Source organism: Staphylococcus sp. EZ-P03, from assembly GCF_003344575.1.
Taxonomy (GTDB): Bacteria; Bacillota; Bacilli; order Staphylococcales; family Staphylococcaceae; genus Staphylococcus; species Staphylococcus simulans_B.
Window position 1 is genome coordinate 1 of sequence record NZ_QPMO01000010.1, and the last position, 57671, is coordinate 57671.

General features: G+C 36.8%; 53 protein-coding genes (1 of these 53 running past the window's edge). 5 read left to right on the plus strand and 48 right to left on the minus strand.

Translation table 11 applies throughout. The annotated features are described in order from the left end of the window. Nucleotides 1-41 precede the first annotated feature (41 nt). From DVJ99_RS05755 to DVJ99_RS05790, 8 genes are all read right to left on the minus strand, one after another. Nucleotides 42-3911: an Eco57I restriction-modification methylase domain-containing protein gene (locus DVJ99_RS05755; protein ID WP_162912145.1), complete on the minus strand. Its 3870-nt coding sequence runs from the start codon at nucleotides 3909-3911 to the stop codon at nucleotides 42-44. Continuing rightward, complete coding sequence (locus tag DVJ99_RS05760; RefSeq protein WP_114603501.1) at nucleotides 3904-4638, minus strand: DNA methyltransferase family protein; 735 nt, start codon at nucleotides 4636-4638, stop codon at nucleotides 3904-3906. Before DVJ99_RS05760 ends, DVJ99_RS05755 begins: the two co-directional genes overlap by 8 nt. Before the next feature lie 73 nt (nucleotides 4639-4711). Next, nucleotides 4712-5479, minus strand: a complete 768-nt coding sequence (locus tag DVJ99_RS05765) for an abortive infection family protein (protein WP_114603502.1) — start codon at nucleotides 5477-5479, stop codon at nucleotides 4712-4714. 181 nt (nucleotides 5480-5660) lie between these two features. Further along, nucleotides 5661-6446: a phosphonoacetaldehyde hydrolase gene (gene phnX, locus DVJ99_RS05770; protein WP_205527049.1), complete on the minus strand. Its 786-nt coding sequence runs from the start codon at nucleotides 6444-6446 to the stop codon at nucleotides 5661-5663. Further along, the gene (phnW, locus tag DVJ99_RS05775) at nucleotides 6439-7548 is read right to left on the minus strand and encodes a 2-aminoethylphosphonate--pyruvate transaminase (RefSeq protein ID WP_114603503.1); all 1110 of its coding nucleotides are present in this window, start codon (nucleotides 7546-7548) and stop codon (nucleotides 6439-6441) included. The genes phnX and phnW overlap by 8 nt, the downstream gene beginning before the upstream one ends. Nucleotides 7549-7550: 2 nt before the next feature. Next, nucleotides 7551-8573, minus strand: a complete 1023-nt coding sequence (locus DVJ99_RS05780) for an extracellular solute-binding protein (RefSeq protein ID WP_114603504.1) — start codon at nucleotides 8571-8573, stop codon at nucleotides 7551-7553. Beyond that, nucleotides 8570-10195, minus strand: a complete 1626-nt coding sequence (locus DVJ99_RS05785; RefSeq protein WP_114603505.1) for an ABC transporter permease subunit — start codon at nucleotides 10193-10195, stop codon at nucleotides 8570-8572. Before DVJ99_RS05785 ends, DVJ99_RS05780 begins: the two co-directional genes overlap by 4 nt. Then, the gene (locus tag DVJ99_RS05790) at nucleotides 10185-10940 is read right to left on the minus strand and encodes an ABC transporter ATP-binding protein (protein WP_114603506.1); all 756 of its coding nucleotides are present in this window, start codon (nucleotides 10938-10940) and stop codon (nucleotides 10185-10187) included. The genes DVJ99_RS05785 and DVJ99_RS05790 overlap by 11 nt, the downstream gene beginning before the upstream one ends. 169 nt (nucleotides 10941-11109) lie before the next feature. Between DVJ99_RS05790 and DVJ99_RS05795 the strand changes: the two genes are divergently transcribed. After that, a complete protein-coding gene (locus DVJ99_RS05795) occupies nucleotides 11110-11862 on the plus strand; it encodes a DeoR/GlpR family DNA-binding transcription regulator (protein WP_114603507.1) in 753 nt (250 codons plus the stop codon). A gap of 96 nt (nucleotides 11863-11958) precedes the next feature. Here DVJ99_RS05795 and DVJ99_RS05800 read toward each other — a convergent pair whose 3' ends face one another. Together DVJ99_RS05800 and DVJ99_RS05805 are read right to left on the minus strand one after the other, a co-directional pair. Then, entirely contained in the window at nucleotides 11959-12429 is a 471-nt protein-coding gene (locus DVJ99_RS05800) for a GyrI-like domain-containing protein (RefSeq protein ID WP_114603508.1), read from the minus strand. Between the two features lie 127 nt (nucleotides 12430-12556). Further along, on the minus strand, nucleotides 12557-13411 hold the full coding sequence (locus tag DVJ99_RS05805) for an ABC transporter substrate-binding protein (RefSeq protein ID WP_114603509.1): 855 nt from the start codon (nucleotides 13409-13411) through the stop codon (nucleotides 12557-12559). Nucleotides 13412-13651: 240 nt separating this feature from the next. On the opposite strand from DVJ99_RS05805, the gene DVJ99_RS05810 reads away from it, so the two are divergent. Both DVJ99_RS05810 and DVJ99_RS05815 read left to right on the plus strand, forming a co-directional pair. Further along, on the plus strand, nucleotides 13652-16261 hold the full coding sequence (locus DVJ99_RS05810) for a YfhO family protein (RefSeq protein ID WP_114603510.1): 2610 nt from the start codon (nucleotides 13652-13654) through the stop codon (nucleotides 16259-16261). A gap of 197 nt (nucleotides 16262-16458) precedes the next feature. Beyond that, nucleotides 16459-18096 (plus strand): hypothetical protein, encoded by a 1638-nt coding sequence (locus tag DVJ99_RS05815; protein ID WP_114603511.1) that lies wholly within the window; start codon nucleotides 16459-16461, stop codon nucleotides 18094-18096. Between the two features lie 98 nt (nucleotides 18097-18194). Here the strand turns inward: DVJ99_RS05815 and DVJ99_RS05820 are convergent, their stop codons facing one another. The 21 genes from DVJ99_RS05820 to DVJ99_RS05920 all read right to left on the minus strand — a co-directional run bounded on the left by DVJ99_RS05820 (nucleotide 18195) and on the right by DVJ99_RS05920 (nucleotide 39102). Further along, nucleotides 18195-19034, minus strand: a complete 840-nt coding sequence (locus tag DVJ99_RS05820) for a metallophosphoesterase family protein (protein WP_114603512.1) — start codon at nucleotides 19032-19034, stop codon at nucleotides 18195-18197. 191 nt (nucleotides 19035-19225) lie between these two features. Beyond that, a complete protein-coding gene (locus DVJ99_RS05825; protein WP_114603513.1) occupies nucleotides 19226-19546 on the minus strand; it encodes a YxeA family protein in 321 nt (106 codons plus the stop codon). Between the two features lie 227 nt (nucleotides 19547-19773). After that, nucleotides 19774-20124, minus strand: a complete 351-nt coding sequence (gene rplS, locus DVJ99_RS05830; RefSeq protein WP_114603514.1) for a 50S ribosomal protein L19 — start codon at nucleotides 20122-20124, stop codon at nucleotides 19774-19776. A 104-nt stretch (nucleotides 20125-20228) separates the two neighbouring features. Continuing rightward, entirely contained in the window at nucleotides 20229-20966 is a 738-nt protein-coding gene (gene trmD, locus DVJ99_RS05835) for a tRNA (guanosine(37)-N1)-methyltransferase TrmD (RefSeq protein WP_105992993.1), read from the minus strand. After that, nucleotides 20963-21466 (minus strand): ribosome maturation factor RimM, encoded by a 504-nt coding sequence (gene rimM / locus DVJ99_RS05840; RefSeq protein ID WP_105992994.1) that lies wholly within the window; start codon nucleotides 21464-21466, stop codon nucleotides 20963-20965. The genes trmD and rimM overlap by 4 nt, the downstream gene beginning before the upstream one ends. A gap of 115 nt (nucleotides 21467-21581) precedes the next feature. Beyond that, nucleotides 21582-21860: a 30S ribosomal protein S16 gene (gene rpsP / locus DVJ99_RS05845; RefSeq protein ID WP_114603515.1), complete on the minus strand. Its 279-nt coding sequence runs from the start codon at nucleotides 21858-21860 to the stop codon at nucleotides 21582-21584. Nucleotides 21861-22022: 162 nt separating this feature from the next. After that, nucleotides 22023-23390: a signal recognition particle protein gene (ffh, locus tag DVJ99_RS05850; RefSeq protein WP_114603516.1), complete on the minus strand. Its 1368-nt coding sequence runs from the start codon at nucleotides 23388-23390 to the stop codon at nucleotides 22023-22025. A gap of 13 nt (nucleotides 23391-23403) precedes the next feature. Then, entirely contained in the window at nucleotides 23404-23736 is a 333-nt protein-coding gene (locus DVJ99_RS05855) for a putative DNA-binding protein (protein WP_105992997.1), read from the minus strand. Further along, complete coding sequence (gene ftsY / locus DVJ99_RS05860) at nucleotides 23723-24967, minus strand: signal recognition particle-docking protein FtsY (protein WP_114603517.1); 1245 nt, start codon at nucleotides 24965-24967, stop codon at nucleotides 23723-23725. The genes DVJ99_RS05855 and ftsY overlap by 14 nt, the downstream gene beginning before the upstream one ends. After that, on the minus strand, nucleotides 24964-28533 hold the full coding sequence (gene smc / locus DVJ99_RS05865) for a chromosome segregation protein SMC (protein ID WP_114603518.1): 3570 nt from the start codon (nucleotides 28531-28533) through the stop codon (nucleotides 24964-24966). The genes ftsY and smc overlap by 4 nt, the downstream gene beginning before the upstream one ends. A gap of 40 nt (nucleotides 28534-28573) precedes the next feature. Next, nucleotides 28574-29305, minus strand: coding sequence for a ribonuclease III (rnc, locus tag DVJ99_RS05870; RefSeq protein WP_114603519.1), 732 nt, complete (start codon nucleotides 29303-29305; stop codon nucleotides 28574-28576). Between the two features lie 135 nt (nucleotides 29306-29440). Next, nucleotides 29441-29674 carry an acyl carrier protein gene (locus DVJ99_RS05875; RefSeq protein WP_002480667.1) on the minus strand — a complete coding sequence of 78 codons (234 nt, stop codon included), beginning with the start codon at nucleotides 29672-29674 and terminating at the stop codon, nucleotides 29441-29443. 124 nt (nucleotides 29675-29798) lie between these two features. Then, nucleotides 29799-30536, minus strand: a complete 738-nt coding sequence (gene fabG, locus DVJ99_RS05880; protein WP_114603520.1) for a 3-oxoacyl-[acyl-carrier-protein] reductase — start codon at nucleotides 30534-30536, stop codon at nucleotides 29799-29801. Continuing rightward, the gene (gene fabD, locus DVJ99_RS05885; protein WP_114603521.1) at nucleotides 30529-31455 is read right to left on the minus strand and encodes an ACP S-malonyltransferase; all 927 of its coding nucleotides are present in this window, start codon (nucleotides 31453-31455) and stop codon (nucleotides 30529-30531) included. Before fabD ends, fabG begins: the two co-directional genes overlap by 8 nt. Continuing rightward, the gene (gene plsX / locus DVJ99_RS05890) at nucleotides 31448-32434 is read right to left on the minus strand and encodes a phosphate acyltransferase PlsX (RefSeq protein ID WP_114603522.1); all 987 of its coding nucleotides are present in this window, start codon (nucleotides 32432-32434) and stop codon (nucleotides 31448-31450) included. The genes fabD and plsX overlap by 8 nt, the downstream gene beginning before the upstream one ends. Nucleotides 32435-32441: 7 nt before the next feature. Continuing rightward, nucleotides 32442-32999, minus strand: coding sequence for a transcription factor FapR (gene fapR, locus DVJ99_RS05895; protein WP_105993004.1), 558 nt, complete (start codon nucleotides 32997-32999; stop codon nucleotides 32442-32444). A gap of 215 nt (nucleotides 33000-33214) precedes the next feature. Then, nucleotides 33215-35269, minus strand: a complete 2055-nt coding sequence (gene recG / locus DVJ99_RS05900) for an ATP-dependent DNA helicase RecG (protein WP_114603523.1) — start codon at nucleotides 35267-35269, stop codon at nucleotides 33215-33217. 2 nt (nucleotides 35270-35271) lie between these two features. Beyond that, entirely contained in the window at nucleotides 35272-36141 is an 870-nt protein-coding gene (gene sdaAA, locus DVJ99_RS05905) for an L-serine ammonia-lyase, iron-sulfur-dependent, subunit alpha (RefSeq protein ID WP_105993006.1), read from the minus strand. Between the two features lie 19 nt (nucleotides 36142-36160). Then, nucleotides 36161-36823: an L-serine ammonia-lyase, iron-sulfur-dependent subunit beta gene (gene sdaAB, locus DVJ99_RS05910; RefSeq protein WP_114603524.1), complete on the minus strand. Its 663-nt coding sequence runs from the start codon at nucleotides 36821-36823 to the stop codon at nucleotides 36161-36163. A 245-nt stretch (nucleotides 36824-37068) separates the two neighbouring features. Further along, nucleotides 37069-38715: a fatty acid kinase catalytic subunit FakA gene (fakA, locus tag DVJ99_RS05915; RefSeq protein WP_114603525.1), complete on the minus strand. Its 1647-nt coding sequence runs from the start codon at nucleotides 38713-38715 to the stop codon at nucleotides 37069-37071. A 12-nt stretch (nucleotides 38716-38727) separates the two neighbouring features. Further along, the gene (locus DVJ99_RS05920) at nucleotides 38728-39102 is read right to left on the minus strand and encodes an Asp23/Gls24 family envelope stress response protein (RefSeq protein ID WP_105993009.1); all 375 of its coding nucleotides are present in this window, start codon (nucleotides 39100-39102) and stop codon (nucleotides 38728-38730) included. Between the two features lie 349 nt (nucleotides 39103-39451). Between DVJ99_RS05920 and rpmB the strand changes: the two genes are divergently transcribed. Beyond that, a complete protein-coding gene (gene rpmB / locus DVJ99_RS05925) occupies nucleotides 39452-39640 on the plus strand; it encodes a 50S ribosomal protein L28 (protein WP_000517908.1) in 189 nt (62 codons plus the stop codon). 142 nt (nucleotides 39641-39782) lie between these two features. Here rpmB and DVJ99_RS05930 read toward each other — a convergent pair whose 3' ends face one another. The 9 genes from DVJ99_RS05930 to DVJ99_RS05970 all read right to left on the minus strand — a co-directional run bounded on the left by DVJ99_RS05930 (nucleotide 39783) and on the right by DVJ99_RS05970 (nucleotide 48709). Next, nucleotides 39783-40418 carry a thiamine diphosphokinase gene (locus DVJ99_RS05930; protein WP_114603526.1) on the minus strand — a complete coding sequence of 212 codons (636 nt, stop codon included), beginning with the start codon at nucleotides 40416-40418 and terminating at the stop codon, nucleotides 39783-39785. Nucleotides 40419-40447: 29 nt separating this feature from the next. Then, the gene (rpe, locus tag DVJ99_RS05935) at nucleotides 40448-41110 is read right to left on the minus strand and encodes a ribulose-phosphate 3-epimerase (protein WP_114603527.1); all 663 of its coding nucleotides are present in this window, start codon (nucleotides 41108-41110) and stop codon (nucleotides 40448-40450) included. Then, nucleotides 41110-41985 carry a ribosome small subunit-dependent GTPase A gene (gene rsgA, locus DVJ99_RS05940; protein ID WP_114603528.1) on the minus strand — a complete coding sequence of 292 codons (876 nt, stop codon included), beginning with the start codon at nucleotides 41983-41985 and terminating at the stop codon, nucleotides 41110-41112. The genes rpe and rsgA overlap by 1 nt, the downstream gene beginning before the upstream one ends. A 143-nt stretch (nucleotides 41986-42128) precedes the next feature. Continuing rightward, a complete protein-coding gene (gene pknB, locus DVJ99_RS05945) occupies nucleotides 42129-44144 on the minus strand; it encodes a Stk1 family PASTA domain-containing Ser/Thr kinase (protein WP_114603643.1) in 2016 nt (671 codons plus the stop codon). Next, nucleotides 44144-44887 carry a Stp1/IreP family PP2C-type Ser/Thr phosphatase gene (locus tag DVJ99_RS05950; protein ID WP_114603529.1) on the minus strand — a complete coding sequence of 248 codons (744 nt, stop codon included), beginning with the start codon at nucleotides 44885-44887 and terminating at the stop codon, nucleotides 44144-44146. Before DVJ99_RS05950 ends, pknB begins: the two co-directional genes overlap by 1 nt. A gap of 6 nt (nucleotides 44888-44893) precedes the next feature. Beyond that, entirely contained in the window at nucleotides 44894-45988 is a 1095-nt protein-coding gene (gene rlmN / locus DVJ99_RS05955) for a dual-specificity RNA methyltransferase RlmN (protein ID WP_105993014.1), read from the minus strand. A gap of 3 nt (nucleotides 45989-45991) precedes the next feature. After that, a complete protein-coding gene (rsmB, locus tag DVJ99_RS05960; RefSeq protein WP_114603530.1) occupies nucleotides 45992-47296 on the minus strand; it encodes a 16S rRNA (cytosine(967)-C(5))-methyltransferase RsmB in 1305 nt (434 codons plus the stop codon). Further along, nucleotides 47296-48228 carry a methionyl-tRNA formyltransferase gene (gene fmt / locus DVJ99_RS05965; protein ID WP_114603531.1) on the minus strand — a complete coding sequence of 311 codons (933 nt, stop codon included), beginning with the start codon at nucleotides 48226-48228 and terminating at the stop codon, nucleotides 47296-47298. The genes rsmB and fmt overlap by 1 nt, the downstream gene beginning before the upstream one ends. Beyond that, entirely contained in the window at nucleotides 48221-48709 is a 489-nt protein-coding gene (locus DVJ99_RS05970; RefSeq protein WP_114603532.1) for a peptide deformylase, read from the minus strand. Before DVJ99_RS05970 ends, fmt begins: the two co-directional genes overlap by 8 nt. Nucleotides 48710-48900: 191 nt before the next feature. Between DVJ99_RS05970 and DVJ99_RS05975 the strand changes: the two genes are divergently transcribed. Beyond that, nucleotides 48901-49191 (plus strand): hypothetical protein, encoded by a 291-nt coding sequence (locus tag DVJ99_RS05975; protein WP_114603533.1) that lies wholly within the window; start codon nucleotides 48901-48903, stop codon nucleotides 49189-49191. 119 nt (nucleotides 49192-49310) lie between these two features. On the opposite strand, the gene DVJ99_RS05980 is transcribed toward DVJ99_RS05975, so the two are convergent. From DVJ99_RS05980 to DVJ99_RS06015, 8 genes are all read right to left on the minus strand, one after another. Then, entirely contained in the window at nucleotides 49311-50288 is a 978-nt protein-coding gene (locus DVJ99_RS05980) for an EpsG family protein (protein WP_114603534.1), read from the minus strand. A gap of 130 nt (nucleotides 50289-50418) precedes the next feature. After that, nucleotides 50419-51735, minus strand: coding sequence for a tyrosine-protein kinase domain-containing protein (locus DVJ99_RS05985; RefSeq protein WP_114603535.1), 1317 nt, complete (start codon nucleotides 51733-51735; stop codon nucleotides 50419-50421). Nucleotides 51736-51910: 175 nt separating this feature from the next. Continuing rightward, nucleotides 51911-52711, minus strand: coding sequence for a glycosyltransferase family 2 protein (locus DVJ99_RS05990; protein WP_114603536.1), 801 nt, complete (start codon nucleotides 52709-52711; stop codon nucleotides 51911-51913). Further along, on the minus strand, nucleotides 52711-53439 hold the full coding sequence (locus DVJ99_RS05995; protein WP_114603537.1) for a tyrosine-protein phosphatase: 729 nt from the start codon (nucleotides 53437-53439) through the stop codon (nucleotides 52711-52713). Before DVJ99_RS05995 ends, DVJ99_RS05990 begins: the two co-directional genes overlap by 1 nt. Further along, the gene (locus DVJ99_RS06000; protein WP_114603538.1) at nucleotides 53436-54872 is read right to left on the minus strand and encodes a lipopolysaccharide biosynthesis protein; all 1437 of its coding nucleotides are present in this window, start codon (nucleotides 54870-54872) and stop codon (nucleotides 53436-53438) included. Before DVJ99_RS06000 ends, DVJ99_RS05995 begins: the two co-directional genes overlap by 4 nt. Continuing rightward, nucleotides 54865-56103, minus strand: a complete 1239-nt coding sequence (locus DVJ99_RS06005; protein ID WP_114603539.1) for an O-antigen ligase family protein — start codon at nucleotides 56101-56103, stop codon at nucleotides 54865-54867. Before DVJ99_RS06005 ends, DVJ99_RS06000 begins: the two co-directional genes overlap by 8 nt. Further along, nucleotides 56087-57187, minus strand: coding sequence for a glycosyltransferase family 4 protein (locus DVJ99_RS06010; protein ID WP_114603540.1), 1101 nt, complete (start codon nucleotides 57185-57187; stop codon nucleotides 56087-56089). The genes DVJ99_RS06005 and DVJ99_RS06010 overlap by 17 nt, the downstream gene beginning before the upstream one ends. A 12-nt stretch (nucleotides 57188-57199) precedes the next feature. Then, nucleotides 57200-57671 carry the 3' portion of a CpsD/CapB family tyrosine-protein kinase gene (locus tag DVJ99_RS06015; protein WP_114603541.1) on the minus strand. Its footprint extends 191 nt past the window's final position, so only the last 472 of its 663 coding nucleotides appear in the window; the start codon falls outside the window, past its right edge; the stop codon is at nucleotides 57200-57202.

Consider the following 57671-nt stretch of genomic DNA (forward strand, 5'->3'; position numbering starts at 1 on the left):
ATTTAAAAGGCAAGACTCCTGTTGAGTACAGAAATCTTGCCTTAGGAAAATAGTTTAATCAAAAAGTTCAACTTTTGGGGTTCACTACAATTAGCTTGTGTTGTTTTTAATATTCCTAGTAATGTTCTCGCGAATTTACTTTTAATATATTTCTCTGCTGCTAATGCTTCATTTTTATTTTTAAAACCACCTATTGAAACAAAAGTATCCGTTGCAGCAATGTCAGGCTCACTCAATATTATTTGGGCTAATTGTTCACCAAAATATCCTTCTTTACTAGACTGTGGCATAAACAATTTATAATCTTCTAATGATGAAGGACCAATAACATACTTAGAATCCACCCACAGATAAACTCTTTTTTTATTTTCTAAACCAAAAACCAAAATAGGGTCACCCTTTACTTCTTCTCTGTTTTCAAAAAATATAATGTTTTTTAATTTTTCAAACGCTCCTGATCCTATGTCATTTTTATGGCCTGCTGATTGAATTTTTTCAATTTGCGGAAAGTCTTCATGAGCTTTTTTTGACAATCTATAAGCCCCTCTTCCACTAATAATTTCATTCATGTATCTTTGTGCCTTGCTTGTAACTTTACTCAATATTGGATTTAGTTCTTCAAATTTAATAAAAAGATTTATCGGACCTAATTTGCAATTTGCATCTCTTAACGTCACAACTAACCCACCTTTAATGACAGTTTTTGGAAATACTTGTTTTGAGTCCTCTTCATAATAAATAGATTTCAAGTGTGGGTCACCGAGCATTTTCTTATTCCATGATTTTGGAGTACTACCTGCGTTAAATAAAAATCTCGCAGGAGTAATCATACATACCAAATCTGATAATTCATAAGATAAATCTAAAAATTTGTGGTAAATCGGCGGTGAATACGTCTCATTCTTTCCAATAGCACTTTCTTGATATGGCGGATTACCTATTACAACATCAAAGTTCATAACATTTAACTTCCTTTGTATTTCATTTTTCACTTTAATAATATCTTTGTTTAACTTGTCAGAAATATTTTCTAAATAAACAACATTTGTTTGCCATTCCTTAAACCCTTTAAGAGTCCGTTCTGTAATAGTTTTTGCCATAGGGGTTTTAGCTATTACATAAATATTTTTATCTAATACTTCTCTAATTAATTTCTCTTCATCAAATTTATTAAACCTTCCCGCTTGCATATCATTTAACTTTTCCCATTTTTTATAATAAAGAGAGGTTGCTGCATAAAGCGGATATAAACCTGTCTTAGAATTTATCTCTAATATTCGACTGTTATCATTAATGATTTTACTTGTATAATTTGTATCAATCCAGTGTGGGTTAACTATATTACTATCAGAAGTGCTTAATTCATAATTGTTATCAAAATAATTTAATCCACCTATAGTTTTACCTAACTGTAAATTTACTACCCTCCATGGAGTTAACACTGTTTCCTTATCAGGATTTTTAAAGCTTGAGAATAGTAGTGCTATTTTTTCTGTTCTTTCAGTATATTCAAGTTCATCAAATGATTTTGCTTTTCTTCGAATAATTCGACCTGCTTCAATAAAAACTTCTGGGTCGTAATATTTAATATACTTTTTAAATACAGCTTTTGTAACTCCTTTTGGCATAAATTCTTCCCAAGAAATATGGTCTACTTTATTTATAAATTTATTCATATCTACTTTTTCATCAATGTCTATATCCATTCCATAAATCATCATAGGAATTCTAATAGATATACCTCTTAGGATTGAAATCATTGTTCGTCTTTGTTTTTTAGCTTCTTTCAACTTTTCTAGAGCTCTTTCTTCCTCAAGTGTTCTGTCCGACTTTTTCTTTGCCTTACCTTTTTCAGCTTTTCCATATTCTTCATCTGAAAGTCCCTGATTATTAACATCTACTTTATCAGGTAATTTTTTTGTCGGCGTTGATTTGCCTATAATTCCTTTTAAATATTTAAAATCTTCTAAATCAGCGTCATTTAAAGTTAACAATTCATCATTATATAGCGAGTCATCCTCAAATCCTGTGCGCACTGCTTTTTCTGCATATACTTTTTTTAATTTTGTGAGTAATTTATTTACATCATACTCTTCCATGCCATTACCATCCGAACCTAATATTGGTAAAAAGTTTAAAAATTTCTTCATATGTTCTTTTTGTAAATTACTCGTTTTCTTTCCAACACCAGTATTAAATTTAGCAGCATTTGACATTATTGTAAGAGCTCGATCTGGTGCAAAATCAAAAATAAAAGCATTCTTTTTCATTCCTAATTTTTCATCAAAAAAAGGAGTTTGTGCACGAAATGCAGCCTGTAAGTATGAAGACGGTGAATTGGTATTGTTTAAAAACATTACACCAGTCCATTCTTTAATACTAACCCCGGTTGTTAACTTTCTTACTGTTAACGTAATTGTTTTTGTTTCAGAAGGTTTATTTGTTATTGCATTTCGAACCTTAGTCAAATCCCCCTCTTTAACTAGCTCATCATCATTTTCAACAATATTAATAATACTAAATTCATGGCCAAATACTGGATGGGATTCTAACATTTCCTTCATAACTTTACAGCTCAGCCTATTTGGTAGAAGCCAAAGTGTATGTCTTAGGTTATCTCTAAACTCTTTCTTTGAAAATGGATAATTATTTTTAGAATTTGGCTTTGTTATTTCATCTAAAAACAATTTTACTTCTTTCTCATATACAAATTTATTTCTTTCTGCATCCACCTTAAAAAATTCAGAAAAATTAAAGGCTTTATCCTCAATGTTGATAAACTGCTTGTTTTTAAATCTTTCACTAAGTGAGAATGTAAACATATTCATTCGCGGTAAAGTTTCGTATGGATTAGGTTCATTGCATTTTTTCAGTTCATATTTATGTTTAGCTTCTTGCTCCATAACATAGTCCCAAGTAAACACTTGGCTTTCTTCATATTCATCCAAGATATTAAATGGCGTACCAGATAGCTCCAGTACTTTCGCATGATCCACTATTTTATTATAAATATTACTCGTTATTTCTGTCCTTGTTCCCTCATGAGCTTCATCTATAATTACAAAGTCCCATTCCACCTCTGAAACAGCATTGTTTTCAGTTTGATACTTTCCACCAAAATTAATTTGGCCCCGGAGATCCTGTATACTAGCAAAATATACAAAAGGATTATCTTGCTTTATCAAGTAATCTAATTTTTCTCCTCTTTTCTTTGATCCAAAAAGAAACTTATCTTTACTTCCGAATATTTTACCAAAGTCCTCAAACCAACCATCTGATACAACAGGTCTATGCGTCAAAATTAAAGTTTTTTGATAATTACATTCTTTAACCACTTGAAGAGCCGATAATGTTTTTCCAAAACGCATTTTTGCATTCCAAAGCATTTTGGATTTTGACCTCAATACATTTTTGGTTTGTTTAATGGCTTCTTTTTGCTCAGGTCTAAATTTGATTTTAAATGTATCATCATGTTTTTTATTATTTTTTTCATAATTAATACTACTTTTTCCGTTTTCAACCGCTTCAATTGCTTTGATCACTGTGTCAACATCTGTTTTAAACCATTCATTACCATTACCAAATTCAGCTTTTTTTATTCCAGATCTTCTTAAAACTTCATGTACATCATAATCTCTGAAAAATTTATTGTCTTTAGTAATAGCTAGTCTTGATATGTCCACTTTAAATGGTAAGCCTGATGTTCCCGCATATTGTTTAATACGTTTTTCAGCAGCTTTTAATAAATCAGGACTCTCATCTCTATAATCCATTTTGAAATTTGGTACAGATGCCTCTCCTACTTTTTCGTATCCATCATAATAATCTAATTTACCATCTTTATTGTCTATACTGAATGCATATATAATTTTACGTTCAAATGCTTGATATAATCCTTTTGATTCAATCATAATATGTCTCCTCTTTAAATACATTAGTTATAGGAACAATCGAATAAGATTCCTTAACTTGCTTAACCTCAATACTCTCATCTTCTAAAAGTTCAAAAATATTTAGTTGATGGTTTCGTTCAGTTAGAGATTTAACACGACCGTTTGTTTTGGTTTGCCCTTCAAATATTTCTGCTAATGTGTGTTCAGTCCTTAACACTTTTATTGTTTGTGAATTTTTATTTAATTTGTTTTTAATTTCCCATTCTGAAAAAATAATTGGCTTTTTCTCAGGTGTTTCTTTAGTTATAAAATTACCTTGTGCAATATTTGCAGAAATAATTACCTTTGCACTATTCAAAACATCGAAATTAACATGTCCTTTATGCTCATTAACTACAACTATATAAGCTTCTTTAAATACCTCAAACATATTCATAACACACACTTGAGCATTATCTTCTAATAATTCGATACCATATATGGTGGACAATGCATATAAAGAGTAATTTTCATATTGTTTTAAAGTAAGATTATACTTTTCTTTAACCATTATTAGTTTCCGTCTTAGTATTGCCATTAAAAAATTGCCTTCACCTGCGGCTGGTTCTAAGAATGTTTTATGTAAACTTTCACACGCCTCTTTAATTCCGGGAACATTCAACATTTTTTCAACCATCCAATTAGGCGTAAAAACTTCACCATGTTTTTGAACTCTCTGTTTTGATTTTATTAACTTTTCTAGCATTTTATCAGCGCCTTTTTCATAATGTCATACCCCAATAATTGTAATATTTAATATATAGTTAATACTAATATTTTTAGAAAGGTAAATCATCAAAATTATCAAAGTTGTCTTTTGGGAATTTGTTTTCATAAAAGTTGATTAAAAACAATCCAACAGTTGCACAAGCATTAACAACAAAGTAAGCATATATTGGTTTATTGATTAAATATTTATTCGATGCTTGACCATGACTCAATGTTTTATCACTCCTTATATCTTCAATAGATTTTGCAACTGTAGTTAAAGCACTTCCTATTGCTTTTAATTCAGTAGGCACTTCATGATCTTCTATATGTAACTCAAAGACTTTTATTATTTCTTTTATGAGTTTATTCATAGTCATACGAGATGGATTGATATTGGAAAACCTTTTATCTAGTAGTATCTCTTTTATTATACTTTCAAGTACTGAATTAGCATTGCCTATTGCTTCTGCAGGATCTACTTCAATATTTTGAAATGCTTTTTCAAAACTTATAGCTGCATTTTTGTAATCGTCTTTCAATTTATTTCTAAACGTCGGTATAGACGGTATAAAATCAGGCGTTTCAATTCCTAAATCAATCGCGATCTTAACTAACTTTTCTGGAGTTTTTTTTGCAATATTCCCAAGAGTTTGGGCTAAATTAATATTATTATTAGTAGTATAATCTATGGAAAAATCGGAGTAATTAAAATCATGAAATTCATCTTGGAAAAAACTAATGTATTGTTCTACTTTTTTATAACTTTTATATCGACCCCATAGCTCATTTTCTATTTGAAAAAGTAAATCCATTTTATATGCTGGAGATATTTCCATAAAATTTCCCACCTTATTATTGAATCTTCAAAAAATTCTTTTACATACCCTTTATTTTAATTTAAAGATTCTTCCTTATCAATATCTTCAAGTTGTATTGGCGTAGTTTATGACAGCACCAAAGTTTAATCATTCAAAAAAGGAACTCAAACGAATATATTTCGTTTGAGCCCAACTATTTCTATGCATTTAATGATTCGATTAATCCTGGTAATTCTTCAATACTGTAGATAACATGATCTGTGCCATTGGCTTCGAATTTTGCTTTGACCGCTTTACCGATTTCAGTACGTTCATCTACTGATAGTTGTTGCCAGTCTGATTCGTTATAACCTGAAAGTGAACTGCCTTTGATGACACCTACTGTGATTACGCCTGCGTTAACCCCTTCTTGTATGTCAGAAACTGTATCGCCGACTTTAACGACATGTTGGACATTTTGCAGTTCAAGTACTTCCATATTTTTAAATATCATATACGGATACGGTCTGCCATGATTGCCGACTAAGTCTGCAGTTGCTACAAAGTCTGGCTCATAGCCTTGCTGTGCTGCATTAGGTTTTACTACCTCCATCATTTCAGAGGTATAACCTGTAGTAGAACCGACTTTGATACCTTTTGCTTTTAACCAATGTGCTGTATCCACAGCGCCTTGTATCGGTGTAGTGAAATCTTCAAGTGTCTGCATTAACTGTGTTTCAAATTGATTATAAAGTTGATCAATGTCTTGTTCTTCTGGTGCTTTGCCGTATTTTTCTTCCCATAATCCTTTAATACGCGGCATTTCTAACATTGCTTGAATATGATCGCGTTTCAGCATTCCCATAGGTTCTCTTGCTTCTTCAATCGTTACATCTATCCCTGCATCTTTAAAGATATTAACGAAAACGTGTACCGGCGCAAAACAGCCGAAATCAATCATTGTACCTGCCCAATCGAAAATGACACCTTCTATTTTATTAATCATGCTGCACTTCCTCCTCTAAAATATATTGACGGATATTACGAATTAATTCACTTAAGTCTTCAACCTCTAAATCTCCAATGTTGCCGATTCTGAATGAAGGAATATCCATTAATTTTCCTGGATACAATACAAATCCTTCCGCTTTCATTTGATTATAAAAGTCTTCAAAATCAAACTCTGGATAAGGATATAAAAATGTTGTGATAATCGGCGATTGATATGCTTGTTTGATATACGGTGTGAAGCCGATATCGGCTAAATGCTTTCTTAAATAGTCATTATTTTCTTGGTAGCGTTGATGTCTTGCTTCTATACCGCCTTCTTCTTCCAGTTCAACTAATGCTTCTAAGAATGCCGCAACTACATGTGTCGGTGATGTATAGCGCCATTTGCCTTCATCTTTTTCCATTACTTGCCATTGGTCATATAAATCCAACACTAAACTATGCGCATTCCCTTTCGTTGTTTTTAATGTATCCTGTTTTGCGATAACAAAACCAAATCCTGGAACACCTTGGATACATTTATTCGCACTGCTGATAATATAGTCGATATCTAATGCTGCGACATCAATAGGAAAACCGCCGAAACTGCTCATTGCATCTATAATAATTTTCAGATCAAATGATTGTGCAATTTGTGTTAAAGGTTCAATAGGATTAAGCATTCCAGTTGTCGTTTCACAGTGTACCATCGCAATATGCGTAATTGTCTTATCTTCTTGTACCAGTGCTTTCACATCTTCGAAATCAGGAACTTTGTCATATTCAAATCTTAATGCTGTCACACGCTTGCCGATACGTTCTGCCATTTCAATCATACGATTGCCGTATGCACCGTTGCTTAGGATAAGGATATGATCCTCTTGGCTTAATGCTGTCTGTAAAACACTTTCAACGACAAAACTTCCGCTGCCTTGTTGTAAAACTGTCGTATATTCATCCGCATCTACACCTGCTAAATCTAATAAGCGTTTGCGAATATCTTGTGTAACTGACTTATAATCGTTATCCCATGTACATCTATCCTCTAACATTTGTTCCTTAACTTTCTTTGTTGTTGTCAATGGTCCTGGTGTTAATAATTTATAATCATGTGCCATGATTATTTGCCCCCTTTTTGTTCTTTTTTAATATCCGCTTCTTTTTTAGCTTCATTAAAGATGGTTTGATGCTGATCTAATAACTTCACAGTTAAAGGTGTCGGCCATGCTTTTGGATGACTCGGCTTCATCGCTTCATCTACTTTTTCACCTTTATAAAGCGGTACTGGATATTCTTTCAATAAATCTTTTCGTCCATACTTTTGAATTACTGCTACCATTTTTTGTGCTTTTTGCTGACGTTCTCCGCCTTTTTTCACAACTGCTGCTGCTTCTGTCAAAGCAAAGTTGCCTTCCGTCGGATCAATATACTTAATCGGTTCTCCTTCTTTCTCGGCATCAATAGCTTGGTTTCTTAATCCTGCACCTACTGTTGCTTCTCCGGATTGTACTTTTTTCAACGGCCCTGAACCTGAGCTTTCTAAATGCGGCCCGGCATTGATAATCAGCTGTTCAATAATGTGTTTGCCTTCTTTTTCGCCATATTGATCAAGTACACCTTGCAACAAGAGCCAGCCTGTTGAAGAATCCATAATATTCGGGAAGGAAATTTCATTTTTATATTCCGGCTTCGTTAAATCTTTAATCGTATGCGGCATCGGTAATCCTTTTTCTTTAAGTGCTTTCGTATTTACAAACAATGAACCCATATTGCCTAGGATAGGAGTCATATAACCGGGATACTGTTTGATTTCTTGCTGCTGAATAGAAGATGGCATTGCCGCAAACATATCATGTTCTTTTTGTGCACTTTCTAAATAGTAGCTTGCTTGTGTAATGATATCCGCTTCGATATTTTTGCCTTCTGCCATAATTTTCCCGCCTAATTCAGATGTCGACTGCGGCTGAATAATATATTCACCTTTATAGCCATGCGTATCTAATGCTTTCTCCATCGCAGCAATCGCTTCTTCATCGGCATTAGTTTGAATAATCACTTTATCTGAAGAAGAGCCTAAACCTACATATGAGAAATACAGCAGCACCAAACACAGCAAACTGACTAACACAATTTTAATTTTCAACGCAATTCCCTCCCTTTGTCATAACGCAACCAAAGGTGACTGATTACGCGTACTATAATATTCGTCAGTAAGATCAAAATAGATAGAATGAAGATATCTGTGAACCTGTTAAAGTGCTGCAGCTGGTTGATTTGTGTTGAAACAATTTGAGTTGATGTTGAAACTAAGAAGATAACTCCGCTGATGGTTACCATTGCATTAATAAAATAGTAATTAATCATTTCAACAATAGTAGTCTTCATATTCGGTAAAATCACTTTAAAGACCGTTTCAAACCAGCTGTCTTTCAATAACATACTTGTCACATCCCATGACTTATCCAGCTTTTCCATGGCACCTTTAGCCATTAGATAAGGCGTTGTAAAATAATGCACCACGATACTGAGAATCACAATTAAGAAAGTACCTTTTAACGTACTGTTTTGGAAAAAGAGCAAATATGCTAAGCCTAAAATCATACCTGGCACTGTATTCGTCAGCATAGCGATCACATTAAGCCCTTTTCGTCCGGCTAATTGTGTACGTGTGCTGATAATCGCACTGAAGAAAGCGATAATCGTTCCAAATACAGCTGTACAAACTGCTACAAAGACCGATTGCATATACACATGAACTAAGACTTCATCTTTCAGCAAATTAATAATATGTTTTAATGTAAATTGCATATTGTAGGGATAATTAGTCGTGAAAGGTACAACAAACATCACCATAAATATCACTAAAATAATCGTACTTAAAATAAAAGTCAGTGTTCCGATAATACTGTCATGTATAGGTTTTTTGTTCGGACTGTATTGTTGTGCAAAGCGATGTTCGACATTCCATCTTTCAATTACAGTCAAAAATATAAATCCGAGCAATGCAGGAAGCAGCATAATCATCGCAATGACTGCACCTTGTGCAAATTTAGGAATCGAACCTAAGATAGTCTGATAGAGCAAGATAGAAATTACTGTATCGTCCGCTCCGATTGAAGCAGGTATACCAAAATCTGTGAAACTTAAAATAAATGACAAGATAAAGGCATTGCCGATAGGAATGACTAACGGTCTTAACAATGTATGATAAAATCTACGCAGCCCATTATCATGCATGAGTTGAGAAACATAGAAAAAACGATGATCGATATAATTAAATGCATTATTAATGATAATAAAAGCTGCCGGCAACGTATAAATAATGTATCCGATGAGCATCCCCTTTTCACCATAGACAGTAAATAATGGTTCGCCTAAAAATCGAGCAATAATACCTTCATTACCGAATAAATACATCAACAAGAAACCGTAAGTGATCGTCGGTACTAACATCGGCAGCATCACCATGCCGTGCGTATATTGCTTAAGCATACGCGGCAGTGCTGTGACTTGAAGCGCATACGCAGTCAAAAACGCTAAAACCGCTGTAATAAATGCGGCGATGAAAGACAATTTCAAACTTCGAAACAATGCTTTCGTCACTTCAGGATTCGTTAATACTTCTTTAAAATACACACCGCTTAACTGCCCGTTGTCTACTACTGAACGCCCCAGCAGCAACAGTATCGGCAAGATTAAAAAGATAATAAAGAATGCTAATAATAAAATTTGTATAATGCGCTGACTCCATAACTTATGCACCATGTTGTTCACCAAACAATTGATAAATATGATGACGCTTGATTTCCAATTGGTTCAAAATAAATTGTCTTACAAACTTTGAATTCGGACGGTGAATAATATCTTCAGGTGTACCGAATTGCGCGATTGTTCCTTCTTGAATCACTACAATTTTATCTGCCATTGTCAACGCTTCTTCAGGATCATGTGTCACAATAATCGTTGTTAGATTTAATGATTTTGCTACTTTGATAATCATGTCTTTAATACGTTCTTTAATCATGCCGTCCAGCGCACTTAAAGGTTCATCCATTAATAGTACTTTCGGTTCCATAACAATTGTGCGTGCAATCGAAACTCTTTGCTTTTGTCCGCCTGATAATTCGTGAATCTTTTTGTATAAATGCGGACGCAATTCTAGTAATTCGATTAAATCCGAAACTTCTTTCGTATTCGGGTCTTTCTTTAAATTGTTCAAACCATACATAATATTGTCGCGTGCATTTAAATGCGGGAATAAACAATAGTCTTGAAAGACAATATTGAAACCTCTTTTTTGCTTTGGTACATGATGAATCGGCGAATGATTAAAATGAATTTCACCGCTTGTTACTTCTGTTAATCCTAAAATCATATTCAATAAAGTCGTTTTGCCGCAACCGCTTGGTCCTAATAGCGCTACGATTTCTCCATTTTCGATATCCAAGTTAATGTCCTTTAATACTTCATTGTTGTCGTATTGCTTTGTTACATTTTTTAAACTGAGCATAATAAGCACCTCCGCTTTGGTATACTCAAAGTATAAGAAATGATTATTAAGTCAGTGTTAAAAATGTGTAAGTCTTGATTAAGTTATGACTATATTATTACCAACTTTGTTTATTTCTAATCATTTCGGGGGTATGATGTTACTAATAAGATAATGAGGTGAAACGAAGATGCTTCCAACTGAAAGAAGAGCTGAAATTATACAAAAACTAGAAAAAAACAACTTCCTGGAATTGAAGACCTTACATAAGGAACTTAATATTTCTATGGAAACTTTACGCAGAGATGTGCAACAGTTAGTCAAAGACGATTTAGTGCTTAAAGAATACGGCGGAATCAGAATCAATAAAGAACAAAATGGAGAATCTGCGATTGAACGCAGATTAGATCGCCAGTTAGACAAGAAGAAAAGCATTGCACAAAAAGCGTTGAAAGAGATTCAAGACGGAGATTGTATTTATTTAGACAGCGGATCGACCACTTTACAGATTGCTAAAGGATTAGACAGCAAAAACAACCTTACTATAGTGACAAATTCTATTCCTGTTTTAATACAATGTATGGAGTATGGGCATAGCTTAATTTCTATCGGAGGCAAAATCAGAGCGTCTGAACAATCGCTGACGCAATTCGACTTCCTATTCAATTTTGAACGATTGAATATTAATAAAGGATTCTTTTGCTGCAGCGGTGTATCTGCACAAAACGGTATTACTGATTACAGCTTAGAAGAAGTCGAAACCAGAATCCGTCTGATGAATATTTCGCAGCAATGTTACCTAACAGCAGACAGCAGTAAAATCAATAAAGTCGTTACTGCTAAAATCAGCGATGCAAAAGATTTTAATTGGTTCATCACTGACGATGCAATTGATCATAAGGATAAACAAGCATTAGAAACAGCAGGACTTAAAGTGTTGTAACTAAAGAAATGAAACATAACAAATAAAAACAGGATGTATTTGCAAAAAAGCCTAGTTGCCTCTTTCGCAAATACATCCTGTTTATTTAAATACCTTCTATTCTTCTACAGGTACATATACTTTTGCTGCATAGTCATCTGCCATAGGATTGCCATGCGGATAAAATTCAATACCTGGTGCTTGTCTCATCTTGAAACCTAATTCACTTAAGTAGTGAGGATTATATACCTTTTCACATACACGCTGTATCGCCTCAGGAACCGGCCCTTTTGCATCTGCAACCACATATTTCCCTGCAGGCAGTGTATAGGGGTGCAGTCCTGCTTCTGATTTTTTATCTGATGTCACAGCAATCAAATAATTCATTCCGCTTTCTGTCGGAACAATCACGCCTAAAAATCCATCCAATTTATGATTACTGAGTGCTGCCAGTGTTTTGTCTTGTCCATTTTCATTAAATGCCTGCCATGCTTTCGGCAAACCTTGTTGTGCATCTTGCATTGTCGCAAATTTACTTAAATAACCGATGACATTCATCTCTTCAAGTGTTTGAACTTCATATTCCATACTATTCACTCCCATGATTTTTCATTATTAACATTCATTACCCTATTTTGACGTAAATCATAAAATTTATAAAAAAATAACACCAAACAGCACCTTGGCTGTTTGATGTTATTAGTAGTGTATCTAACTATTCTTCAAACTTAGTTAAGTCCTCTGCGATATATTCAGAAGCAATAACACCGCGAGATTTTGCCCAAAGTTCACGGCTGACGAAATGAATGCGGTTATTTTTCTTCGCATTGATAGTATTATAAACTTCAGATTGGCGTAATTTTTCAAGCGCTTCTGAGTTTTCATCGTCTACCATCAGAATTAAACGTTCAGGATTTAATGTTTTTAATTGTTCATCTGTTAATTTCAGATACGGTCCATCTTTATATTCAGGATACGTTTTTGAATCTGCTTGTGTGATTGCCATTTTGAAGCCTAGACGTTTTAAGAATTGACCGACATAACTGTTCGCATCATGACCTACGATATAATTGTCTGTTACCACTGCAGCAAGTGTGCCTAAATGCTTGTCGACAGTGATTTCATCTTCGATTTGTTTGATTTTTTGTTCATGAATTGCGACACGTTTTTTCGCTTCTTGTTCTTTTGATACTGCTTTACCGATCAGTTTGAATGATTCTACGTTTTGTTCATAGTTGCCATCAAAACTTTCAAGTAAAATTGTAGGGGCAATTTTTTCAAGGTCTCTATAAATTCTGTGATGGCGTTCACCGTCAGCAATAATCAGTTGCGGTTCAGCTTCTCTTAATGCTTCAATATCAGGATTCTTTCTATCCCCTAATGAAACATAGCTGCCGACTTGTTCTCTGACTGCGTCAAATAAGTTTTCTGCATTGCCGTCATCAGCAATAGCAGCTGGCTTAATACCTAATGCCAGTAAATCTTCTACAAATGAATACTCTAATGCTGCCACTCTATCAACATTAGCTGCAACTTGTGTAATGCCTGATTCATTTCTTACTTCAACCATATTACTATTACCTCCATATTAATGTATCGGTTTATTGTTTACCCATATTAACTATTCCTATACCTTTATTCCCTATACGCTCGAGATTATGCGTGATTCATTAATGTCTTAATTTACAGAACATTGTCAAATACTAAAACATTTCCTTTCCTCATCAAGTTACTGCTAAAATTAAAGAGGGTATATAGAGTACATTAATAATGTTCAATATATGTATTTTTAATTCAGGAGAGACAGACAATGAGATCAAACATAAAACAAAATTTCATACGTTTTCTTAAAATCGCCGGCATAGCTGCAGTGATGATGTTGATAATCTTTTATCCGGCACTTCGTGCATACATGAAGCATCAGATTGTATTCAGCGGTGTTGGAGACGGCTTCAGACAAATGATGCCGTTTCAAAAATATCTTTATCAGCATGTGACACACTTTGCCAGTTTCTATGATATCTCATTCGGTTTAGGCGGAGACTATATTACCGATTTAGCGTATTACTATTCCACTTCACCGCTCACGTATCTGAACTTTTTCTTTGTGTGGCTAGGTGAACATCTCTTACATATGAATCCAAGCAGTATAGAATTTTGGCCTGGCAACCAACTATTCTTTGCGATAGTCAAAGCTATTTTGACATTTATCGCAACGTACTATATGATGCGCTATTTTAAATTACAACGTTATACTGCTTTAATCGGTACGATCTTGTATACTGCATCTAACGTTATGCTGTATTTCAATTTTACTTGGTCATTTTACGGAGATGTACTCATTTATCTTCCAATCAGCTTGCTCGGTGTTGAAAAATTATTCAGAGAACGACGTGCGGGCTGGTTGATTGTCGGCTTAGCCTTAACATTGATTTCAAACTTTTACTTCAGTTACTATGAAGCGATTATTATCGGCGGTTATCTCATTTACAGAACGCTCTTCCAATATAAAGAGGATATTTTAACTAAGATACAAAAAATATACATTACAGCGATAACATTCATTTTAAGTCTGATGATTTCAAGTTATGGCTTTTATACAGGTGTCAGTTCGTTTTTACACAACGACAGAAAACAAAATCCATTGCTGGAATTTCCGTTTTTCGTTGATTTATTGAACACACAAAAGCAGACTTTTTTATCAGGGTTCCATATTATACTTTCAATACTTGTTATCATAGCGCTGCTGCAATTTAAATTGTATCGTCATTACTACTACCGTTTGTTTGCGATTATTACATGGATCTTTATTTTAGGTTCGTTTACCAACGCATTCGACAGTTTCTTTAACGGCTTCTCAATTCCGCAGCGCAGATGGGTCTATATTCTTACTATGACCGCAGCTCTTTTAGTCGCACTCATGATTCAACATGTTGCAGAAATGTCGATTGTTTCACTAATCGTTGCTTGTATTCCAGCTTTCGGTGTTTTATATTTCTCTTCTCGCTTTGCAAAAGGAGATTGGGACTGGTGGATCAGTACAGTACTGATTATCATAGTATTAGCTATTATAATAGTACTCTTTAAAGGCAAAACAAACCGCTGGCTCAAAATCAGCTTAGTCCTGCTTATCTTGCTTCAACAATATTGGCAGTTAAAAGAATATAAACACAATACACTTTCTGAATATGAAACTGATATTGCTCAAGTTACCAAACATGATTATTTCAGTAAGCCGTTGAACAAGAAAATCAAAGCGCTGCAAGCCCAAAATAAAGATGATTTAATGCGCATTGACTATATGAGCGGTTACGGACTGAACTCGCCTTTCATTTACGACTATAACGGCATTTCACTCTATTCAAGTATCTTTGACGGTGAAATCTTGAAGTACTATGACAAAACCATGCAAATCAACATGCCTGTCGATAAAAACAGTACTTTCCGTTTATTTAATAATCGTGCAAATTTAATGGCACTTTGGGATGTGACGGATCGTTTCAAAATGGAATCTGATAAGAATATGCCGTACGGCTTTGAGCAGCAAGACAAGATTAAAGATAAAGATGCGACATTTATTCATTCGCATAATCAAATCGATTATCCTGCCGCACACATTACCAACAAAACATTTAATATGGATCAATTGAAATCACCTTTAGATAAAGAACAAGCCATGTTAACTGGTGTGGTTTGGGAGCATCAAAAAGGTAATTCTGATTTTAAACCGAATCAGAATTTATTATCTCAATCTCAAACTGATTTGCGCGATGCCAAACAAGTGGATAACAACCACATACAAGTGCAAAAAGATAAAGGCGGTGTCACATTATCATTGCCGCCTGCCCTAGCAAATCAGTACCAAGATATGTATGTAGAAATGGATGTTGAACGCATCTCTCCTTCAACAGAACATTATGTAAAATTAAACGAGTATAAACAAAAACGAAATGAACTTGATTATAAATACCGCAGATTTGTCTCACCAGTGACGATGAGAGTAAAAGCATCACCGGAGTTAAAATTACAATTGCCGAAAGGCAAATACCGTTTAAATATTAAAGGTATTTACGGTGAAGATTATGCAACTTTAAGAAATGCAAAAAAATCATTAACACCTGTTAAGGTTACAAAAGCAAACGATGGCTTGCATATCAAAAAACCAAAAGCAGCTTCTGGAAATTTAGTATTGCCTACTGCTTATAGAAAAGGCTTATACGCTGTAATTGACGGTAAGCAGCATGAAGTTAAACAAGGTAATGGTATTATGACTGTAATTAAAACAGAAAAAGGTCAAACTGATATACATCTGAAATATCAACCGCCTTTATTCAAAACGTTAATCTTAATTTCTATTGTTGGTTTGGTAGTAAGTATTTTCTGGTGCAGATTCCTATCAAAACGCAAATTCAAATCATAAAAACATTTCAGTACTGGTATGCAAGTGAACTGCTTCTGCATACCAGTACTTTTTATATACACACTATTTTTACTAGTCGCTTGCATTTATTTTACTGAGTGCTTTAACAGTCTATGCAAACACTATCCTGACTTTTATACTATTCTCATGAAATTTCAGAAAAAACAATAAAATTCAGAAAGGTTTGGTACAACACTGTGAAAGATGAAAATTATAAAGAAGAAAGCAAGCAACACCTATTAGAATTACTGCAGCAACTAACAACTGATGTATCCAACGATTCAGCACCTTCATTCAAAGAAAGCACTTGTACCTACGAAGCTCTGATGCAGCGTTTTATAGATATGTTGTATTTAGCAGAAAAAGAAATCCTTCATTCTGCTTTAAAAAATCAACATTCGATATACACACTGACACGCGCACAATATGATAAGCTGGTACATTTAAAACCATCCAAATTTTTAATGCCCTTCGGCAAAAACCGCTATTTCATCTCACCCGAACTAATAAATTTCTATAATCAGCATTATCTTAATAATCAATTCGAAACCTTACCTGAATTGAACAGTTTTGCCGAAAAAACCATCCATCGATTAACAGAAACAGAAAAACATTGCAGAAGTTATGAAACTAAAAGATTTAAAGATTGTATAGCAGAAAATATAGATGCGAAAACACTCGAACATTTATGCAAGATAACGCAGATTAATGATTATGAAAGTCTCACACATGAAGAAAAATGTGCAGTACTCTCTCAAAAAATACTCAATGATTTTGATTTGATCGAAAAGCTTATCAAAAATATTCCTCCGATTCGCGTTCTCTTTTCATTGATGGTGTTTGAAGATAGAAACAGTTATACAGGTGCAGAAGTACCTGGAAAGAATCGTGCGTTGTTTTTCCTTTTCAGTAATCCTGAATATGATATTTTGTACTTGCCTATTGAATTATTTGAACAATTAAAACATTTTTTCAAAACAAATAACATAGATCCGATGGCCGTCCTCATTCACACACTTAAAGATTTCACCGGCAAAGAACTGGAACCTCAGAAAGAAAAGCAATGGATATCAGATCTGTGCCAAAATCGTTTGACTGACATTGAAACAGAAACATTATTAAATGTTTTAACTAAAGATTATGTATACGCTGAAATACTCGATAGAATGTACAATGAAGAAAAATCAAGCTTTTTCATTAACCTGATCAGTGTTTATGGTTTCTTGCCTTTATCCTTAGTCACAACTTTATATAACCGCTTCTTTGAAGCTGATGAAACAACAACGTCAATCAAAGCTCTGATTTCTAAAGTTTATTTCAAGTGCGAATATTCATTAGAACAAGGCTATTTAGCCAATGCCACAATACAAGAAGTCATTCCGGAATTAGATATGATATATGTCGATATTCCATACTATATCCCTGAATCCCTTGAGGAATTAGATAACGTTGCGAATAGTTATAATTACTTTGAAGAGGCTGATTTCTTAAAGAGTTATGATTTCTTAATGATGAACGTAAATGTGACAGAAGACATGATTACAGATTGTTGCACATATATAGAAGTTGCGGTTATCGAAGATTTCCTTCTGCCTCAAATCAAAATGCTGCCGAGAGAAGAAGACATTGAAGATTGCGTCAACCAATGGAAATTAGACGGACTCTTTAAAGGCATCCCTGCTAAAACTATTATCAAACACATTACCGTTATGTATAACACACTGAACCTTTGGTCACTTAGAGGTTATACTAGAAAAGCCTATCAAGCCTTGCAAAAACAAAACGGCACCGCTTCAAACCCTACTAATATCATTGACCTCGATGAATTTATCTAACTAAAAACAAACACGTTCTCATCCTAGTTGAAAAGGAGAGAACGTGTTTATTTATTTAAAACTATTGTTTAACAAGTATACTATTACTCAATCAGATTTTATGCTTCTGCTTCTTCTTTCACATCATCTTGATCTTCTTCTGCTTCGATAATGTAAGTATTACGGTTGAGTTTATCATTCCATTCAATGATTCTCGCACCTCGTTTTAATTTACCGTAGGCATTATAACCTGTTACTCTGCCGTAATTTAATTGAATACCGTAATAGTTAGATGTAAAGTCATTATTGTGATCGTGGCCGCAATATACGCCGTTGATAGTTGTATTGTAATAAAGTTGGTACCATAGTCCGCTGTTTACGCGCGGTGGGCATACATCTTCGTAAAGGTTGCCGACATAGCCTTGTTTCGCCGCATCCGCATATTCAGGTAATGGCATATGCATAAATAATTGGTCTGGCATTGTTCTGTTTTTAGCACGATTAATCAACCATTTTTGTTGTTCATAAGTCACAAAAGCATAACCGTCAAACGGTGCTCTTGCATAGTCGCCAGCATCAAGCATATAAATTCTGATACCATTGTCTAAAGTATAGAAATAAGAGTAACAGTCATTATAAACTGCACCGCCTTCACGTTTTACATGCATTACTGATTTATCGATGATTTCCCATAAACGCATTCTGTTATAATTTGATTCACTTTCATGATTACCTAAAGTCACCGCAAATGGTACTTTTAAACTATCGAAGAAGTCAATCACAGCTTTAAATGTTTCAAGTGCACCTTCTTCTTTACTCCAAATCAAATCTCCTGTAATAACAATCACATCAGGCGTTTGTTCTTTTACCATTTTTTCAATCAGCTTGAATGTTTTCACATCTTCTTCCTTAAATGGCTGACTGCCGATATGTAAATCTGTTAGTTGCATGATTTTCATAGTTGTTCACTCCTAGTTGATGGTTTGTCGCATCGTAAACAGATGTTCCAATTTCTTTTTAAATTATATTAAAGCACTTGTATTGTGGCACATATTGAACGAAATGTATAGAAAAAAAGAACACTAATTATGAATGCATGACAAAAAAGCAGAGAGATGAAACATTTCGGCTTATTTTTTCATTGTCAGTTTTAATAAGGCTGGTCTACTTGATACGGTAAAGACTTAACATAATGCATTTCTTTAACATATTTTCCTTTATGAACAATCACCACATATTGCTTATTCGGATCAAACCCTAAGAAATCTAATTTATAAGGTACAAATTCACCGCATTTTGAATAAGCTTGGATATTCTCATACCTTTGCGTGCCTTTGTCAACTTGTGCATATGAATATTCCATGCGCAAGAAAGGATTAAACCGATCTGTGAATTGATTTCTGACCGTAGTCACCGCAAATATACCGATGATAATTAACACACTTAAACTTAATATTATTACCTTCTTCATTCGACTTTCCAACTCCTTCTGGGTGTATTGAACTCTGATGTACAAAGTTGTATAAACAGAATATTCAGATAAATAATTGTACCACTCTGAACACTGCTTCCATTCATTTTACTATATATCATTTTTATTTACTAATCTTTATATATCATCATCTTTCTAAAAGAATAAAAAAAGACTGTCCCTCATTAGGAACAGCCTGGTTTACTCGTATGTCTATCTGTCTAAAATTAGCTAATTTCTTTAATTCTAGCAGCTTTACCACGTAAGTTACGTAAGTAGTAAAGTTTAGCACGTCTAACTTTACCGCGACGAGTTACTTCGATTTTTTCAATTTTTGGAGTGTGTACAGGGAATGTACGTTCAACACCAACACCTGAAGAAATTTTACGAACTGTGAAAGTTTCTGAAACTCCGCCACCGCGGCGTTTGATTACTACACCTTCGAAGACTTGGATACGTTCGCGAGTACCTTCGACGATACGTACGTGTACACGTACTGTGTCTCCGGCACGGAAGTTAGGTAAGTCTGTGCGTAATTGTGATTTAGTAACTGCTTCGATTAATTTGTGATTACTCATTATTTATTCTCTCCTTCAAACTATGTTCTTGCCTCGACAACAAAATAGCAGCGGACCATAGTGATTTTTCGTGCTTAGCACACTTAAATAATATTAGCACACTGCTATTTTGTTTTCAATTGGTTTTTGTAGTTTTCAAGTATTTTTTCATCTTCTGATGATAATGGATACTTTGTTAGTAAATCGGGTCTTTTGACAAATGTTCTGATCAGCTTTTGCTCGTGTCTCCAAGCGTCGATTTTAGCGTGATTGCCTGATAATAATACATCAGGGACTGTCATTCCTTCGAATTCTCTTGGACGTGTATATTGCGGAAACTCTAATAAGCCGTCTGAGAAAGAGTCGTCTTGGTGAGACTGCTCATTTCCAAGTACGCCTGGAATTAATCGTACAATCGCATCTGTCATGCTCATCGCAGGCAATTCCCCGCCGGTTAATACATAATCTCCGATGGAGATTTCGTCTGTGACTAAATGCTCTCTGATACGTTCATCATAGCCTTCATAATGACCGCAGATAAATACTAAATGTTCTGCTTGGCTTAATTCTTGCGCGACTGCTTGTGAGAAAGGTTTGCCTTGCGGACACATTAAAATTACACGTGTCTGTTCTGTTGTCTCAAGGTCCTTCATCGCATTAAATACAGGTTCTGGTTTCAATACCATCCCTTGACCGCCGCCGAACGGATAGTCATCAACTTGGTTATGCTTATTTACCGCATAATCTCTGAAGTTGACTGTATTCACTGATATAATCGACTTATCTTGTGCACGCTTTAAAATAGAATGATTCAGTACGCCATCAAACATTTCTGGAAACAGCGTTAAATAATCAATTTTCACTCGTCTAACATTCCTTCCAATGGCGTAATTTGAATACGGCGTCCAGATACATCTACATCTTGTACTACATCTGCAATATAGGGAATCAAGTATTCTTTATCGCCTTGAACTACCCATACATCATTAGCGCCGGTTTCAAAGATTTCTTTCACGCGACCAATCGGTGTATCACCATCAAAGACAGTGCAGCCGATAATATCGGAATAGTAATACTCATGTTCATCTAATTCAATGGCTTCGTGATCTCGTTCTTGTGTTAAGATATCACCTTTTAAATGCTCAATGTCATTGATATTGTTAATACCTTCAAATGTAAGCATATGGAAGTCTTTATGTTTGCGGTAAGATGCCACAGTTAACTCAAGTGTGTCACCTTTATGATTGACTGTTAAAACTTCGCCAGGTTGAAAACGTGTTTCTGTAAAATCTGAATTAGATTTGACTCTAACTTCGCCTTTAATACCATGTGTATTTACAATTTTGCCGACTTCTACTTTCATATGCACTGGGCCTCCAATATGTGGTCTTGTGTAAAAAAACATTTCTACTTAATAATAACCCTAAGACAACTGTATTGTCTCAGGGTTATGTGATTAAAGCAACTTATTGCTTAACTTACTTAGAATGACGTTGTTCTTCGAATTTTTTCAAAATACCTTCTTTAGATAAGATATTGTGAACTGTGTCAGTTGGTTTCGCACCGTTAGTTAACCATTTAAGTGCTAACTCTTCGTCGATTTTAACTGTTTGAGCTTTGTCTTTAGTTACCGGATCATAAGTTCCGATTTGTTCGATAATACGACCATCACGTGGCGCACGAGCATCAGCTGCTACGATACGGTAGAATGGATTTCTTTTTGAGCCTAAACGTGTTAAGCGGATTTTAACTGCCATGTATAATTCTCTCCTTTGAGTCTTTGTTTTCTTTTCTACAAGAAATAATAATAACAGGTATCAGAAACTTTGTAAAGAGGTTTCTCTTTACCATTTTTATTTTTTTATAAATTCTGCGTAAAAAAAGTGCTGTGCGGATAGACACAACACTGATTTTACATATTAGAACGGCAAATTCATGCCTTTCATCATATTTTCAATTTGACTGCGTTTGCCTTTTTTGCCTTTGCCTCCGCCAGTAAATTGTTTCATCATTTTCTTCATGTCATTGAATTGTTTCATCAAACGATTGACTTCTTGAAGTGAACGGCCTGAACCTTTTGCGATACGTTTCTTGCGAGATACGTTTAAAATTTCAGGTCTTTCGCGTTCTGCTAAAGTCATAGATTGGATAATTGCTTTAATATGATCGATTTGTTTTTCGCTCATATTCAGTTTATCCATACCTTTCATTTTGTTCATACCTGGAATCATTTTCATGATTTCATCTAACGGACCAAGGTTTTTAACTTGATCAAGCTGTTCTAAGAAATCATCCAGCGTAAATGAAGCTGTACGCATTTTCTTTTCTAAGTCTTTTGCTTTTGACTCATCGACATCTTGCTGCGCTTTTTCAATTAAGCTCAGCACATCGCCCATACCTAAAATACGTGATGCCATACGTTCTGGATGGAAGAGTTCCAAGCCGTCTAATTTCTCGCTCATACCGACAAATTTAATAGGTTTTTGTGTAACAGAACGAATTGAAAGTGCTGCACCACCGCGTGTATCACCATCAAGTTTTGTTAACGTAACCCCTGTTACTTCTAATTGATCATCGAATGATTGTGCAACGTTGACCGCATCTTGACCTGTCATCGCATCTACAACCAGCATGATTTCGTTCGGCTTAGAAATTTCTTTGACTTCTGCCAATTCATTCATCAATGTTTCATCGATATGCAGACGACCTGCTGTATCAATGATAACGAAGTCTAAATGTTCTTCTTTTGCATGTTTTAATGCGTTTTCAACGATTTGTTGTGGCTTAACTTGATCGCCTTCGCTGTATACAGGGATATCTAATTGCTTCCCTACAGTTTCTAATTGGTCAATCGCAGCCGGACGATAGATATCGGCCGCTACAAGTAATGGTTTCTTATTGTATTTCTTGCGCATTAACAAAGCAAGTTTACCTGCAGTTGTTGTTTTACCTGCACCTTGCAAACCTACCATCATTACAACTGTCGGCGGTTTATTCGCCATGTTGATTGTCGAATTTTCTCCACCCATTAATTGCGTCAATTCGTCTTGTACAATTTTAATAACCTGTTGTCCAGGTGTTAATGATTGCATGACATCCGAACCTAATGCACGTTCAGAGACAGTTTTAATAAATGATTTAACGACTTTAAAGTTAACATCGGCTTCAAGCAATGCAAGACGTACTTCACGCATCATCGCTTTAATATCCGCTTCAGTCACTTTCCCTTTTCCTCGCATTTTCTGCATGGTCGCCTGCAAGCGATCGGATAATCCTTCAAATGCCATCCAAGTGACCTCCTTATTCTAATTCTTCTAGTTTCTCAATATATTGTTTCAAGGCATCCGGATCTTCAATAGATGCTTTCATTTGATTATAAATTTCACGACGTTGTTCAAACTTTGTATAAAGCTCTAATTTCGCTTCATAGTCTTCTACTAAATCACCAGTTCTTCTTATGTTATCATACACTGCTTGGCGACTCACATCAAAAGTATCCGCGATTTCGCTCAATGAATAATCTTCAAGATAAAATAGTTCCAAATAATTACGTTGTTTCTTAGTAAGCAGGGATTGATAAAAATCAAACAAATAATTCATGCGCAGAGTCTTAACTAAATCATTTTTGCTCATCAGGTGTCTCACCATCATTTGTCTCATGATCATCCGCATGCTCTTCGACTGTTTCTTCAATCATACCCGCAAACAAGCCGTAAACGTAACTTTCTGGGTCGAACGGTTGTAAATCATCCAACTGTTCGCCTAAACCAACGTATTTTACCGGTATATGCAATTCATTACGGATTGCTAAGACAATACCGCCTTTGGCTGTACCGTCAAGTTTTGTCAACACAATACCTGTCACGTTTGTGACATCTTTAAAGTTGCGTGCTTGAGACAATGCGTTTTGTCCTGTTGTCGCATCTAAGCATAATAATACTTCATGCGGCGCATCCGGTACTGCACGCCCGATAACACGTTTCATTTTCTCCAACTCATTCATTAAGTTGGCTTTGTTTTGCAGACGTCCTGCAGTATCGCAGATTAAAATGTCGACACCTTTATGTTTGGCCGCATTAATCGCATCATACATTACAGCTGCCGGATCTGAACCTTCGCTTTGGCTGATAACATCCACATCTACGCGTTCGCCCCATACTTTCAATTGATTAATCGCACCGGCTCTGAATGTGTCGCCTGCTGCTAACATTACTTTCTTGCCTTCTGCTTTATAACGATGCGCTAATTTACCGATTGTTGTCGTTTTGCCGACACCATTCACACCTACCATTAAGATAACGTTTAAACGGCCGTCTTCAATGTTCATAAGCTCTGAGTGGTCATCATCTTGCTGATAGATTTCAACGATTTTTTCTACGATAACTTCTTTTAAGTCTGCAGTTTCTTTGATGTTGCGGCGCTGTGCTTCTGTACGCAATTCATCTACCAGTTCCATTACCGTATTGAAACCGACATCGGCTGTGATTAACATTTCTTCTAAAGCTTCGAAGAAGTCTTCATCTACAGTACGGTAACGTGCAATCAAGTTATTCAGCTGTTCTTGGAAGTTTTCACGTGATTTTTCCAGACCTTGTCTGAACTTCGCACCCAATTTTTGAGATTCGATTTCTTCAAATTCTTCAATCGAAATCAAGCCGTCATCGAAATCAAAGTCATCTTTTGTTTCTTCTTTCGGCTGTGCTTCAGGCAATGTAGAGCGCTGCTCGGTTTTCTCAGAAGAAACGGTTTCATCCTCTTTCTTGTCATCTTCGGATTGCTCTATGTCTTGCAGTTCTTCTAAGTCTTTTTCTTCTTCTGAGGGTTTGCCTGCGAACTTGTCTTTTAGTCGTTTAAAAAAGCTCATTCTTGTTCCTCCTTCAACACTTCGTCAATTGTATTTAAATTCACACTTACAAGTTTAGATACACCAGATTCTTGCATCGTAATCCCATATAAACGATCTGCTGCTTCCATTGTGCCTTTGCGGTGAGTAATCACAATAAATTGTGTTTTCTCAGATAACTGTCTTAAATAATTCGCATAACGAATCACATTGGCTTCATCTAGTGCGGCCTCTACCTCATCTAGTATAACAAATGGAGCTGAACGTACTTTTAATAATGCAAAGAGCAATGCAATGGCACTTAAAGCACGTTCTCCCCCGCTGAGTAATGAAAGGTGCTGCAGCTTCTTGCCTGGCGGTTGTACAATAATATCCACACCGGCAGTCAAATAATCATCATCTGTTAATTTCAATTCCGCATAACCGCCGCCGAATAATGATTTGAATACTTCTGAGAAATAACCTTGTACCGCATGGAACGTTGTTTTAAAGCGCTCCATAACCGCTTGGTCCATTTCCAGAATAATTTGTTCTAATGTCGCTTTGGCTTCTCTTAAATCTGTACGCTGTTCATCTAAGAATGTGAAACGTTCATTCACTTCTTCGAACTGCTGAATCGCGTTCAAATTCACAGGACCCAGTTCTTCAATCGACATTTTCGTCAATTTCACCTTTTGACGCAATGCATCAATCGGCTCATCTTGTTCATACATGTCTTTCGCTGCTTCGAATGTTAAATGATAATCATCAGTTAAATGATCGATACAATGTGAGATTAACACATCAAGCTTCGATTGTTCTGCTTTAATATCTTGATAGCTGTTTTCTATAGATAAGATATCACGATGTGCTTCTTGAAGCTTGCTGTCGAAGTCATCAATCGATGCATTGATTTCTTGACGTTCTGTTTTCAAAGTACTCAACTTTTCGCTTAAAGCTTCTTTTTCTTCTTGCTTAGCTTTGATATCTTTTTGAATCGTTTCGAAAGCTTTCTGTCCTGTCACTTCATCCGAATTGAACAATGCTATGTCTTCTTCTAATTTTTCTTGCTGCTGCTGATTTTGTGTGATTTGATTAGCAAGACGTTCTAATGCTTGGCGTTGTGTTTTGCTGCGTTCTTTGATTACTGCCAAATCCGATTGCTTTTGATGCAATTGCTGCTGTAATTGTGCCGAGTTGGCTTTTCCTTCTTTAGACAATTGCGTTAGATTTTCGATTTGCTGTTCTAAAGCTTGCAGTTTTTTTGCGATTTCTTGTTTTTCTTGTTCTTTGGTTTCTAGTGTCTCGCGGCTGGTCGCACTTTGATATCCGTCATTTTTCTCAAATTCAAACTCTTCATGTTCATTTTTAAGATGTGCTTCGCTTTTACGCAAACGATCGAGTTCCAGCGATAAATCGTGCATTTCTTGTTTTGCTGTATTATAGCTTTTGCTGATATGCAGGTAATTTTCGCTCAATTCATTAGCATGTGCTTTCGTTTTTTGAACTTCTTGTTCGAATTGTGCGGTTTGCTGCTCATAGTCTTTTAATTGCGCTCGTAATTGTGTCAGTTCATCGCGCTGTGTCAATATACTCTTTGTTTGACGCTGCCCGCCGCCTGTCATAGAACCGCCTGGATTGACGATATCTCCTTCTAACGTCACGATACGTGTACGATAGCGAATGGCTTGTGCAAGGTCATTAGCATGCTTCAAATCATCTACAATAATCGTATTGCCGAGTAAATTATAGATAATATTGTTATATTGCTGATCAACTTGAATCAAATCAGCCGCAATGCCCATAAAGCCGGCTGCTTGTTGTGCAGTATGCATAATATCTGAACTTAAACGTCTCGGCTGAATGACATTCAACGGCAAGAACGTTGCACGTCCTAAACGATTTTGTTTTAAATACGCAATCGCTTGTCTGCCGTCTTTTTCATTATCAACGATAATATGCTGCATTGAAGCACCTAATGCCGTCTCAATCGCAGTCGTCAATTCTGACGGTACTTCGATAATTTCTGCCACTGCACCATGAATGCCAGATAATTGGCTGTCTTTTGCTTTTAAGACGTGTTTGACACCGTTAAAGAAATACGTATAGTCTTCTTCCCGACTATTCAAACTCTCTATTTTCGCTTTCAGTTTATCTGTATAGCGATAGGCTTGATACAGTTTTTCCTCATCTGCATTTTGTTGATTTTTGCTCTTCGTTAATACTGCTTCGCACGTTTTCAACTGCTGTTCCAACTCTTCGAATGCTTGCTGCTTCTCTTGGTGTTGTTTAGATAACGTATTGATTTCTGATTGAATAGCTTTTAATTGATTGAATGCTTCTAATAAGCGGCTGTCTAACCGATCTTGCTTCGCTTCGTTTTCTTCAATCGTACGTTGTAAGAAACGAATATCATTATTCACTTCTGATTGTGCTGACATTAAGTCATAGTAATCATTTTTAATCGCTTCTAACTCTTCTTCATGATCACCGTCAGCCACATACAACTGATCTTCAAGCTTTTTAATCTCAGCTGACAATGCTTTTTGTTTTTCTTGAAGTGCTTGTTTTTCTTCTTCAGCTTGTGCTTTTTCTTCAATCAGCTGGATTTCTTGTGCTTTTAACGCTTCTTGTTCTTCTTCGTAACGTGCGTTAGTTTGAGATTGGTTGCGTTTACGTTCTTCCAAAACATTCAGCTGACCTGATAGTTTTTCAGCTGCTTCTGTCGTTTGAACTAAATCATAGTTCAAGCGTTCAATTTCATCATTCTTTTGATTTAATTCAGCTTTATATTTAGATAAAGTACGTGAATAACTGTTTTTATCCGCTTCTTTTTGTGCTTGCTGACTCTTTAATACATTCAAGCGTTCATCTGCTTTATGAATCGCTTCGTTGTAATCATTAATATCATGAACAGTTACCAGCACATCGCTTTTCTTCATTTCTTGAGACAAATGCTGATATTCTTTAGCAATGGCTGCTTCTTCTCTTAAAGGTTCAACACGCCCTTCTAAATCATACAGAATATCCTCCACACGATTTAAGTTTTCTTCTGTTTGGTCCAGTTTTTGAACCGAAGCTGCTTTACGCTTTTTATATTTCAAGACCCCTGCTGATTCTTCAATAATTTGACGTCGATCGACAGGTTTCGCATTTAATATTTCATCTACACGGCCTTGCGAGATAATACTGAAAGCCTCTTTTCCTAAACCTGAATCCAGGAAAAGATCGATAATATCTTTTAAGCGTGCACGGTCATTATTTAAATAATATGCACTTTCACCGCTGCGATACAATCTGCGTGTCACGATGATTTCATCTTGTTCGACATTCAGCTGATGGGCGTGATTATCTAGTTTTAATCGTACTTCTGCATAATTTTGAGCTTTACGATGTTCGGCACCGGAAAAAATAATATCTTCCATTTTAGAACCGCGCAGAGACTTAGCTGATTGTTCACCTAAGACCCATTTAATCGCATCGGTGATATTACTTTTGCCACTACCGTTTGGACCAACAATCGCCGTCACACCTTGATCAAAGTGGACTTCAGTTTGTTCTGCAAACGATTTGAATCCAAATGCATTAATTGATTTTAAATAAACCATACTTCACTCGTTCTCCCTGTCGCTGCAATCAGCAGCTTGTTCATTGTTTCTGTTTCATCTCTGTATAAGCCTTTTCAGCGGCTTTTTGTTCTGATTCTTTCTTCGTTCTGCCTTGTCCCTCCGCAATGGCTTCGCCTTCTAACAGCACTTCAGAAGTAAATAGACGGTGGTGTGCAGGACCTTCTTCATGTATCAAGCGGTACGTCACGCTGCCTTTGTTCAGACGATGGATATACTCTTGGAATTGTGTTTTAAAGTCAATAACACCCATCAATGCATTATCTTCTACATACGGGAAGATAACAACTTGTGCAAAATGCCAAACTGCATCTAAACCTTGGTCTAAATACAAGGCACCTACAAAAGCTTCAAATGCATCTGATACCAATGACGGTCTTGTACGGCCGCCGGTTTTCTCTTCGCCTTTGCCCAGCAGGATAAGTTCGTTTAATTCGATTTTATTCGCAAATATTACAAGTGAGGGTTCACAAACGATGGTCGCGCGCATTTTTGTAAGATTGCCTTCAGGCAGTTGTGGATACTTATCAAATAAATAGCGTGAAACCGTCAATTCTAATACCGCATCTCCAAGAAACTCCAGACGCTCATTATGCGCCAGACGATCCATATTGAAATCATTAATAAAACTTGAATGTGAAAATGCTTGCTGATAGAGAGGTAAATTATCATATGAGAGTTGCAGTGCATGCATTTTATTCGCAAACTTCTCGTTAAAAGCTTGCAACAATGCATCTTTCTTATGTTTGGCCAAAAAAAGACCTCCTTTGATTATTTCAAAACGAACGATGTCGTTAAATTGCTTATGTGTCCCATTTTACGTGAATTTCAAGCAAAACAAAAGAAAAATCTGAGTCGGTCAAAGAGACGACTCAGATAGTATTGTTCATTATTTTTCAAGGTTGTTGATGAAATTAACTGCGTCACCAACTGTATTGATTTTTTCAGCTTCTTCATCTGGAATTTCAGTACCAAATTCGTCTTCTAATTCCATAACTAATTCCGCGATATCAAGTGAGTCAGCGCCTAAATCATCTTTGAAAGATGCATCTTCAGTTACTTTGTCAGCATCAACACCTAAACGGTCAACGATGATATCTTTAACTTTATCGAAGTTTTCCACGTCGATTCACCTCCTTTAACAAGCCTATATGACTCTATTATTTTCCCATTATATCATTAAGAATACAAGTGGGATAGCTCCATAAAATAGTGTAATCCCACTACTTCTCATGATTTAACGGCAATTATTCCATAAACATACCGCCATTGACATGGATTGTTTGGCCGGTAATGTATTTTGCTTTGTCAGATGCTAAGAAAGATACTGTGTTCGCAATATCTGTATCTTGACCAAAGCGGCCTAATGGAATTTGACCTTTCATTTGTTCTTTAATGTCATCGCTTAAAGCATCTGTCATATCAGAAACAATAAATCCAGGTGCTACAGCATTCACTGTAATATTTCGTGAAGCAAGTTCGCGGGCTACAGATTTTGTTAATCCGATAACACCTGCTTTTGTCGCAACATAGTTTGTTTGACCCGGGTTGCCGACAGCACCTACTACACTAGATAAGTTGATGATTGCACCGCTTCTTTGTTTCATCATTTGACGCGATACTTTTTGGATGCAGTTGAATGTACCTTTAAGGTTCGTATCAATTACGTCATCCCATTCTTGTTCTTTCATACGCATTAATAAGTTGTCGCGTGTAATACCTGCGTTATTAACCAGTACATCCACTGAACCGAATTGTTTTACGACTTCTTGAATCATGTATTTAACTTCATCAGGGTTTGCGACATTCGCTTGAATTGCGAAAGCTTCCACACCTTTAGCTTTGATTTCTTCTACGACTGCTTCTGCTTTTTCTTTGTTGCCGGCGTAGTTCACCGCAACATTATAACCGTCTTCTGCTAATTGCAGCGCAATACTGCGCCCAATTCCTCTAGAAGCTCCTGTTACTAATGCACTTTTACTCATGTTCATTCCATCCTTTGACATCTTCGAGTGTTTGAATCGAAGTTAATTTAACATCTCTGTTGATTTTCTTGATTAAACCAGATAGTACTTTGCCTGGTCCGATTTCAATAAAGTGATCGACACCTTGTTCAATTAAATACTCTGTAGATTTAATAAACTGCACTGGAGAATACAATTGTTTCACCATGTTTTGTTTAATTACTTCTGCGTCTGTTTCTGCTTGTGCATGATAGTTTTGCACGACAGGGATTTTTGCATCATGCCATTCAAATTGATTGATATAGTCTTCAAAATCTTTCTCAATCACTTGCATCATTGAAGAGTGGAAAGGTCCTGAAACTTTTAAAGGCATCACACGTTTTGCACCTAAGGATTTACCTTGTTCAACAATTCTGTCGATAGCTGTTTTATGACCAGACACAACGACTTGACCTGGCGAATTGATATTTGCCGGTTCAACAATAGAACCTTCTTCAGATAAATCTTCGCAGATTTTCGCAACTTCATCATAATCCAAACCAAGTACTGCAGCCATGCTGCCGACACCGCTTGGGAAAGCTTGTGCCATTAATTCCCCTCTTTTGCGTACGATTTTTACCGCATCTTCAAAAGAAAGTACTTTAGCCGCAACTAAGCTTGAATATTCGCCGAGGCTATGTCCCATTGTATAATCTGCACCTAAATCATTCAAAGCATTATATAATGCAATACTGTGTGTTAATAATGCAGGTTGTGTATTTTCAGTTTCACCGAGTTTGCCCTCTTCATCTGTGAACATAGTTTCTAATAAATCAAAGCCTGCTGCTTCTTGTGCAGCGTCTAATGTTTTTGTTGCATTTGTATCTTGTTGGTACAAGTCTTGAGCCATACCGACTTTTTGCGCACCTTGACCTGGAAAGATAATCGCTGTTTTACCCATTTTGTCCACCTACCGTTTCTCTCATAATATCGACAATATGATTTTCTCCTGCGATTTTCGCTTGGCGAATTGCAGAATAAAATGCTCTTGCATTCGAGCTGCCGTGTGCTTTAACGACAATACCGTCTAAACCAAGCAGTACTGAACCGCCGTATTCAGCATAGTCCATTTTCTTCGTCATTTTATCTAAATCTTTTTTCAATACTAAAGCTGCAAGTTTGTTCTTGAAGTTGGCTAATAATGCAGATTTCAGCATTTTACCGATAGATTTCGCAGTACCTTCTAAGTTCTTTAAGACCATATTGCCTGTAAAGCCATCAGTAACTACGACATCTGCGGCATCTTCCATCAATGTTTTCGCTTCAACATTGCCTGAGAAATAGAAAGAAGGATCTGCTTTCATCAAATTATAAGCTTCTTTCGTTAAGTTATTGCCTTTTTTAGGTTCCGTTCCGATGTTTAACAATGCTACTTTCGGTGCACCGATACCTCTGATTTTTTCAGCGTAAATATTGCCTAATTGCGCATATTGCAATAAATGTTCTGGTTTCGCATCCGCATTGGCACCGACATCTAAAAATACAAAGCCTTTGCCGGAAACAGTCGGAAGTGTCACCACTAATGCAGGTCGTGCTACACCTTTAATACGGCCCACAATGAAGAGTCCAGCAGACATCAGCGCGCCTGTATTGCCTGCAGAAACACATCCTGACGCTTCCCCGTCTTTTACCGCTTGTGCCGCTCTGACCATAGAGCTGTCTTTCTTTCGTTTAATGGCACGTACCGGCTCATCTTCCATTTCAATTTCTTCAGTAGTATGACGGAATTCCAAGCGCTCATGCTTGATTGTGCACTGTGCTTCATCTCCGAATAAAATAATATGTAAATCTGGGAAGTCGTTCAACGCTTTTTCTACCGCTTCTAAAACGATACCAGGCGCGTCATCTCCACCCATCATATCAATGGCTAATGTCACCATCTCGTGATCACTCCTCATTATAATAATACATTTTGAATGTACCTCTGAATACGCATTTATCTTTAACATATGACGATACTGCAACCGTAATATATTTTGAACCGAAATCAACCACTTGCGCAAAAGCATGTACGGTATCATGCAATTTCACTTGTTTTAAAAAGTTGACTTGGCTTTCTCTTGTCAGCACCATATTCTTTTGAATCAATGCTACACATAATGAATTGGCTTGTGCAAACAATATATGTCCGCGCGCAATATCATTACGCGTAAAGACCGAATCTTCCGTAATATAAATCAAAGATTCAGCAGTGACATTTGGTTCTACCCGAATCAAGTCACCGATAATTTCATTACCTTCAATTGCACGAATATGTTTGTAGTTATGTTCTGCTACAGACTTAATTCGTTTGCGCAATTCCGGTATTTTCAAGTAAGTTCTATCCAGTCTTATCGTTTGGATACTGACAGAAAATAAATCGCTCAACTCATTATCAGTCATAAAGGGGTTCTCTTGCAGACGTTGTTTGATTGCATCACGGCGCTCTTGTTTTTTCAACTTCATTGCTTTACCCCCTAATTTAGTACCAAGTCTTAAGACTTCCTTACATATCATATCATTTTCTCTTAAAACAGCTCAACAAAAAACACAACAGATTAATTAATTACAGTTTATCGAAATTAATCTGATGTGTCATGTATTGTCAGGCGCTATGAATTACATCGGCTAATGATTTTGTATGCCATTCATCCATCGCCTTGCATCTTATTCTGTTAGATTTAATCAAAACTTGTGTGTAACAGATTTTGTTCTACGAAGTTGCGCAGAATATCATACTGCTCTGTAAAGAAGGCACCAGATTGAATCAATTCAGCTGCTTCATCTCTTGCTACTTCTAACATGCGATAATCTTCAACGATATTCGCCACTAAAAAGTCCGGCAATCCGCTTTGTTTCACACCAAAGAAATCACCTGGTCCGCGCATTTCCAAATCACGTTCGCTCAGTTCGAAACCATCTGTAGTTTGCGTCATGATATTCATACGCTCAATCCCAGTTTCGGTTTTCGGCGATGCAATCAAGACACAATAACTTTGATGTTCGCTTCGTCCGACACGGCCGCGTAATTGGTGGAGCGTAGAAAGTCCGAAGCGATCAGCATCATAAATTATCATAAACGTCGCATTAGGGACGTTTACCCCCACTTCCACTACAGTCGTCGAAACTAAAATATCGATTTCATGTCGATTAAACCGCTGCATGACATCATCTTTATCATCCGCATGCATTTTACCATGCAATAATCCGACACGGCCGACACCATAATGCTGCTCCAGCGATTCATATAACTCAATCACATTTTGTACATCTTCGAGATGTTCTGAGCTTTCAATCAGCGGACTGATAACATAAGCTTGTCTGCCTTTATTCAGTTCAGCTGTCATTTGATTCAAGACAGATTCATACGCTTCATGTTTTGCCCACATGGTCTTAATTGGTTTTCGTCCTTTCGGCAATTGTTTGATAGAAGATACATCCATTTCTCCGAATACAGAAATGGCTAACGTTCTAGGAATCGGTGTCGCAGTCATAAACAATACATTCGTCATCGCACCTTTTTCTCTTAAGGCTTGACGCTGATTTACACCAAAACGGTGCTGTTCATCCGTAATCACTAATCCAACATTTTTAAACGACACATCATCTTGAATCAAAGCATGTGTTCCGATTAAGCAATCAATTGTACCATTTTCTAATTGCTCTAATAATAATCTGCGTTTCTTGCCTTTGACCGATCCTGTAAGCAAAGCAACATTCATGCGATCACCGAACAGCTCAGTTAAACTTTCCGCATGCTGTTCTGCTAAGATTTCAGTCGGTACCATGAGCGCAGATTGGTAGCCGGCTGTTTTTAACGCATACATACAAAGTGCTGCGACTACAGTTTTACCTGAACCTACATCCCCTTGCAGCAAGCGATGCATTCGTATCGGTGCTTTTAAATCTCTGAAGATTTCATTCACCGCTGTTTTTTGCGCGTCTGTTAATTCAAACGGCAAATCATCGATAAATCCTTTGACTTTGTTTAAATCATAATCGATTTCAATCGCATCATCGCTTGCTTTTTCAAGGCGATTCAGCCACTGCATACGCAGCTCGAATAAGAATAACTCTGTGAAGGCATATGTTCTGCGTGCTTTTAATAATGCTTTTTTATTATCCGCATAATGCAGCGCTCGTATTGTTGAAGCGAGTGATTCTAATTTATATTTTTCGCGCAATTCATCTGACAGCCATTCTTTGATTTCTATGTCATCTAATACTTTGCGGATAATATCTCTCAAAGTTTTTTGTTTGATGCCTTCTTTGATGCGGTAGACCGGTTCAAGCTGTTCTTGATCTTGGCTCATATCCGGCTGTTCTGTGGTATACATTCGCATACCATTGATTTCTTGTTTGCCGCGGTTCCATTTGCCTTTAATAGTCACATGGTCGTGCAGATTAACTTTCTTTTTTAAATAAGGCTGATTGAAGAAGACCGCTTTCACCGCAATATTATTTACCATTAAGTGCAGTGTCACTTTTGAACGGTTTCTTCCAAAAAAAGCGACAGTGGGCGTAGTATACACTTCGCCGACCACTGTCACGGTTGATTGATCTTCTGCTTCATTTAAATCTACCACGCTGTTATCTTCATAGCGTACAGGCAAATAAAGTACTAAATCTTCTACGTCATATATATTCAGTTCATTTAATACACCGATTCGCTTCGGACCAAGTCCTTTGATTTGATCCAGCGAATAGGGTTGATCAATGAGGTTTACTTTAGTCATGTTTAATCACCAAATATTTGTTGTTTTAAGCGTTGGCCGGTTGGTGTTCCAGCGAGTCCGCCGCGTCCTGTTTCACGCAGTGCTGAAGGCATCGTCTGCCCGATACGATACATTGCCAAAATCACTTCGTCTGTAGGAATACGCGATGAAACGCCTGCAAGTGCCATATCCGCTGACACAATTGCATTCGAAGCCCCTGCTGCATTACGTTTCACACAAGGCACTTCAACCAATCCCGCTACCGGGTCACATACTAAACCTAGCATATTTTTCATACAAATTGCAAAAGCTTCAGCTGATTGCTGCGGCGTGCCCCCGGCCATTTCCACAGTTGCAGCTGCAGCCATCGCTGCGGCAGAACCGACTTCTGCTTGGCAACCGCCTGCAGCACCTGAAATTGAAGCATTATTTGCTACGACAAAGCCGAAAGCACCGGCTGTTAATAAAAAGTTCAGCATGTCTTTATGAGAAGGGTTGAAGCGGTGTTTAATCGCAAATAACACCCCAGGAACAACACCTGCAGAGCCGGCTGTCGGCGTTGCACAGATTTTCCCCATCGCCGCATTCACTTCATTCGTCGCAACTGCTTTGCTGACCGCATCTAATAAGATTGGTCCGGAAAGGGCTTGTCCGCTTTCTAAATACTTTTTAATTAAAACAGCGTCGCCTCCTGTTAATCCAGTGGTCGAAGTCACACCATTCAAACCTTCATCCAACGCATTTTCCATCGTTTTAAAATGATGGCCCATACCTTCATATACTTCATCAGCCGATACCCCGGTTACTGACATTTCTTGTTCCAGCATAATTTCATGAATGGCTTTGCCTTCTGTTTCACATCTCTCTACTAATTCTTCAACAGTCTTAAACATGTGTATGCCCCCTTCCATTTTAATCCTCCATCAATGAAACAGCTGTCACGCCGTCCACCGCTCTGATTTTATTAAGAATTGCTTCATCTGGTTCTTCATCTAATTCGCACGTCATTAACGCAGAATCCCCTTTTTCTTTACGCGCGACTTGCATGGACCCTACATTGATACTCGCATCGCCTAATATATTCGTCACACGTCCGATGGTGCCGAATGTATCGCGGTGAAAGACTAATAATGTAGGATAATTGCCTGAAATACTGATTGGGAATCCATTGACGGCGACAATTTCAATTTTACCGCCGCCGATAGAAACCCCTTCTACAGAAATGGTTTTATCACCTTTAGTCATACTCAGCACTGTCGTATTCGGATGCGGTTTATCTTCATGTATCTCGATAAAGTTGACCTTCATTCCTTCAGCCGCTGCTGTTGCTAAACTGGTTTTAATACGATCATCATCGGTATCATAACCTAACAATCCGCCCACTAAAGCAACATCCGTACCATGTCCGCGATAGGTTTCCATAAACGAACCGTATAAATAAATATCGACACGTTCCGGAAAATCGCCGAATAAGTCGCGTGCGACTAACCCGATTCTTACAGCCCCCGCTGTATGTGATGATGACGGTCCTACCATAGTCGGCCCGATAATATCAAAGACACTTTTAAACTTCATTGAAACTCCCCCTTACTCCATCGTGTTATTTGATTATTACAACTATTTCAAATATTATAACAATTTATCTGACAAAATAGTACTATTTTTCATTTCCTTCTCGCAAAATCGAGTTGAATACATTCTAATACTGCATTTAAAGCTTATATATTTTGTATTGTTCTGACTTCACACAGAAAAATTCACTTAGGCTGTCCTTTGAACCTAAGTGAATTCATTACATCTCTGCTATGTGATTTTCAATCTTATTCAACTGAGAATAAATACGGATAAATCGGTTGATCTCCGACTTGTTCATCTACTTCAACATCAGGATATTCTTCTTCTAACCACTCTGTTAAAGCTTCTGTTGTTTCTGATTCTGCTTCTTCTCCTGTTAATACAGTGACAATTTCAGAATCATCATCAATCATATTTGCTAATAGAGCTTTAGCTGCTTCTAATTGAGTTGTTTCGCTCGCAACGATTTTACCTTCTTTAAGGCCCATAAATTCGCCTTCTTTAATCGCAATACCGTCAATTGTAGTATTACGCACCGCATTCGTAATCGCACCTGAAACAACATCATTTAAAGCTTCAGTCATTGTAGCTTGATTATCTTCTAATGCTGCGTCTGGTAAATAATGGAATAATGCTGCGATACCTTGCGGAATAGATTTTGTCGGAATCACGACTGTATCCGCTTCAACAATTTCAGCTGCTTGGTCGCTTGCCATTTGAATGTTTTTATTGTTCGGTAAAATAATTGCTTTTTTCGCACCTGATTGTTCAATGACTTTCACAATATCTTCTGTTGAAGGGTTCATTGTTTGACCGCCATTGATAATAGATGTTGCGCCCATAGATTTGAAGATTTCAGAAATACCTTCGCCCATAGAAATCGCAATAATTGCTGTTTCTACTTGTTCAGCGTTATTATTTTCTGCTTTCTTCTCTTTATTGACCACCTTACGGTGTTGTTCACGCATGTTTTCAGCTTTGACTTTAATTAATTCGCCGTATTCTTGGCCATAATTAAAGACTTCGCCTGGATGTTCAGAGTGAACATGGACTTTTACAATCTCATCATCATTAATTACTAGTAATGAGTCGCCGAACTTCGTCATATCTTGACGGAATTCTTGTTCGTCGAATGGACGTTTGTTTTTATCGAAGCGTACCATCATTTCAGTACAGTAACCATATACAATATCTTCAGTATTGATAATACCTGAGAAATCATGGTCATCGTTAACGAAAGTTTCTGTATCCAGTTTAGGTGCAGCAGCTTCTACTTTTTCACCTTTTAGACCTTTTAAGAAACCTTCATACACACATAATAAACCTTTACCGCCGCTGTCTACGACGCCGACTTCTTTTAATACCGGTAATTGGTTCGGTGTATTATCTAAAGCAATACCGCCTTGTTCGATAATAGCTTCTAATACTTCTGTACAATCTTCTGTTTGTTTTGCTTTCTCTACACCAGCTTTAGCCGCTTCTTTGGCTACAGTTAAGATTGTTCCTTCTACTGGTTTCATCACTGCTTTATAAGCTGTATCGATACCTGCTTCAAAGCTTTCTGCGAATGCTTTCGCATCCACTGTTTCATAATCTTCCATGTTTTGGCAGAAGCCTCTGAAGATTTGCGAAAGAATTACACCTGAATTCCCGCGTGCACCCATAAGCAAGCCTTTTGAGAAAGTCTTCCCTAAAGCGCCAATGTGATGAGATGCATTATGTTCGACTTCTTCTCTCCCTGAAGTCATTGTCAGATTCATGTTCGTACCTGTATCGCCGTCTGGAACAGGATAAACATTTAATGCATTGATTACCTCTGCATTATTAGATAAATTTTGTGCCCCTTGGATTACCATATCGGCAAATAATTTACCATCTATTTTGCTGATCATCATGTCGTCCTCCTAATGTTTCTTGCCGTAATTATTCATACGTACACCCTGTACATAAATATTGATTGAATTCACTTTTAGATTTAATGTTTTTTCCAAAGTATATTTAACAGTAGATTGCACATTATTCGCAACTTCTGAAATTTTGATTCCGTAACTTACAATAATATACATATCAATGTCGATTGCTTTATCATGCGAACGCACCACGATACCGCGTGCATAATTTTCATGACCTAAAATTTCCGCAATCCCATCTCTTACTTGTTGTTTGGATGCCATTCCGACAATACCATAACATTCTACGGCCTTTCCGCCTACTACTGATGCGATCACTTCGTTTGAAACGTCAATATTGCCGTATTCATTGGTAATTTCTAATGTCATTATGAGTTCCTCCTTAAGATAGGTCTAACAAGCACATTTAAAAGGCTTGTATCTATTACTTACTATTATATAATGAATAGCGTAATAATGCCTTTTTTTCAATGCCGGATAACTCTGGCACATCCCTTTAATTCAATTGAGTGGGTGATGAAGTCCACATAATTGCTTTTAAAGTAAAACGCATACATAGACATTTACAAATTATAACACAATTTTGTTCTTTATTTAGAATAACTTAAAAAATTCTTGCACTGCAACAAATTTTGGTTGCCAATTTGTGAAATCTGTGCTAAATTAGGAAAGTATATCATAAGTCCGTGTGTTTATATTTATTAAAGGAGGTACTTTCATGGGTAAACAATGTTTCGTAACAGGTCGTAAAGCTTCGACTGGTAATCGTCGTTCACACGCTTTAAACTCTACTAAACGTAGATGGAATGCTAACCTTCAAAAAGTTAGAATCCTAGTAGACGGAAAACCTAAAAAAGTTTGGGTTTCTGCACGTGCTTTAAAATCTGGTAAAGTTACTAGAGTTTAATAAATATAAAGCACATGAACAAACGACTCGTATGTGGCGGGTCGTTTTTCTTTTGTCTTTTTTTAACAAAAAGGATTGGCTTGCATTTTTAATGCGCCAATCCTTTTATTTTGTTTAAACACTTATATTTCATGTTTACCTGTTAATCATGGCTGCGTACACAAAGCACACCGCCCGCTTCTACAATGACTTCTGCTTTCTCAGCTTCAATCTCATTTGAAATCGTTAATGTAGACCCTTGATACAAAGTTTGATGATCTAACGGATACTTGAAACCATTTAATGAAATCACAGTATGATCTCTTTGCGGCACAAATGAGGTATATTTGAAATCAGCATCATACGCCATTTCATGCGTCCCTTTACCTAGATAAACAATCTCATTTTGCTTATCAATCAGACGCACGACTACACCTGCATCCAAGTAATCAGGTTCTTGCAGTAATTGGACAGCACCTAAAAAGTGATCCAGTCTGCCGCCGGTCGCACCGTAAATGTTAATTTCATTAAAGCCGCATTCTACGGCTTCTCTGACACCTAAGCCTAAATCCGTATCTGCTTTTTCAGCTTTTACCGGATGGATATCTAATTGATTTTTCAAATCTATCCGTTCTTCTTCTGTGACAGAATCAAAGTCACCTAATGAAAATATCGGTTGAATATCATGTTCTACCAGAATGAGTGCACCTCTGTCGATACCGCCCCATTCTTCGTCTGCTTTTCGTTGTAAAAGATGATGCGGCAAATGGCGATCGCCGCATAATAGATTGATTTTCATAAGCTCCCCCTGCTTTCGCTTGCCTGCCTTTACTTAGAAGGTGCGTCTGCACCTTTTAATGCTTCTGCCACTGATTGATAGTCGGCTTGTTTAAAGAAATATGAACCTGTCACAAGCATGGTTGCACCTGCTTCGACACATTTTTGGCCGGTAATCGCATTGATACCGCCGTCGACTTCAATATCGAAATCTAAATCGAATTTTTCTTTATACGCTTGTAATGCGGCTACTTTTTCAACACTGTTTGAAATGAAAGCTTGGCCGCCGAATCCAGGATTGACTGTCATCACTAAAACATAGTCGACATCATGCAAAATCGGTTCAATTGCCGCTGCGGAAGTACCTGGATTAATCACTACGCCTGCTTTAGCGCCGTGTGCATGAATCAATTGAATCGCACGATGGATATGCGGTGTTGCTTCAAAGTGGACTGAAATCATATCTGCCCCTTTATTCGCAAACTCTGCGATATACGCTTCTGGATTTTCAATCATTAAATGCACATCAATCGGTAAATCAGTACCTGCATTGACAGCTTCTAAAATTGGAAGCCCGATTGAAATATTCGGCACAAATTGACCATCCATGACATCAAAGTGCACACCATCGACACCTGCTGCTTCTAACGCTTTCAACTCATTGTGCAGATTTAAAAAATCTGCTGATAATAGGGATGGAAATACTTTAACCATTAATATCTTTCCTTTCGTGATGCAATTTCTTCAAATAATTGTACATAATGCTGATAACGAAATTGCGCTATATTGCCCGCTTCTACTTGTTCTTTCACATTACACTTCGGTTCTTTCATATGATTGCAATTTCTGAACTTGCAACCTTGTCCGTATGCTTGAATCTCTAAAAAGTAATCTTTGACCTCATCTTTATGGATATGATCAAAATCAAGTGCACTGAACCCAGGCGTATCTGCCACAAAGCCGTTGGCGCGTTCAAACAATTCTACGTGACGCGTCGTATGTTTGCCGCGGTTTAAAGACTTTGAAATTTGGTTCGTCTCAAGCTTCAAGTCAGGACGATACGCATTGAGCAGTGTGGATTTGCCGACACCAGATTGTCCGCTCAGCACCGCAAGACCTTCGCCCCATGCGTCAAATACCGCTTCGATTGAATCCTCTTTGCCGACAAATTGCGTCGCATAACCGATGTCTTGATACACTGCTAATGCTTGTTCAATACGTTCGATTTGCTCCTCATCAGCCATATCTTTTTTCGTTACTACAATACGCGGATTCAACCCGTAGGAATGCGCAATGACTAAGAAACGATCTACCAATTGCGTTGAAAAATCAGGCTGTACTGCACTCATCACAATAATCAGATGATCGATATTGCTGACTGGCGGCCGCTTCAGCTCATTTTTTCTTTCATGAACATGATGGATATAGCCTTCTGTCACATTTTCAATTTCAAAATCTACGATATCTCCGACAATAGGAGAAAATTTCTTTTTGCGGAATAAACCGCGGGGTTTTGTATCAAACATTTCACCGTCTGAATCCACACGGTACACACCGCTGATCGACTTGATAATACGTCCTGTCCTCACCGAGACACCTCTCTTATTTGCGTTCATTTTCACTAATACATTATACCAAACGTTTCACTATTACACGAACGGTTGATACAAAAACATCCTACCTCTTAAAGCCTCAGTTTAAGAGATAGGATGAATGGATTGCTATTCATTTTTTAATAGCCGACATCTTTGTCTGCGACAATTTTATCATCAACACGTACTGTGTAGCCTGCTGTTTTGCCTTTTTCGATTTTTAAAGGAATAGACACAGAACGGTCGCTCGTAATATCCATCGTTTGCGATGCTGAAGTGCCGTCATGGTCTTTGTCTCGAATAAAGATCTCTACCTTTTGGCTGTCGCCGTCTTTACCTGAATACGGCACTTTTACAGATTGTGTCACATCTTTGACTGAGCTTTCATCAGATTTATCTTCATCGCTGCTGTCATCATCAGATTTTTTACCTAATGACACGACAAAAGTAATCGTCGAATCTTCATCGACAGACTTGCTTTTCGGCGATTGAGAAATAACTTTGCCTTTTTCAACTTTGTCGCTGTGTACTTCTTTTTCTTTCACAGGTTTCAAGCCTTTTTCGTGCAGTTCTTTCTCTGCTTTGTCATAGCTTTCGCCTATATAGTCTTTAACATAGACTTGTTTAATCCCTAAGGATTCTGTCAATACAATATGTGTATCATTAATCGGCACTTCTGTATCAGCCGCAATGTTTTGATGTTCAATCAGACCGCGCTCTAATTTTGTTTTAGAATATGCTTGGCCGACAGAAATATGCTTAAAGCCTAATTTATCCAGCAATTTTAAAGCTTCTGCTTTAGTACTGCCGTATAGGTTCGGCATTTGTACTTTTTTCGGTCCTTTAGACAAGACAATATTGACGGTGCCATGTTCTTCCACGCGTTCGCCTGGAGCTGGATCCGTCGTGATAATTTGATTCTCTTGATACTTATCACTGAATGCACGTTTGGTTTTGCCGACTTTGATATTATGCTCTTTCAAGATTTGTTCGGCTTGTGCTTCTGTTTTGCCTCTTAAATCCGGTGTTTCAATATATTTGTCTCCGAATACACCATAAGCCACAAAGCTGATTAAACTAATGAGCAGTACCGCAAAGATAAGTCCGAAGAAGAATTTTTTCTTTTTGGACCGTTTCTTTTGAGGCACTTCATAAACCGGACCCTCTGTACTTTGGAACCGTTGCTGATTCACAATCGGAATTTCCATCGTTTGATGAATCGGTTCTTCTTTTTTGCCTTCCGGCTGTGTTTTTGATTCTTTCGCAATCGCGTCTTTATCAATCGCAATTGTTTTCGTATCCGCTTCATCCGATACATAAGGTGTTTCGCCTGCTCGGCATTTTTCAAGCGCACTGCTTAAATCTTTTTTCATGCTTTCAATGTCTTGGAAGCGGTTGTCTCTATCTTTTTCTGTAGCTTTTAATATAACATTGCTTAATGCTTGAGGAATTTCAGGTCTGATATCCGTCGCATTCGGCATCGGGTCTTGTATATGCTTTATCGCAATACTGACAGCTGTCTCTCCGGTAAACGGCGGCTCGCCGACAAGCATTTCGTATAGAACAATCCCGATTGAATAAATATCTGTACGTTTGTCCGTAGCTTCGCCTTTGGCTTGTTCAGGCGATAAATACTGAACCGTACCCAACACATGACTGGTTTGTGTCATCGCAGTTTCGCTCAATGCTTTCGCAATACCGAAGTCTAAAATCTTTAACGTTTTATTGCGATCGACTAATATATTTTGCGGTTTAATATCTCTATGTACGATACCCATTTCATGTGCATGCTGAATACCTTCTAGTATCTGCTGGGCAAAGCTGACTGCTGTTTCAACACTTAAAGGTCCATGCGTTTTAATATATTCAGAGAGTGTCGGACCTTCGATATATTCCATCACTAAATAGAAATATTCATGATCTTCTCCGACATCTTTTACACTGACAACATTGTCGTGCGAGAGACGTGATGTATTATGAACTTCACGTTCAAAACGTCTTACCATATCTTCTTTTTCATGCGGCGCAATATGAATCATTTTAACAGCGACTTTGCGATCTAAGATGGAATCTTCAGCGAGGTATACATTACTCATGCCTCCGCCGCCTAAAAATTCTATTATCTTATAGCGTTCGCTGATGATTGAGCCTATCATCATACGCGGTCACCTTCTATTTCTGCCAATACAAGGCTGACATTATCCGTTGAATCATGTATTTGCGCAAGCTCTAATAAAGCTTGTCCTTGTGCTTCAAGCGGCAAGTCTTGATTGAGCTGTTCTTTAATTTGAAACGGACGGACAAAGTCAGTTAAACCATCAGAGTTCATCAATAAATAGTCGTTAAAGTTAAGACGCTTCACATAAATATCCGGTACGACAAATTTATCTGTCCCCATCACACGTGTAATAATATTACGCTGCGGATGTGTAAACGCCTCTTCTTCTGTAATCTGACCCGTCATCACCAAATGATTCACAAAAGAATGGTCATTGGTAATTTGTTCGATTTCTCTGCTGTTGACCAGATAAGCACGAGAATCGCCGATGTTTGCGATGACCGCATGCTTATCAAAGATCAGGGCTGCCACCGCAGTGGTACCCATGCCTTTGAAATTGTCATCAGTCAACGCATAGCTGTAGAGCTCTCTATTCACTTTTTGAAGTTTCATACGCAGCCAATCTTCTGCTTGGTGTTCTTCTACCAAATTTTCTTCTTCGAATAGCTCCTTTAAGCGTTGAACCACAAATTCACTTGCGACTTCCCCAGCTTTATGGCCGCCCATTCCATCACATAAAACCAATAGTTGCTGCTCTGTCATGTTATAGAAGATACCGCCGGCATCTTCGTTTTTTTCCCTATGGTGTCCTGTGTCTGTGAAAAATTCTGCATTTAGCATAGGTTCCTACCTCGTTTCTACTTGACGTTCCTTCGCTCTTAATTGACCGCATGCGGCATCGATATCTGAGCCTTGTTCACGTCTAATTGTCGCATTAATGCCCAGGCGCTTCAATTCTTTTTCGAATTTGAAGATATCTTCTTTCGGTGTTTTAACGTAATTACGTTCCGGCACATGATTGACAGGAATCAAATTGACATGACAGTTCAATTTTTGAATTAAGTGTGCCAGTTCTCTCGCATGTTTTAATTGGTCATTTACGCCGCCGAATAAACCATATTCAAATGTAATACGACGGTTCGTCTTTTCTTGATAATAATGGATAGCTTCCATTAATTTATCGATTGAGTATGCGCGGTTGATCGGCATTAATTTAGAACGGATTTCATCATCTGCTGCGTGCAAGCTGACCGCAAAGTTGATTTGGATATCTTCTTCCGCAAAGTCATAAATCTTAGGAATAATACCTGAAGTCGATACAGTAATATGACGTGCACCGATATTTAAACCATTGTCATGATTGACAATTCTTAAGAAGTCCATCATTTCATCATAGTTTTCAAACGGTTCGCCGATACCCATAATAACAATTTGCGATACACGTTCATCTGTCGCATCTAAAGCTTTTTGTACAGTTAATACTTGAGAAACAATTTCCCCTGCTTCTAAGTTGCGTTTCAAACCGCCTAATGTTGACGCACAGAACGTACAACCGATACGGCAGCCGACTTGTGTTGTCACACATACAGAATTACCGTATTCATGACGCATTAATACTGTTTCGATTGTATAGCCGTCTTGCAGCTCAAATAAGAATTTGATGGTACCGTCACGGCTTTCTTGTTTTACTACCGTTTCTAGTGTTGTAATTGTAAAAGTATCCTTTAACAATTCACGCAAGTCTTTAGATAAGTTTGTCATTTCATCGATACTATCGACACGTTTTTCGTAGAGCCATTGAAAAATCTGCTTTGCTCTGAATTTCTGTTGGCCATGTTCCACTAACCAATCTTGCATTTCTTCATAACGCATTGAATAGATTGATTGCTTGTCAAAATCGGGAAGAAAACGATTCTTTTTCTTCTTTTGAGTAGTAATCATTACTTAATTTTCCTTTCTTCTTATCTTTGTAATAAAGAAACCATCTGAATTAAAGTCTTGCGGCAAGATTTGCAACGTCTTGACCTTCTCTCCTGTTCTAGGATGCGAGAATGGTTCAAATTCAAAGTCTTTGTTTTGTTTTAAAAATGTATAGATAACATTTTCGTTTTCCATCTGTTCTATTGTACATGTTGAATAGACAATTACGCCACCCGGTTTTACGAAATCTTTAATATTATTCATGATTTTCAGCTGTAATTCGACTAAACCGTCTACAGTATCTTTTGTCTGTGCATATTTTATTTCCGGCTTATGACGCAATACGCCTAACCCGCTGCAGGGTGCATCCACTAAAATTTTATCATATTTTTTATCATAAGGCTGTGTCGCATCGTGTTGGAAAGCATGTACATTCTTTAAACGCAGCTTCTTGATGTTATGTTCGATTAATTCAATTTTGTGTTCGTGAATATCTGTCGCATCAACCTGTCCAGTGCCTTGAAGCAATTCTGCTGTTTGGCAAGCTTTTCCGCCAGGTGCACTGCAGGCATCTAAAATCATTTCGCCTTCAGACGGTGCTAAAATTTCAGCGACGAACATCGAACTTTTATCTTGAATCGATACATAACCGTCTTTGAATGCACGGCTTTCAACAACTGGACGGCCATAGATATGCAGACAATATACAATATCGTTATCTTGCTGTACTTCATATTCTTCTTTTTCTAATCGCGCAATCGCATCTTCAACAGTTGTACGATTCGTATTGACGCGAACTGTTTGTCCCGGACGTTCAATCAAAGATTTTGCGATAGCTTCAGTTGTTTCAAGCCCATGATGTGTCACCCAGTGTTTCACAATCCATTTAGGAAGGCTGTATTCAATCGCAATACGCTGCTGATCATCTTTAATGTCTGACGGATCTGGTAATACACTGCGCATCATATTACGCAAAATACCATTTACAACTTTACTATTATGCAGGCCGCCGCGTTGTTTTGCGATTTCTACGGCTTCATTAATAATCGCATGATCTGGAATTTTATCTAGATACTTATATTGATAGATGCTCATCCATAAAAGCGTACGCATCCACCCTTTGATTCTTGTTTGTACAAACGGCTTTAAATAATAATCTAAAGTGAATTTATGTTTTAAAGTACCATACACTAATTCTGTGAATAAGCCTTTATCCGCACGGCTCATTTCGCTTTCTTTCAGTACTTCGTTAATTTTCAAATTACTGTATGCTTTGTCTTGGTTAATCGACAATAAAGTTTCAAATGCTGCTTCTCTCACTGTTTGCATTAATTTAAGACCTTCCCAACTAAGTCATCTTGATAACCGCTTAAGAAATTCGCAGTCGGCATACGTTTTTTGCCTGACAATTGAATTTCCGTCAAGGCAATCGCATCCGCTGAACCTGTTCCTACGATAATCGCTTTTTTCGTTGTTTCGATAATTTCTCCAGGTTCGCCGTTTTTGCCTTCAACAATTTTTGCCGCATATAACTTCATATTCGTATCATCTAATTTAGTATATGCTACTGGCCATGGTGATAAACCGCGGATATGGTTGTAGACTGCTTGTGCAGGCTGTGTCCAATCAATACGTTCATCTTCTCGGCTGATATTTGACGCAAAAGTAGCTTCTGCTTCATTTTGTTCAATACGGTCATTCGTTCCGTTAATAATATCCGGTAATGTTTTCGCTAATAAATCTGCACCTAAGAAGCTTAATTTATCATGCATTGAACCCACATCATCATTTGCTTCGATATCAATGGCTTGCTGCGAAATAATATCGCCGGCATCTAATTTAGGCGCCATATACATGATTGTGACACCCGTTTCTTTTTCGCCGTCGATAATCGCTTGGTGAATCGGTGCACCGCCTCTGTATTTCGGCAATAAAGAAGCATGCACATTAATCGCACCGAGTTTTGGTGCATCTAATAAAGCTTTAGGCAGAATTTGACCGAATGCAGCTGTTACAATCAAATCAGGCTCTAAATTAATCAACTTCTGCAAGTCTTCTGAAGTTGAAATCTTTTCAGGTTGATAGACTTCAATTCCATGCTCTAAAGCAACTTTTTTAACAGGCGGAGGTGTCATCACACGTTTACGTCCTACCGGTCTGTCTGGTTGTGTCACCACTGCGATAACATCCTCTTTAGCTATCAGCATTTCTAATACTTTTGTAGAGAAATCAGGTGTTCCCATAAATATAATTCTACTCATCTTCTAAATACGCCTCCAATTCTTCTTCTGTCAATTGCTTTTCTATCTTATCGGTAAATGGAATGCCTTCTAATTGATCTATAATATGCAGCAACATTCTCGCAACATCATCATAAGCTGTTAATTCTACTGTGTTGCCTTGTACATCATTGCTTTGAACGACAATCATTTTGCTTCTCTCTACTGTCCCGAAAACACCAGGAAATGAAACATCGCCTTCTAAATCTGTAATCGTTTCATCAGATTGCCGAACAATTTTCGGATTGATCAACTGTAATAAACCTTCCGCTTCCATATCTATAATGGCTGCTTGTTGTGAAACCCCGATTTGCGGTGCGCATAACGCTGACGCTTCACAATCATACAAAGTATCTTCTATATTTAATAATAACTGTTTTAAGTCACTGTCAAACTTATTTATAGTTGCTGCAGGTTGGCGCAAAATTTTACTGTTCGCAGATACAAGAGGTTTCACTGCCATTTTTATCGACTCCTTAAAAATTCATCATTCCATTATAGCGTAAATCTACCAGAAAAGCGACCATTGCTTTTCTTGACTCCAATTTCTACATTTCTGTGAAGAGGGTTCAATTTTATATGAAACGGGTATATTATTAACATTGTATAAAAATTCGATTTATACGGATAGTTTGTTGAAGGTGGTGAAGTAAAATGGATGATATCACAAGAGATCAAGCATTTATCGTTGCAGTGCTTTATAAGTACTACACAGAACATTTAAATGCAGGTATGTCACCAAAACAAGCCAACGATTTCAAAGATTCACATACGCTTCATGATGATTATTTCTGTGACAAAGACAAAGCAACTTTCCTAGACAACCTCAAAGTCCTTTTTGATAAAGACTATGTTGATGGTGAATGGGATGGTACAAAAATAAATGATGTACGTGTTTCAGAAAAAGGGTTTGACGCAGTGGATACAAATTTATTAAGTAAATAAACCACCCTTTTAAAACAAGATATCAAAACCAAAAGGAAGATTTTCAATCCAACCAGATGAAAATCTTCCTTTTTATTTTTAACTATCCAAACATTATATAATTATTTCTCAACACTCTGTTATTTGCGTGTATCGCCTTGCATCTGCGGAACTCTGCAACACAGTATTTTATCTTTAAGAAACTGCATACCGTATGGTAATAAAATGATTAAGAAAAACCAATTATACATCGCAATACGATCTGAAAAGGCTAAGAAGCCTAACAAACAAAACAAACTTCCCGTCAATAACATATAATTCATTAAGCCTGCAGTGATAATATGCGACTTATAAAGAATGAATGCCATGACAATGACGGCAGTTGTAAAAATCAAAAAGTCTAAACGATTTCCGCTGGATTCAGACAAGCTGTAATAAAGCGGCGATGTATAACGTTTGAACATCGGCAGTGTTCCGAATAATTTACGATTAATATCTGTCACAAACAACACACAAGTAAATAAATAACCTAACACTGCATATTTCACTTTAATATGCTTGTTTATAAGCAGAATCAAGACAATCAAAAAGCTCGATGAATGCAGCAAAGGAAATATAAAGATACATAAACGCTTAATGCCTTTAAAGTTGAACATGATGAGTAATAATCCAAATACAAAGGTCTGTCTGATAATGTTTGTAGACATGACTAAAAACATCGGGAAGTACGTATATATCGCTAAAGCAAATAATGATAAGTGTTTGTCTTCAAAGAAGCGGTATAATCCGATAGTAATCAGTACATTCGTTGCTAAAACAAAAACCGTAAAGGTTAAGTCAGGTACCGTATGCAGCAAGACCCATAAAATGACTGTAAACACAGGTTCAAAAATATGCACATCCAATACATGACTGAAACTTGCATGCATGACTTCTTCAAATCCGATTAAATAAGATAAATAATCAGTAGATTTAGTAATACTTTTGTTGAGCAGCTCATAAAACAAATTGCCTGTTAGTACCATATATAACAGTAATAACACACCTTTGCTTAATTGGATCCGAGAGAAATAAATGATACAAATCAGTATAATTAAAGCACTTGCGATATATATCATCAGCAAACTCCCCTGCTATATAAATTCTTGTTGCGTAATTCTTGTTGATTAAACATTTTATCTCACCTTCAAACAGCAGCGGCCTTAACGTATAAGTATATACAGCTGCTTTGATTCTTTTGTGATTAGTTTAGGCTTTATTTAAGACAACTCCTAAGATAGCTGCTTTCGTTCTTTGCAGTAATTTTTCAGCACGCTGCAACGCTTCTGCATGATTACGTTTCACGTCAACCACCATTAATACATTTTTGCTTGCTTTGGCGAATAATTGGGCATCTGGGCTTTCTTCTAGAGAAGCAGTATCAATCACTAACACATCATAACTTTCATTCAATGATTGAATCAGATTTTGTAACTTTGATGCACTGAAATATTCAGTTGAATGCTTAATCTCAGTGCCTGCTGTTAATAGTTCTAAATTGGTAATTGCTGTTGACTGAATGACCTCACTAATTTTCGATGGATGTGCTAAGTTGTCAGCCAAGCCATTATCATTTTTCACATTGAATATAGTATGTTGTGTCGGGTGATATACATTACCGTCAATCAACAACGTACGATAACCCGATTTCGCATATGCTGCCGCAAGATGTGCAGAAAGCAATGATTTTCCGGTTGCTGCACGTTCAGAAGTAATCACAACAGATTTCAAGTCATCATTCATCGCAAGATTAGCTTGAATTTGATTCACTTGTTGGAAGAACGCTGTTCGCTCCTCTGCTTTTACTGTTTTGAAATCTATACCAAGTATCTGATTTTGTTGATTTACTTCATGATGTTTACTGCTTTTAACTTTCTTGATTGCGCCTAATACAGGTAGTTTTAAATACCAATCGGCTGTACTTTCATTTTTGACTCTTTTGTCTAAAAGGAATACTAATAAGATAACAATCGTTTCTGCGATTGCACCAAAGATGAAGCAGTATACAGCAGCTTTTAAAGGTTTCGGTGAAACTTTCGCTGCATCTGATGCATTAGTTAAAACAGAAACTTTATCAATGTTCATATATAAATCCGCATGATTGCTGAAAACACGTGCGGTAGTATTCGCAATTGCAACCGCATCTTTTTGGTGCTTGCTTACGACGTTGATATTAATCAACTCTGACCCCGCTTGGTTATTTACATTAATCATACCAGCTAGCGTTTTGGCTGAATATTTGTGATCTAGTTCTTTTGAAACTTCATCTAAAATTTTTGATGTTTTAATGACTTCTGTATAAGTTTTAACGAGCTGGCTGTTAGATTGCTGCTGCTGATCTAAGATTTGCTTAATAGTTTTCGTCTGATTGACCAGTACTTGCGATGTAGCTGAATATTTAGGCTGAATCAAGAATGTACTGACTCCCCATCCTAAAACAGCAAATATAATCGGAACTATCAGCAATAATTTATAATACTTTTTCAGCATTGCGAATAGACTTGCGATATCAATATTCTTTTCCATGATGTCCTCCAAAGATGTTTTCGAATTATTTTATATTGTACATCATATATTATAGTGTATGTGTCACACTTTTTGTATGTTTATTTCAGCTTAAACAGGCTGACAATAATGAGATGCACCTGCGCAAATCACTTTACACAGATGCATCTGAATATATTTTTAAAATTTATACTTATTATTTTTTAAACCGTCTGCGTTGCCACACTCTTACTTTTCTGATTTGATACTTTAAGTTTTCGAATCCAGTAACGAGTAAAAAAGTAGGTCGATTGATTTTTTTGTCTCTATATAAACTTCTGAAGACAAACAAGACACCTTCATGCATTTTTCTTAAGTTAGCTGTTAAACCACTTTCACCAAAGTCCTCTTTGTAAGAGAAACACATCACTTTATTAATGAAGACACCTTTTTGGTGATCGCCTAGTATTTCACCCCATAACATCAAATCTTCTACATAACGCATTCTATGTTTGAATGCATATTGTCCATCGTTTTTCATCATGACTGAACGTACCGGGATTATATTTTTGAGTAAAATCGGAATAAGATGCAATCGTTTAATACTGAAATGTGTTTCATCACTTGGCACATAACCTTCAAATTGTGCAGATTGATGTGCACTGAAATAGGCATCTGTTGTTTCCATAACTTTCAGTTGTACTTCTAACTTTTCTTTCGTCCATGAATCATCTGAATCTAAAAATGCGATATAGTCACCAGATGCAATAGATAATGCATTATTTCTAGCGTTGCCGCATCCTACATTTTCTTTTAACGAAACAACTTTCACTAATTCTATTTTGCTTAATTCAGCTAATTTATTATCATCTTCAGGAGTATTGCTGAAGTCGTTGACAATAATAATTTCTTTAGGTTGAACCGTTTGTTCTAAAACTGAGTTGACTGCTCTTTCAATTGTTTCACTCGACTTGAAATACGGAATGACGACTGAAACTGTTTTATGGTTTGTATTCATTATTTTAAATACCTGTAAGCATCTATCTTTTTATCCTGCCATATCCTTTCTGAGTTGTTCATTAAGTAAGCTTTAAATTCTTCGTCTTTAATTTTGTTGTAACATTTTTCAATACAAAAGATACGTTTATTATTGTTGTGGGCATCACTGCCGATGAAATGAAACTTTTTATGTTTAATCATATATTTCGCAGTCTTTTTAACATCACGGCCATAATCCCCTAAAATAGATGCCGCATTCATTTGAAGCAGACATCCCATTTCTACCAGCTGATCAAGCATTTTCGGATTATTTCTGATTTGTGCATTACGCTCAGGATGAGCAATAACCGGCACAAAACCTTTATCGACCAATGAAATTAAAATGTCTTTGATAAAATACGGATAATTGTCAAAAGGCAATTCCACTAAGTAATACAGACTGCCATTGCCGAGATTCAAAAGTTTATCATTATCCCAATGGATATAAAACTTTTCATCCAAATGGATTTCTTGCCCGCCTTTGACTGTGATATCAATCCCTGCTTCTGCTAAGCGTGTATTGAGTATCTCCACCTTTTCCAGGATTTCATGTTTATCAGATTCGAAGACATTCGTTTTATAATGCGGCGTAGTAATAATTTTTCTAATACCGATAGAATATGCATATTCTGCCATTTCTATCGCTTCTTCCAGGCTTTTAGGCCCGTCATCTATAGACCAAACGATATGATCATGTATATCAATCATGAAGAACGCTCCCTTCTTAATATTCCATTGAGGACAATCAGCAAGTATTTATTTCTTAATATCAAGTTACACACTAAATAAAGCATAATACCTGTCATGATTTCAATGAATGTCGTAATAACCGGATGGTGCAGATAATGTGCAACCAGCATAATACTTAAGTACATAACTGCTGAAGCACATAGTGCTTTGATGATATTTCGATAGTCTAATACAATGTTTAATTTTCTAATATCAATCCAGCGCCAAATCAAAATCATCAGCTCTGCCACTATTCTTGCTAAACCTATGCCATACAGCCCGAAGGGCAGCACCAGCACAATGGAACAAATAATATTTAAAATACCGCCTGCAATCAGTGATAAATTATATGATTTCACCATATTTTGCGAAAGCAAGTATTGTCGACTGATCATCATATTCAACGGAATAATCAGCAACAAGATTGATAACACTGTCATTAAAGGTACAGATTCATAGAAGGCTTTGCCAAAAAACCATTGATAAAAATCAGGCATAATTGCGATAATGCCGAACACCATAGGAATCGTCAGCATTAATTGAATATGCATGTTGTTCTCTAGAATCCGCTGAATTGAATGGTTATGTTCACGTGTAATTCTTGTCAATCTCGGTATCATCACTAAATCAATCGTATTAATTAAAATAATCGCTACTGTTAAAATATTAAAGGTATTCGCAAATATCCCTACATCTTTATACGACATCATCAAACCTATAATCAGACAGTTAATACTGGTAAAGAGATTCAGTTGGCCATTTGGCAAAAAGTAGGCAAATGATGTTTTCAAAATCGTCCAAACTTCTTGCCAATCGATTGTAATAAAGCTGATCTCTTTAAATACATTGAAATAGAGCGGAATTTGATTGAATACTGTAATCGCCGCAATAACAAATACATAAAGCGCCATATCCGATTGGTCATGGACAAATCCGACTACCACAATTAATACAAGCATCGACATAAGCATATTGATGATACTTGGCAATTTAAATCTCTCCATACCTGCGTAATACCAAGAAATATCAAAGAATGAACCGACAATGAAGACGCCTTGCAAGTAAAAGATCAAGCGGTACTCTGTTATAAAACAATGAATCGTGATGATATACAGCAATAATACAACAACAGACAAAATGGCTTTACTCATAAAAATATTCCAAAATGTCTTGGATAATTGTGTTTTGCTTTCATCATTTTCTGCAATCAAGCGGTTAAAGTAGAGTTGAATGCCTAATCCAGAAAACATCAAAAAGTACTGTACGATAGTAAATGAAAATGAAGTAACACCTACACCGCTCGGACCAAAAGCTCTGGAAATAATCGGAATCGTGATAATAGGTGTAATGATGCGGATAATTTGATACAAACCTTGGAAAATCAAGTTTTCCTTCAAAGAATTTTTATTCATCCGCATCACCTCTTACCTTGTCTTTCAACGCAGCGTACGCTGTTAATAATCCTATCGCAATGGCCACAAAACGTGAGTTGTTCAATGAAATAGTAAAACTGTAAATAATAATGGCTAAGTATGAAACAAACAGACAGCTGAATACTTCAAAAGGTCGTGTTCTGAAAATACGAATCAGTATCGAAGCTATAAAGCAAAAGAATGCACCTGAGAAGATGATTCCCCACTCGCCTACAATCTGAATATAAGTATTATGTGCTACCTCTCCCACATGGTTGATGGTCAACCCGACATGAGAATAATCAAATAAGCCGACACCGAATCCTAAAGTATATTTAATGATTTCCAAACCATTCTCCCATACTGCCAAACGGTTCGATCCGCTGTCATCAATCGCAGATGTACCAGAGAATACAGTCATCATACGTTCAACCGAAGGAATTTGCTTAAATATTTCAAAGTTAATAACTTTAAAATTCATAAAGATAAAGACAAAAAAGATGAAGATTGCAGCAATGACCGCAATATTAAGATAGCTTTTAATAGTAATATTACTGAACTTGATAAGGAATAATGCCACACTGATAATTATCATAATAATCAATGCTGTTTTAGAACCGGATGAGAAAATCGCACAAACAGCTGTCAACACTGCTAAAGCTCTCCATGCATTATTCTTAATCAGATTGACACTTAAACATAAGGCCACCATTTGCGTTAAGGCAAAATAGTTCGGATCATTCATTAAACCTTGTGCACGAATGTCATCAAAGAAGAAGTATTTTACAATGAAGGCTTGCTGCGTCAAACTGCCTAAAATACATATCCATCCAATAACTGCACTGGAAATAATATATGCTTTAAAAAATGAAGGTATTTCATTTTTGAATTTCACCAGATTGTATCCGAGTATAAAATACGTAAAGGTAACACTGATTTTAATCACAGAAGCTAAAATTTCTTTCATCGTCAATGTCATATAACTATCTAAAAACAAAATCCCTATTGTGACACAGAATCGATAACAAATTAACAAGACAAAGAATAAAATAAAACTTTTGCCTCGCATTAATTTACGGTAATGCCGCCAGATATGAATACAAAGCAAAATCAAGACAACATCTGATAATGAAGCATTAAAACTGGCTACTAATGTAGATTGCTGTATAAAGACAGCCAAGCAAATCAGCAATATTTTGAGGTAACGATCTTGATTAATGACTTGGTTCATAAATACGTTCCAACTTTTTCATCATCTTATTTTCCGTAAATTCTGCTTCATATTTTTTATACGAAGCACGCGCTTTACTTTGAATAGTTTCTGTATCTAAAAATGATTGCATAGCTTGTGCTAATTCATAAGGCGTATTTTGATCTAATAATATTCCGTTATCCTCTACAAGTTGGCTGATGCCGCCTACATTGCTCGCAATAATCGGTAATCCTTCTGACATTGCTTCAATAATACTGATCGGCAAACCTTCATGTTTGCTCATTAAAATAAAGACATGATATTGATGCAAAGTTGCTCTGACGTGATCGACATTGCCTTTAAAGGTGATGATGTCATTTAGGCCGAGTGAAGCGGCTAAAGCAATATTTTCTTTGAATGTACCGCCGTCTCCGATAAAAGTCATATTAAACGACTGGTCGGTAGAATCTTTTAACAATTTGACCGCTTCAATCACTGCTTGATGCATCTTCGGATATGCAAAACGTGCCACCATTACAAATTCAACAGGTTTTTGCGGTTTTGTTTGTATCGCTGCTAAAACATTATCTTTCGGCTGTGCAACACTATTATGAATCGTACAAAGTTTGTCTTTGTCAAAATGGTTCAGAATTGCTAATTTTCTATCATAATCAGAAACACAAATGACTTTGTCTGTAGATTTCAATAAGTACTTTTCAATCAATTTAAAAGCCACTCTTTTCAGAGGGTTCACACCTTCTGTAAATGCCCAGCTGTGTGCTGTAAATAATACTTTCGTGTGCGTAGTGTGTGCATAACGTTGTGCTAATCTGCCTAATGCGCCTGCTTTTGAGGAATGCAAATGCAGAATATCAGGCTGAATCAGTGCAATCAGGCTTTCAAGTTCCTTTACACCGAAAATATCTTCTTTAAATAAAATCGGTCCTTTTAAATGTTCTAATTGAATCACTTGTACTTTGTTATTGAATGCATTCAGCATCGGACCTTTACTTCCAACTGCCACAATTACCTCATGCTTATGAGAGAAATAGTTCGCAAGTTGAATGAGATGCGTTTGTGCACCTCCAATATCTGCTTTCGTAATCACATACATTATTTTCATGATGTTCTCCTACTAATATTTATAGTAACCCTGTTCTTGATGTACGCGTTTTAATCTATTCAACACAACGCCAAAGATAAAGATATTCAATTTATCTAATTTTTGTTTCGCTTCAATTACATCTTCTTTAGAAGTAGATTGGCTGTTGATTACAAGTATTGTCTGATCCGCAAGTGTACCGATAATCAGACTGTCAGTAACTGGCAATACCGGCGGTGTATCAATTACCACAAAGTCATATTCTTTTTTCACTTTATTGATGATTGCTTCAAATCGTTTGGTGTCTAGCAATTCAGCCGGGTTTGGCGGGATTGTCCCAGAAGGCAATACACTTAAATTACTTTCATCATCAGTAATAATTGTTTCTTCAAGTTCGTTGCGTCCGCCGATTACATTTGATAACCCATGGTTATTCGGTACATTGAAGTATTTATGAATCGAAGGTTTTCGCAAATCTGCGTCAATCACAAGCACTTTATATTCA

Bases quoted from the DNA above. Each gene is read 5' to 3' on its own strand.
- rpe (WP_114603527.1), bottom strand. From the start codon at position 41,110: ATGGTTAAAGTATTTCCATCCCTATTATCAGCAGATTTTTTAAATCTG.
- DVJ99_RS05790 (WP_114603506.1), bottom strand. From the start codon at position 10,940: ATGCTCAGTTTAAAAAATGTAACAAAGCAATACGACAACAATGAAGTA.
- fmt (WP_114603531.1), bottom strand. From the start codon at position 48,228: ATGAGTAGAATTATATTTATGGGAACACCTGATTTCTCTACAAAAGTA.
- rimM (WP_105992994.1), bottom strand. From the start codon at position 21,466: ATGAAAGTAGAAGTCGGCAAAATTGTAAATACACATGGTATTAAAGGC.
- plsX (WP_114603522.1), bottom strand. From the start codon at position 32,434: ATGGTGACATTAGCCATTGATATGATGGGTGGAGATGACGCGCCTGGT.
- DVJ99_RS05975 (WP_114603533.1), top strand. From the start codon at position 48,901: ATGGATGATATCACAAGAGATCAAGCATTTATCGTTGCAGTGCTTTAT.
- DVJ99_RS05985 (WP_114603535.1), bottom strand. From the start codon at position 51,735: ATGGAAAAGAATATTGATATCGCAAGTCTATTCGCAATGCTGAAAAAG.
- phnX (WP_205527049.1), bottom strand. From the start codon at position 6,446: ATGATTAATAAAATAGAAGGTGTCATTTTCGATTGGGCAGGTACAATG.
- DVJ99_RS05995 (WP_114603537.1), bottom strand. From the start codon at position 53,439: ATGATTGATATACATGATCATATCGTTTGGTCTATAGATGACGGGCCT.
- DVJ99_RS05785 (WP_114603505.1), bottom strand. From the start codon at position 10,195: ATGGTGCATAAGTTATGGAGTCAGCGCATTATACAAATTTTATTATTA.
- DVJ99_RS05970 (WP_114603532.1), bottom strand. From the start codon at position 48,709: ATGGCAGTGAAACCTCTTGTATCTGCGAACAGTAAAATTTTGCGCCAA.
- DVJ99_RS05825 (WP_114603513.1), bottom strand. From the start codon at position 19,546: ATGAAGAAGGTAATAATATTAAGTTTAAGTGTGTTAATTATCATCGGT.
- DVJ99_RS06000 (WP_114603538.1), bottom strand. From the start codon at position 54,872: ATGAATAAAAATTCTTTGAAGGAAAACTTGATTTTCCAAGGTTTGTAT.
- rplS (WP_114603514.1), bottom strand. From the start codon at position 20,124: ATGAGTAATCACAAATTAATCGAAGCAGTTACTAAATCACAATTACGC.
- pknB (WP_114603643.1), bottom strand. From the start codon at position 44,144: ATGATAGGCTCAATCATCAGCGAACGCTATAAGATAATAGAATTTTTA.
- DVJ99_RS05755 (WP_162912145.1), bottom strand. From the start codon at position 3,911: ATGATTGAATCAAAAGGATTATATCAAGCATTTGAACGTAAAATTATA.
- DVJ99_RS05765 (WP_114603502.1), bottom strand. From the start codon at position 5,479: ATGGAAATATCTCCAGCATATAAAATGGATTTACTTTTTCAAATAGAA.
- ffh (WP_114603516.1), bottom strand. From the start codon at position 23,390: ATGGCATTTGAAGGATTATCCGATCGCTTGCAGGCGACCATGCAGAAA.
- phnW (WP_114603503.1), bottom strand. From the start codon at position 7,548: ATGGCACATGATTATAAATTATTAACACCAGGACCATTGACAACAACA.
- ftsY (WP_114603517.1), bottom strand. From the start codon at position 24,967: ATGAGCTTTTTTAAACGACTAAAAGACAAGTTCGCAGGCAAACCCTCA.
- rpsP (WP_114603515.1), bottom strand. From the start codon at position 21,860: ATGGCAGTTAAAATCCGCTTAACACGTTTAGGCTCAAAAAGAAATCCA.
- rpmB (WP_000517908.1), top strand. From the start codon at position 39,452: ATGGGTAAACAATGTTTCGTAACAGGTCGTAAAGCTTCGACTGGTAAT.
- DVJ99_RS05810 (WP_114603510.1), top strand. From the start codon at position 13,652: ATGAGATCAAACATAAAACAAAATTTCATACGTTTTCTTAAAATCGCC.
- DVJ99_RS05920 (WP_105993009.1), bottom strand. From the start codon at position 39,102: ATGACATTAGAAATTACCAATGAATACGGCAATATTGACGTTTCAAAC.
- DVJ99_RS06005 (WP_114603539.1), bottom strand. From the start codon at position 56,103: ATGAACCAAGTCATTAATCAAGATCGTTACCTCAAAATATTGCTGATT.
- DVJ99_RS06010 (WP_114603540.1), bottom strand. From the start codon at position 57,187: ATGAAAATAATGTATGTGATTACGAAAGCAGATATTGGAGGTGCACAA.
- recG (WP_114603523.1), bottom strand. From the start codon at position 35,269: ATGACTAAAGTAAACCTCATTGATCAACCCTATTCGCTGGATCAAATC.
- DVJ99_RS05930 (WP_114603526.1), bottom strand. From the start codon at position 40,418: ATGAAAATCAATCTATTATGCGGCGATCGCCATTTGCCGCATCATCTT.
- DVJ99_RS05980 (WP_114603534.1), bottom strand. From the start codon at position 50,288: ATGATATATATCGCAAGTGCTTTAATTATACTGATTTGTATCATTTAT.
- DVJ99_RS05855 (WP_105992997.1), bottom strand. From the start codon at position 23,736: ATGAGCAAAAATGATTTAGTTAAGACTCTGCGCATGAATTATTTGTTT.
- rlmN (WP_105993014.1), bottom strand. From the start codon at position 45,988: ATGATTACTACTCAAAAGAAGAAAAAGAATCGTTTTCTTCCCGATTTT.
- DVJ99_RS05950 (WP_114603529.1), bottom strand. From the start codon at position 44,887: ATGCTAAATGCAGAATTTTTCACAGACACAGGACACCATAGGGAAAAA.
- DVJ99_RS05990 (WP_114603536.1), bottom strand. From the start codon at position 52,711: ATGAATACAAACCATAAAACAGTTTCAGTCGTCATTCCGTATTTCAAG.
- fabD (WP_114603521.1), bottom strand. From the start codon at position 31,455: ATGGGTAAAACAGCGATTATCTTTCCAGGTCAAGGTGCGCAAAAAGTC.
- rsmB (WP_114603530.1), bottom strand. From the start codon at position 47,296: ATGCAAACAGTGAGAGAAGCAGCATTTGAAACTTTATTGTCGATTAAC.
- DVJ99_RS05805 (WP_114603509.1), bottom strand. From the start codon at position 13,411: ATGGTTGAAGTAAGAAATGAATCAGGCATTACACAAGTTGCAGCTAAT.
- DVJ99_RS05795 (WP_114603507.1), top strand. From the start codon at position 11,110: ATGCTTCCAACTGAAAGAAGAGCTGAAATTATACAAAAACTAGAAAAA.
- DVJ99_RS05760 (WP_114603501.1), bottom strand. From the start codon at position 4,638: ATGCTAGAAAAGTTAATAAAATCAAAACAGAGAGTTCAAAAACATGGT.
- fapR (WP_105993004.1), bottom strand. From the start codon at position 32,999: ATGAAGTTGAAAAAACAAGAGCGCCGTGATGCAATCAAACAACGTCTG.
- smc (WP_114603518.1), bottom strand. From the start codon at position 28,533: ATGGTTTATTTAAAATCAATTAATGCATTTGGATTCAAATCGTTTGCA.
- DVJ99_RS05800 (WP_114603508.1), bottom strand. From the start codon at position 12,429: ATGGAATATGAAGTTCAAACACTTGAAGAGATGAATGTCATCGGTTAT.
- fabG (WP_114603520.1), bottom strand. From the start codon at position 30,536: ATGAGTAAAAGTGCATTAGTAACAGGAGCTTCTAGAGGAATTGGGCGC.
- sdaAB (WP_114603524.1), bottom strand. From the start codon at position 36,823: ATGAAGTTTAAAAGTGTCTTTGATATTATCGGGCCGACTATGGTAGGA.
- DVJ99_RS05820 (WP_114603512.1), bottom strand. From the start codon at position 19,034: ATGAAAATCATGCAACTAACAGATTTACATATCGGCAGTCAGCCATTT.
- fakA (WP_114603525.1), bottom strand. From the start codon at position 38,715: ATGATCAGCAAAATAGATGGTAAATTATTTGCCGATATGGTAATCCAA.
- sdaAA (WP_105993006.1), bottom strand. From the start codon at position 36,141: ATGTTTAAGACTGTTGAAGAATTAGTAGAGAGATGTGAAACAGAAGGC.